The following is a 57,163-nucleotide window of genomic DNA, read 5'->3' as shown; positions in this document are numbered from 1 at the left end:
ATCGCACGGGCGTCCATCCGCAGCTTGGAGTGCACGGACACGACCACCACGTCGAGCCGGTCCAGCAGCTCCGGCTCCTGGTTCAGTGACCCGTCGTCGAGGATGTCGCACTCGATCCCGGTGAGCAGCCGGAACGGCGCCCACTCGGCGTTCAGCGCGGCCACCACGTCGAGCTGCTCGCGGAGCCGGTCGGCGGACAGCCCGCGCGCCACCGTCAGCCGGGGCGAGTGATCGGTGAGCACGGCCCACTCATGACCGAGGCGCGCGGCGGTACGTCCCATGTCCTCGATGGAACTGCCGCCGTCGGACCAGTCGGAGTGCAGATGGCAGTCGCCCCTGATCAACGCCATCAGCCCCTCGCCCCCGGCGGGCAGCGGCGCGTCGGCGACCGCCTGCTCCAGCCTTCCCAGATACCCCGGCACCTCCCCGGCCAGCGCCTCGCGCACCACCTGCGCGGTCTTCGGCCCGATCCCCCGGAGCGACTCCAGCGACCCGGAACGCGCCCGCTCGGCCACCTCGTCCGCCGGCAGCGCGCCGAGCACGGCGACGGCCGTGCGGAAGGCCCGTACGCGATAGGCGGGCGCCCCGTCCCGCTCCAGCAGGAAGGCGATCCGCTCCAGGGCCGCGAGGGGGTCCATGGCACCTCCGGTCGATCGCCGTCCGCCGAGTCCCGTCTCCAGCCTCGCCCAGCCGCCGGGCGCCCGCACGGCGGCATCGCGCACCCCAGGGGCCCGGGTTCTGCCTGGCCGATACTCAACCGGTCCCGATGGCCGAAACCGCTCTACGCTCTAGACATGACGGAAATCGCGAGCCCCCATATCTCCCACCCCCGGGTCATGGTGCTCGGGGTGCAGCCCGGTACGCCGCCGTTCCGTATCGTGGAGATCGACGGCCAGGTGGTCGGCGAGGCCAAGACGATGACGGATGTGCTGCAGGCCGCCGCGGCCTACGGGATCACCGTCCATGACCTCGACGATCCGGACCAGGTGCGCTGGGTGGGCGGCGACAAGTTCACCTGGAAGCTGCACTAGCCCCCTTGCCCGCACTCTTGCCCGCGCCCTTGCCTGTCTTCTTGCGGCGAAGAACGGACAGGCGCCCGGCCAGGCCGCCCCGCGCGGTTTTCCCCCGGCCCGACGGAGCCGGCTTGGCCGCCGGTGCGGGGACGTGCACGGCCCGGCCGAGGAGGCGGCCCAGCAGCAGATAGCCGATCAGCGCGCCCGCGGTGTTGAGGATGACGTCGTCGATGTCGAAGGCACGGCCGGTGACGAGCGCGCCCTGCACCAGTTCGACGAAGAGCATCATCAGGGCGGTCAGGCCGGGCACCCGCAGCCAGCCCCGGGCCCCCGGCGCCAGCACCGGCAGCAGGATGCCGAAGGGCACGCCGAGCAGGACGTTCCCCCCGATCTGCTTGAGCGCGTCACGGGCCGAGGGGTGGTGCCAGTAGAGCTCCAGGGAGGCGCCGGGGCGCAGATTGCTGTGGGTGAGCGCCTCCGACGCCGGGGACGGCTGGAGGGTGAGCCCGGCCAGTACGGCGCCGAAGGCCACCATGGCGACGAAGGACACCGCCATCACCAGCAGCCGCAGGAACAGCGGGAGCGGTTTTCGGGTGGACCCGGCCGCCGGGGTGCGACGGCCGGGGGTCGTGGAACGGGAACGTGACGTGGTACGTGCGGTGGGACGCGCCATGCATCTTCTCCCGATTTATCCAGCTTTCAACTTCCCGCTGACTGCAAGTGACTACCCCCCGTGGCAGCCCGAAACGCGTGGCCGGCGGCGCCGACCGGTCAGCCGCCGTAGGTCACCTTCACCTCCGTGAAGCCGAGGGACTTCAGCAGACCTTCGAGCATGTCGGTGGTGTTGGTCTCGGCGCGCTCGGTGAGGCCGCTGTCCTTCGCGGCGTCGCCGATGTGCTTGACGGCGAGGCGCTGCACGGCCTGTTCACCGTTGGGGTTGTCGGAGAACAGGTCCCCGAGGCGGTCGAGGAGACCGCGCTGCTTGGACACGGCGTAGGAGTTCTCGGTGTCGAGGGCGGGCTTGCCGAGCTGGGCGTGCGGCAGGGTGAGGGTGGCCGAGGTGCGGTCCTCGTTCACCTTCACATCGTCCTCGCCGACCTTGCCGAGGTCGACATAGGCGTCGACGGTGCCCGCGCCGACGTACAGGGTGCGGGTGCCGCGGATCGCGTCCGGCAGATACTTGGCGTCCTTCTCCAGGTCCACGACCACCTGGAAGTTGCCCGAGGCGGCGTCGTAACGGCTCATGTCCTGGATGGACTTCAGGAGTGTCGGCCCCGAGCGGTCGTGCTCCTCGGTGCCGAAGATGTCGTCCAGCCCTCCGAAGACCAGCATGCGCAGGGCGGCCAGCAGCACCACGATGAGAATGACCACGGCGGCGAGCAGCTTGGCCCAGCCGGGCACACGCGTGCTCTTGATGGACGTCGTCATGTCGACGGCCCTCCTTCCTCATTCAACGAATGCCCCCAAAGCCCATGAGAGAACGCCCAGTTGGACGTTTATCGCACGGGTGACCGGGCCTGTGGCCGTCGAGGGCGTGCGCCCTGTGCGCGACGGTGCGTCCGTGAGCGCCCTGTCGAGCGGGCCGCCGGTCCCATAGACAGGAAGGAGGACGCAGGCGAAGTGCTCGGCCTCGACATCACCAGAGTGATCAGGGAGGGCCCACGGTGGCGAAGGCGAAGTTCGAGCGGACCAAACCGCATGTGAACATCGGCACCATCGGACACATCGACCATGGGAAGACCACGCTCACGGCGGCCATCACCAAGGTGCTGCACGACAGGTTTCCCGACCTGAACCCGTTCACGCCGTTCGACCGGATCGACAAGGCCCCCGAGGAGCGACAGCGCGGGATCACCATCTCCATCGCGCATGTCGAGTACCAGACCGAGCGCCGGCACTACGCGCACGTCGACTGCCCCGGGCACGCCGACTACATCAAGAACATGATCACGGGCGCGGCCCAGATGGACGGCGCGATCCTCGTCGTCGCGGGCACCGACGGGCCCATGCCGCAGACCAAGGAACATGTGCTGCTGGCCCGGCAGGTCGGCGTCCCGTACATCGTCGTCGCGCTCAACAAGGCGGACATGGTCGACGACGAGGAGATCCTGGAACTCGTCGAGCTGGAGGTACGTGAGCTGCTCACCGAGTACGAGTTCCCGGGCGACGACGTCCCGGTCGTACGGGTCTCCGCGCTGAGGGCGCTGGAGGGCGACCCGGCGTGGGCCGCGTCCGTGCTCGAACTGCTCACCGCCGCCGACGAGTTCGTGCCGGAGCCGGAGCGTGATGTGGACCGGCCGTTCCTGATGCCGATCGAGGACGCCTTCACCATCACCGGGCGGGGCACGGTCGTCACCGGCCGGATCGAGCGCGGGGCGCTGAAGGTGCCCAGTGAGGTCGAGGTCGTCGGCATCCGGCAGCGGAAGACGAGGACGACCGTCACCGGCATCGAGATGTTCCGCAAGCTGCTCGACGAGGGGCGGGCCGGGGAGAACGTCGGACTGCTGCTGCGGGGTGTGAAGCGGGAGGAGGTCGAGCGCGGGCAGGTCGTGATCAAGCCCGGGTCGGTCACCCCGCACACGGAGTTCGAGGCGCGGGCGTACATCCTGTCCAAGGACGAGGGCGGTCGGCACACGCCCTTCTTCGAGAACTACCGCCCGCAGTTCTACTTCCGGACGACCGATGTGACGGGCGTCGTGACCCTGCCGGACGGCACCGACATGGTCATGCCCGGCGACAACACCACCATGCTGGTGCGGCTCATCCAGCCCGTCGCCATGGAGGAGGGCCTGAAGTTCGCCATCCGCGAGGGCGGGCGGACCGTGGGCGCGGGGCAGGTCACCAGGATCATCAAGTAGGGGCGGGGGAGCGGGACTTCAGGGTCCCGCGAGGACGGGCCGCGCCGCGCAAGCCGGTCGTGCGACGCGCTGCGGAAGCCGGTCGTGCGCGGGGGCTTCCGCAGCGCGTCATAACGTGCCGGATGTGGCCTCCGGTTGCTGCAGGGCCGCGTCGAGCGAGGCCGCGGGTGGCAGCAGCCGGGCGAGGCCGGTGACCTTCAGCATGCGCAGGGTCAGCGGGTGGACGCAGACCAGGCCCAGCTGTCCGCCCCGGTCGAGTACCCGTTGCCGGGCCCGGTAGAGCAGCCTGAGCCCCGAGCAGTCGAAGAACTCGACCTGCCGCAGATCGATCACGACGCGGGCCTCCGGGCGTCCGGTCACCGCGTCCAGATGCGGAATGATCTCCACGGCCGCGGCGATGTCGATCTCCCCCCGCAGCTCCAGCACGGTGCGGTCGCGGTCCTTGTGGACACGCAGAAACCCGGTGGTGGGCGGTGTGGGGTCACTCCACACGACGGCATCGCCTCCTACCGGACTGTGTGAGGGCAAAACCCTTCCCCGCCCTGCAAGTTACCCCCGTCAGAGTGAATTTCAGCATGTTCGATTGACATATGTCTTCGATTTCTGCGGCAAGGTGTCCGCAGTTTTACGCAGGGCCGTCTACGACAGTGCCTGCCATGCCTTGGTCAGCGCCTGCCGGAACTGGTCGGCCTGATGTGCGGTGAGCTCGCGGATCATGCGTTCCTCCAGGTCACGCACCGGTTCCGCGAAGCGGTCGAGCAACTCGCGGCCCTCGTCGGTGAGCAGGATCAGCAGCTCGCGCCGGTTGCGCGGATTGCGCTCCCGGCGGACAAGGCCCCGGTTTTCGAGACTTCGAACGAGATCCGCGATGGACTGGGCGGTGACGAAGGAGTCCCGGGCCAGCTGGGCCGCCGAGAGGCCGTCGTGCCGCTCCAGCACGGTCAGGGAGGTGTACTGCAGGGCCGTGATCCCGGCCGGCTTCACCAGGTCGTCCAGCCGTGAGCGGACAACGAGCTCGACCTGCTTGACCATGTAGAGAAGGGAAGGGGGTGCCTTGGTGCCGACCATGGGTTCAGCGTAAGGCATTGACAGGAAACCTGTGTGTGATGAAACTGCGAACCAACAGGAAACCTGTTGGTTGACGACTTGTTGATCAAGGCTGGGAGTGGGCAATGACGACCACCTTCGAGAGCGGGCCCGGGCGGCTGTTCATCGGTGGGCAGTGGCACGAGGCGACCGACGGGGCACGTATGGACGTGCTCGACCCGTCCACCGGTGAGGTCGTCACGACGGTCGCGGAGGCGGGCGCGGCCGACGTCGACGCCGCCGTACGCGCCGCACGCGAGGCCTTCGACAACGGCGCCTGGTCCGGTCTGAGCGGCCGTGAGCGCGGGCGCGTCCTGAACCGCGTCGCCCAGCTCATCCGGGAGAACGCCGACGACATCGCCGCCCTGGAGAGCCGGGACGTCGGCAAGCCGATCACCCTCTGTCACGCGGTCGACGTGACCAACGCGGCCAACGACTACGAGTACTTCGCCGCCCTCGCCTGGACCGTGGACGGCGGCAACCGCGACATCCCGGGGAACCGGCACGCCTACACCCGGCGCGGTCCCGTGGGCGTCGTCGCCGCGATCACCCCCTTCAACTTCCCCCTGATCCTCGCCGGCAGCAAGATCGCCCCCGCCCTCGCGGCCGGCTGCACCGTCGTGCACAAGCCCGCCGAGGAGACCCCGCTCAGCGCGCTCTACATGGCCGAGCTGCTGCAGAAGGCCGGCGTCCCCGACGGCGTCTACAACGTCGTCACCGGCACCGGGCCCGTCGCCGGTGAGGCCCTGCTGCGCAACCCCGGCGTCGACAAGATCGCCTTCACCGGCTCCACCGCCGTCGGCCGCCACGCGGCGAGCGTCGCCGGCGAGGGCCTGAAGCCGGTCACGATGGAGCTGGGCGGCAACGCGGCGCACATCGTCTTCGAGGACGCCGACGTCGAGAAGGCCATCGGCGCCATCATCAAGGGCTTCGTCTTCAACACCGGCCAGTTCTGCATGGGCGGCCCCCGCCTCCTCGTCGCCCGCCCCCTGTACGAGACCGTGCTCGGCATCCTCTCCCAGGCCGTCCCCGGCGTCCCCGTCGGCGACCCGCGCGAGGCCGAGACCGTCGTCGGCCCGATGGCGGGCGAGCGGCATCTGAAGAAGGTCGAGGAGTACGTCGAGTTGGCCCGCAAGGAGGGCGCCCGGATCGTCTGCGGCGGCGAGCGCCTCGACCTGAACGGCGGCTACTACTACAAGCCCACCGTCATCGCCGACCTCGCGGGCGACTCCCGTGTCGTCCAGGAGGAGATCTTCGGCCCGGTCCTCACCGTGCAGCCCTTCGACTCCGAGGACGAGGCCGTCGAGATGGCCAACTCCACCCCGTACGGCCTCGCCTCCGGCATCCAGACCACGAACCTGGCCCGCGCCCACCGTGTCGCCGACCGTATCCAGGCGGGCATCGTGTGGATCAACGACTGGGCGATGCTCGACCCCGCGGTTCCCTTCGGCGGAGTGAAGTCCTCCGGCTTCGGCCGCGAGTACGGCCCCGAGGCCCTGGAGTCCTACACCAAGGTCAAGTCCGTCGTCGTCTCCCTCGACTGAGCACACCCCCGGGATCAACAGCGAGCCGCACGGGCGCCGGGGCCGCCGCGACGGCCGGGCACCGGGCCGCGACGGCGGCCGGGCACCGGGGCCGCGACATCGGCCGGGCACCGAAGGCTCGCCCATCACAGAGGAGTTCACGCATGTCCACCACCACACGTGCCGCAGTGGTCGAGTCCGGGGGCGCACCCTTCACCCTCTCCGAGGTCGTCCTCGACGAGCCGGGGCCGGGCGAGGCGCTGGTCCGGATGGCCGCCGCCGGGCTGTGCCACACCGACCTCGGTGTCGCCGGCGGCGGGCTGCCGTTCCCGCTGCCCGGGGTCCTCGGCCACGAGGGCGCCGGTGTCGTCGAGGCCGTCGGCCCGGGTGTCACCTCCGTCGTACCGGGCGATCACGTCCTGCTCTCCTTCACCTCCTGCGGCGGCTGCCGCAACTGCCGTGACGGGCACCCGGCGTACTGCGCCACCTGGCTGCCGCTGAACCTGCTCGGCGGTCGCCGCGCCGACGGCACCAGCACCATCAGCCGGGACGGGGAGCCGCTCGGCGGCCACTTCTTCGGCCAGTCCTCCTTCGCCGAGCGCGCCCTCGTCGACGAGCGCGGCCTCGTCAAGGTCGACCCCGACGTACCGCTGGACACCATCGCCCCGCTCGGCTGCGGTGTGCAGACCGGTGTCGGCGCCGTCTGGAACGTACTGGAGCCCCGCGCGGGCAGCACCGTCGTCGTCCTCGGCGCCGGAGCGGTCGGCCTCTCCGCCGTCATGGCCGCGACGCTCACCCCCGCCACCACGGTCATCGCCGTCGACAAGGTCGCCGAACGGCTGGAACTGGCCAAGGAGTTGGGCGCCACCCACACGGTGAACGCGGGCGAGGTCGGGGACATCACCGAGGCGATCATGGAGATCACCGGCGGTCAGGGCGCGGACGGCGTCGTCGAGACCACCGGCAGCGTCTTCGTGCTCCGCAAGGGCGTGGACGCGCTCGCCCTGCGCGGCACCCTCGTCATCGTCGGCGCCCCGCCGTTCGGCACCGAGGTCTCCCTCGACGTCAACGGCATGCTCGGCGGCAAGCGGATCGTCGGCCTCACCCTCGGCGACAACGAGATCCAGACCGCCCTTCCCGTCCTCGTCCAGCTGGTCAAGGAGGGCAAGCTTCCGCTCGACCGCCTCATCACCCGCTACAAGTTCGAGGACATCGACCAGGCCGTCGCCGACATGCACGGCGGCACGAGCATCAAGCCGGTGCTGACGTTCTGAACCACGCCCAGCGCCGGCGTTCCCCGGTCACGTCTTCTCCCCACGTGACCGAGCGGCCCTGCGGCCACCCTCACTGGTGAGCCGCAGGGCCGTTGGGCTGTGCGGGAGTTCGGCGGAATCGCGGGGGAGGGCGACGGGAAGAACCCGTTCTCATCGGCTCCGGTGCAGCGCGACCAGCAGTTGCCACGACTGGTCGGCGATGGCCTGAGGGGTGGCTTCGAGGAGGCCGTGGAGCCAGTCGGCCAGGACACCCGCGAAGGTGGCGGCCACGGCGGAGGCGACCAGCGGGGCGTCGGCCGCGCCGGCGAGTTCGCGTTCGCGGAGGCTGTAGGCGCGCAGATCCCGGTGCAGGACACGACCGAGGGGACCGCCGCCGCCCGGGGCGAGCAGGGCGCGGTACAGGTCGGCGTGCGGGGTGAGCCCGGCGAAGAACCTCGGCAGGGCCTCCGGAGCGCGCACCGGATCGGGCCGGCCCCGCCACGCGTGCAGCGCCTCCACCGCCTCCCGTACGACATCGGCGCAGGCATCCACGGCCAGCGCCTCCAGGTCCGGGTAGTGCACATAGAACGTGGCCCGCCCCACCCCGGCCCTGCGGACCAGCGCGGCCACGCTGACCTCGTGCAGCGGACGCGTGGAGCACTCCTCCAGCAGGGCTTCCCGCAGCCTCGCCCGGGTGCGCGCGGCCCGGGGGTCCTCCGGGGTCATCCGGCGACGAGAACGGCGGCCAGGGCGAGTGCGCCGGGGAGCGCCTGGGCGACCAGGATGCGGCGGTTGGCGGTGGCCGCTCCGTACACACCGGCGACGATCACACACGCCAGGAAGAAGACCCGCACCCGGAACCCGGTCGGATCATCGGCGATCAGCCCCCACACCAGACCGGCGGCGAGGAAACCGTTGTAGAGCCCCTGGTTGGCCGCCATCGCCGCTGTCCGCCCGGCCATCTCCGCGTCGAACCCGTGGAAGCCCATGCCCGGCTTCCTCTGCCACAGGAACATCTCCATCACCAGGATGTACAGGTGCAGCAACGCCACCAGCGCGACCAGCACATTCGCCACGATCTCCATGCCCGACGGACCCCATCACTCACTCGACGACACATCCCACACATCCGCCCAACTTCTTGGACAGATGTCCACTATACCTGGACGGTTGTCCAGGAATCCGCGGGGTCCCGTGGTGGAGCGCGTTTCAGGCCATGCCGTCCCCCAGCGGCTGAACCGTCTGACACCGGGTACCCGGCCGGACGCATGCCGCCGGCGGGAACCCGCTCGCGGCCGGAGTTCCACAGGGAGGGGACATGGCACTGGTACGGACGGGCGTCGTGGTGCTGGACTGCGCCGAGCCGGAGAGGCTGGCGGCCTTCTACCGGGAGTTGCTCGGCGCGGGGGAGGTGGACGCGACGGCCAATCGCGTGGAGATCGAGGGCGCCTGCGGGGTGCGGATGGCCTTTCGACGCGACGTCAACGCCACGCCGCCCAGCTGGCCGCGTCCCGAGAACTCCCTCCAGGTCCACCTCGACTTCTACGTCGACGACCTCGACGAGGCCGAGCGGCGCATCGTCTCGCTGGGCGGGCGTCCGGTGGACACGAAGGACGCGACCGGGCCGTTCGAGGAACGTGGCTACTCCGACCCGGCCGGCCACTCCTTCACTCTGCGCCGCGAACACCCCACGGCCCCCAAACAGGGCTGACGTTCAGTCCCGGCCGCCCTTCTCGGGGACCGGCCACACACCGGTGGACCGTTCGATGGCCTTGGCGCCCGTACGGTCCACCGCGCTGCGTACGGCCGCGAAGATCGCGCCCTGGATGGCCGCCGCCAACAGCACCTCGCCCCAGCCGCGGTCCCGGTCCAGGGCGTCGGGGGCGTCGTCCTCGTCGCGGATCGCCTTCCAGGTCGCGCGGAACGCCATCGAGGCCAGCGCGCCGCTCACCCAACCGAGGGCGAAGCCGACGGGCTTGTAGGCCAGGGACATTTTCTTCTTCTTGGGCACCTGAATTCCTCCTTCGCGTCGTGACGTGACCGGCCACCTCGGGGCGCGACCGGTGTCAGGGGCGGCCCCGGCTCGGCACCACCTCGGCGGCGGGCACGGGCCCCGGCGGCGTACCGTCGCCGAACGGGGTGCCGCCCAGCTCCGCCCGGTGATGGGGCGCGAGCCAGCCGTCCAGGTCGGGCCCCAGCGGGACGATGCGGGTCGGATTGATACCGGTGTGCACCTGGTAGTAGTGCCGCTTGATGTGGTCGAAGTCGACGGTGTCACCGAAGCCGGGCGTCTGGAACAGATCACGCGCGTACGCCCACAGGACCCGGTCCTCCGTCAGCTTCCGACGGTTGCACTTGAAGTGGCCGTGGTACACGGCGTCGAAGCGCACCAGCGTCGTGAACAGCCGGATGTCCGCCTCCGTGATCGTGTCGCCCACGAGATAGCGCCGCGCCGCCAGCCGCCGCGACAACGCCTCCAGCCGCCGGAACACCCCCGCGCACGCCTCCTCGTACTCCTTCTGCCCCGTGGCGAAGCCCGCCCGGTACACCCCGTTGTTGACGTCCTCGTAGACCTCCGCCATCACCTCGTCGATCTCGTCGCGCAGCCCGGGCGGATACAGGTCGGGTGCGCCGTCCCGGTGCAGTTCCGTCCACTCGGTGGCCAGATCGAGGGTGAGCCGCGCGTAGTCGTTGGTGACCAGCCGGCCGCTCGGCACGTCCACGATCGCCGGGACGCTGACCCCGCCCGGATACTCGCTCTCCCGGGCGTCGTACGCCTCCTTCAGATACCGGATGCCGAGCACCGGGTCACGGTCGTCGGGGTCCAGCGTGAAGCGCCAGCTGCGGTCGTCCTGGACGGGATCGGCGACGGCCATCGACAGCGCGTCCTCCAGGCCCAGCAGCCGCCGCGAGATCACCGCACGGCTCGCCCAGGGGCAGGCCCGGCTCACCACCAGCCGATAGCGGCCCGCCTCCACCGGCCAGCCGTCCCGGCCGTCGGCGGTGATCCGGTCCGTAAAGTGGCTCTTGGACCGCTTGAACGCCTTCCTCCCGTACGAGGCGTTGCCCTCGCCGACACTCATCCGCCCGTCCCTCCTGATCCACGGTCGTCCGAAACGCGTACGCACTGGACCGGGTTCCCCGATTTCCGCCCCGCCCACGAGTGTGAGGCCGACCGGTCGGGATAGTCGGCGTTCATGAGCCGGAGATCAGTGCGGACCGGACCGAGCGACCCCGCCCGCGGGGAGCGGGACGGGGACGGCGGTGACGGCAGGCCCTCCCACCCCGACGCGGCGGACCGGGGCGGCGATCCCACCGCCCGGGGCGGCCGTCGTCGGGAGCGTGCGGACGGCCGTGCGGCCCGCGCGGCGCGGGCCGATCGCCGGACGCGGGTCACCGTGCTGGTCGCCCTCGCCGCGAACCTCCTCATCGCCGTGGCCAAGTCCGTCGGCGGGCTGATCGCGGCCTCACCGGCCCTGCTCTCGGAGGCCGCGCACTCGGTGGCCGACAGCGTCAACGAGATCTTCCTGCTTGCCGCGCTGCGCCGCAGCCGCCGCCCCGCCGACCGCCGGCACCCCTTCGGCTACGGCAAGGAACGGTTCTTCTGGTCCCTGCTCGCCGCCGTCGGCATCTTCGTGGTGGGCGGCTGCTTCTCCTTCTTCCAGGGGGTCCGCGCCCTGACCGGCGACACACACGAGTCGTACGACGGCTATGTGGCCGGTCTCGTCGTCCTCGGCGTCGCCCTGCTCTTTGAGGGGGCCTCGCTGCTGCGGGCCCTGCACCAGGTGTACCGCCAGGGCGGCGGCTCGGGCGGCCTCAGGGACCCGGCCCTGCGGACGGTCGTCGCCGAGGACGGCACGGCCGTGGTCGGCGTGACGTTCGCGATCACCGGGATGGCCCTGCACATGGTGACCGGCCGGGCCCTGTGGGAGGCGCTCGCCTCGTTCGCGATCGGCGCGCTCCTCGTGTACGTGGCCTACTGGCTCGGCCGGGACGCCCGCGAGCAGCTCATCGGACGGGCCGCCGGCCCCGAACCCAGCCGGAGAATCCGGTCCCTGCTGGAGGCACAGCCCGAGATCGACAGCGTCGAGGACCTGCTGACCATGCGGCTGGGCCTGGACTCCACCCTCGTGGCGGCCCGTGTCGACCTCGTCCCCGGTCTGGACAGCGAGCGGGTCGAGGAGGTCGCCGTACGCATCAAGCGCTCCATCGCCCGGGTCGTCCCCGAGGCCGGCCCGATCTTCCTCGACGTGACCGATGTCGCGGCAGGCGAAAGCCCCGCCGCGACGGGGGAACGCGGCGGGGCCTGACGCACGGGTGCCCGGCGCGGCAAGGACCATGCGCGCCGGGCCGGACTTTTTCCACGCGTCCGCCGGCTCCAGTTCTAGGAGTCCGTCGGCTCCAGCACGAACACGGGGATCACCCGGTCCGTCTTCTCCTGGTAGTCGGCGTACGGCGGATACGCGGCGACCGCGCGCTCCCACCACACGTCCTTCTCCTCGCCGGTCACCTCGCGGGCCGTCATGTCCTGCCGCACGGGTCCGTCCTGGAGTTCCACAAGCGGGTCGGACGTGAGGTTGTGGTACCAGACGGGGTGCGTGGGCGCACCGCCCTGGGAGGCCACGAGCGCGTACCGGCCGTCGTGCTCCACCCGCATCAGCGGGGTCTTGCGTATCTTGCCGCTCTTCGCGCCGCGCGAGGTGAGGACGATCACGGGCATCCCGGTGTCCATCAGCGTCGTCCCCTCGGTGCCGCCCGAGCTCTCGTACAACTCGACCTGTTCGCGCACCCACTGGGTGGGGCTGGGCACGTACTCGCCCTCAAGTGGCATGGAAACCGTCCCTTGTTGTCGCGTACCGATGCTGTCCCCGCCTTCAACACCGGTCCCCCGCCGATTCATCCGCACCGGCAAAGGCGACGCGCCGTCAGATGGTGGTCACCTGAACCGGCGCCCTCTTGACGCCGCTGAGGTCGGTGATGACGACCGGGGGTGGGCCCCGGCGTCAGGACTTCGGCCGGCGGCCGCTGCGGCGCGGTGCCGGTTCGGCCCCGTCGAGGAGGGTCCGGCGGCGCTCCTCGCCCTGCTCCTCCACCTGGAGTACGACGCTGCGCAGCCCCTCCGCGAGGCTGTGGCACTCCGCGTCGCTGAGCCGTGCCGTGACGAACGCCTCCTCCTCGTTGAACCGGGGGAACACCTGCCGCATCAGCTCCTCGCCCTCGTCGGTGAGGCTCAGCAGTACCAGCCGGCCGTCGGTGGGGTGCCCGGCCCGCCGCAGCAGCCCCCGCGACTCCAGAGTGCGCGCCACACCCGTGAGCGTGCCCTTGGAGATACCGGCCTCCTCGGCCACATGCCGGGTCTCGGACTCGCCCCACACCCACACGACCCACATCACCACGAACGCCGTCCAGGTGAGGTCGCAGCCGCGCAGCACCGAGTTCTCCAGGTGCTGTCGTACCGCCGACGCGGCCCGGTAGATGTTCGCCACCGCCGCCATCTGCTCCCGGCGGATCGGGAAGCCCCCGAGCTTCGCCGCCGCGAGCTTCTCGGCTTCGGTGATGGATCGCTGGCCGGGCACGGGCGCCCCCTCGCTCTCTCGTTCGGTCGTTCGGGCTCAAATTGTACGGAACCAAGGCCTGGGGCCGGCACCGCACTCGTGGAACCGGCCCCCACCCCCTCCCGCCTCGCTCAGCGTTCGAACACGACCCCGCCGTCGAACACCGTCATGTCGATCTCGACGCCGGTGATGTCATGCGGGTCGAGGCCGAGCAGCGGTCGGTCCAGTACGCACAGGTCGGCCACCTTGCCCACTTCCACGGAACCCTTCCAGTCCTCGGAGAAGTCCTGGCGGGCCGGGTTGATGGTGTACGCCCGCAGGGCCTCGGCGAGTTCCACGCACTGCTCGGGTCCGCTGACCCGGCCGCTCGCCCTGGACTCCCGCAGCAGCATCCCGGCGACGCCCTGACGCCAGTCGGGGGCCGTGATCGGCGCGTCCGAACCGGCGCACACCGCGACGCCCGCCTCGAAGGCCGACCGTACGGGCCACTCGTACGCGGAGCGCTCGGGGCCCACGACCTCCTCCATCAGGTCGGAGATCGTCCACTTGATGGCGGGGTTCATGTTCACGCCGTAGCCGTGCGCGGCGAGCTTGGCGAGGCCGGCCGCGCCGATGAAGTCGCCGTGGATGACGTAGTGCCGGGCGTCGCGCCGGGGCGCGGCCTCGTTCGCGGCGAGGAACGCGTCGACCACGGTGTCGATGGCCCGGTCGCCGGTCACATGGACGCCCACCTGGTAACCGGCCTCATGGGCGATACGGATCATGTCGTTCAGCTCGTCGACCTGGAGGTCGGGCGACTGCCCGTGCACGCAGAGGGAACCGTGGCCGCCGCCGAGATAGGGCTCCTTCATCCAGGCCGTACGGTTCGGGGGGACGCCGTCGGCGAAGATCTTCACACCGATGGCGTTGAGCCGCCGGGGGTCCGCGGAGACGGGCCGGTGGAGTTCGGCGAGGCCCTTGCGGACGTCGTCGGCACCGCCGCCCATCGGCGCGGGCAGCAGCAGGACACTGACCCGGGCGTGCAGCCCGCCGGTCGCGGCGAGGTCGGCGTACGCGGTCCAGTTGTCGGTGCTCAGCCCGCCGAACGGGGTCCCGGCGCCGCCCGGGCCGAGTCCGGGCTCGGTGTAGCTGGTGATGCCGCGCGAGTGGAGTTCGGCGACGACGCCCCGGATGGTCTGGCGGCGCTGGGTGATCGTGGGGGAGGGCAGGGCGGCCTGGAGCAGGACCTGGGCGGCCTCGCGCAGGATGCCGGTCGGCCGGCCGTCGCCGTCGCCGTCGATGACACCGCCGTCGGGCGCCTCGGTCGACGCGTCGATCCCGCAGCGGCGCAGCGCCTCGCTGTTGGCCCACAGCATGTGCTGCGAGAAGTCGGTCAGACAGACGGGGTGGTCGGGGGCGACCGCGTCCAGGTCCGTACGGTGCGGGAAACGGCCCCGCTCCGCCAGGCATTCGGCGAGATAGCCGGGGTCCCAGCCGAGGCCCACGATCCACTCGCCGGGCCCGGCACCCCGTACGGCCTCGGCGACGGCCGCCGTGATGTCGGCGATCGAGCCGACCGCCGGGTGACCGACGTCGAGGGCGAACGGCGGCTTGGCCAGACCGTACGCGACGCCGTGCAGATGCGAGTCGTTGATGCCCGGCAGCACGGTCCGCCCCGCCAACTCGACGACCCTGGTCGCCGGTCCGGCCAGCGCCCGCATCTCGGCGTCCATGCCGACCGCGACGATCTCCCGACCACGCACGGCCACCCCCTCGGCGACCGTGAAACCGGCGTCGACGGTGATGACCTGACCGCCGGTCAGGACGAGGGTGGGGGAAGTGTCGCTCACAGGAACCTCTCTGGGGTGATCGAAGGGTGTTCGAAGGCGGTCGAAGGGTGATCGAGCAGGCGGGGGAATCGTCAACGGGTCGGGCGCGGGCCGAAGTACGCGAGGGCCGCGCCCGCCACCAACGCCACGCCCTGGGCCATCTGCTGCCAGAGCGTCGGCACGCTCAGCAGTGTCAGCCCGTTCTGGAGGCAACCGAGGAACAGCACGCCGAGGAGCACACCGAGTACCGAGCCGGAACCGCCGCTGAGGGCGACCCCGCCCAGCAGGACGGCGGCGAGCACGGTCAGTTCGAAGCCCGCGCCCGAGGTGCCCGCGACCACGCTGTCCAGCACCGACGCCTTGATCGCCCCGGCCAGCGCCGCCGCCGTCCCCGTGACGACGAACAGCGCGAAGGGCGTACGGCGGACAGCGATCCCGGAGAGGTACGCGGCCTCCCGGTTGACGCCGATCGCGAAGACATGGCGGCCGGTCGGCGTGTACGCCAGGAACAGCGCCCCGGCGACCAGTACGGCGGCGATCACCACCGGCGCCGCGATCCCGGCGATCCGGGCGCCGCCCAGCCATGCGAAGCCGTCGCCGAAACCGCTCAGCGGCAGCGGGAACAGCTGCTGTGCCAGACCCCGCACTGCTGCCAGCATGCCCAGCGTCACGATGAAGTCATCGCGTTCATGACCCGCCCTGACCGTTCTGGGCGAGGAGCGCGTCGATCTCGGCCGTGTCGCCGCTTCGGACCAGCTTCACCGGCACCTGGACGCTCGGGTTCGCCTTCCCCGCGGCCACCGCGAGCGGTACGTCGACGATGGCGTTCGCGATGTCCTGCGGGGCGAGGGCGGAGGAGGCGCGGTAGAAGGAGCCCTGCTTGATGGCGAGCAGCGAGGGGGCCGAGCCGTCCTGGCCGCCGACGAACGTCTTCGCGTTGTCCTTCTCCCGCCCGGCCTGCTGCAACGCCTTGAAACCGCCGTACGCCGCCGCGTCCGTGATGCCGAGGACGATATTGAGGTCGGGGTGCTTGGCGAGAACGGCGTTCGACTTCGACAGACCGGTGTCGGGGTCGATGGCCTGCTCCCGCGCGACCACGTCCACGCCGGGCGCCGCCTTCGTGAAGGCGTCGATCATGCCCTTCGTGCGCTCCCGGCCCAGTTCGATGGTGTCGTCGACCAGGAACGCCACCTTGCCCTTGCCGCCCAGTTCCTCGTCGGCCCACTTCGCCGCCGCCTCGCCGAGCAGCGCGCCGCTCTCCCGGAAGCTGAACCGGATGTCGGCGCTCTGGTTCTCCAGGGTCCCGCCGTAGGTCACCCAGATCAGGCCCGCGTCCAGCGCCGCCTTCGCGATCGGCTCGGCGGCCTCGAAGACCATCGGGAACGACACGATCGCCGGTATCCGCCGGCTGACCCAGGTGGTGAGGTTGGTCGCCTGGGTGTCCGCGTTGCTCGCGTCGCTGGTCGTCATCAGCTTGACGTCGTGCTTCTTCGCGGCGGCCGTGGAGAGCTCCACCAGCGTGGTGTAGAGCGGGAGTTGGGTGAAGGGGTAGTCCAGCCCGATCCGTGTGAGCGCCTTGGCGGACGGCGACGAGCCCGCGCCTGCGGCCTTCGCCGGGCCGCCGCTGCCCTCGGGGGCGCTGCAACCGGTGGCGGCCGGCCCGGTCGTGGCGAGGGCTCCGGCGGACCAGGCGAGGAACCGTCTGCGTGAGGCCGGCGCGGCGGAGTACGGGAATCTGCTCATGGCGGGGATCTCCAAGGGACATGGCCCGAGCGGCGGGCATCCGGCTGTTCCGACTGTGCGGACCAGGAAAGACCCCACCGCCCCGCCCCACCATCCGTACAAATACGGAGCACGACCACGGGCGGGAACCCACGGAGAGGCCCCCACTCTCTCGGTGAATGGCTTGTCCACCCGTCCGTCGGGTCCTATCGTTAGGGCCCAAAAGACCAGCGGGGGGGTCTCCGGCCGGCCTCGGGAGGCCCGGATGCTCGACCACCACCGACTAGCGGCGGCCACCCGCATCGGCATGCTCACCCGTGAACGCGACACGGCCTCCGCCTGCGCCGAGGCACTGCGCGAACTGGGCCGCGCCCTCCCCCTCGACGGCGCGACCCTGCTGGAGATGGACCCGATCACCGGCACCTACGCCCAGATCGCGGGCGTCGGCTATGACGCCGACGTCTCCGAGGCCCTGGCGGCCGAGTTCGTCTCGACCCCCTGGTACGACAACGTGCTGCGCAGCGCGATCCCGCCTTCCCTCTCGCAGGACGAGGAGGACCCGGGGGAGCGCTACCGGGACGGCTGGTTCTACGCCGAGCGGATGCGCCCGGCCGGCGTCCGCGACGCGGTCACCGGCGCCCTCCGCCACCGAGGACGGCTCGTCGGACTGATCACGCTCTCCACCCAGACCCCGGACGCGTACGACACCGACACCCGCCGACTGCTCGCCTCCCTGCTGCCCGCCCTCGGCGTCCTCGCCGACACCACCGCCCACATCGGCGACCTCCACGACCTGCCGACGGAGGGCGCGGCGAGCCTGATCGCCGCCGAGGACATCGTCGGCGTACCCGGCCGTGAGCCGGCCTTGGTGCTCCAGGACACCGAGTTCCGTCGACTGGCCCGCGCCTTCGCCGACTCGCACGGCACCCGGCTGCGCCTGCTCTGGCCGGTCGGCCGGCACTGGCACCGCGTCACCCTCCGCCGCCACACCCTCGGTACGGCGGTCACCCGTGGCGCGGTCCTCGTGCACGAGGCACCCGCCCCACTGCCGTACGGGTTGAGCCCACGCGAACTGGAGGTGCTCACCCGGGCGGCCACCGGCCAGACCAACCAGGCCATCGCCCAGGCCCTGTTCCTCTCCCCGCGCACCGTGCACACCCACGTCGAACACCTGCTCCGCAAGACCGGCGCCACCTCCCGCGCCGAGGCCACGGCCCTCGCCGTACGCGACGGACTCCTCCGCCCGACCCCGGAGAACGTCGACCGCTTCGTGGAACGCTGACCACCGCCCGCCCTCGGTCCGGCCCGCACACGCTCAGTAGGGTTCGACGATGACTGAGACCGCCCAGGGCACATACGCCGCAGGCACGACCACCGACGACGGCACGACTGGGACCGCCGAGGGCGCCGGCCGGATGCCCGGCCCCCGCGCCGACCGGCCCAAGCCCTTCCTCTACGTCGTCGTCTGCGCCGCCGGGATCGCCGTCGAGGTCGGCAAGCTGATCACGGCGGCTCAGGAGCGCGACTGGGAGGTGGGGGTCATCGCGACGCCCGTCGCCATGGGCGGGTTCTTCGACGCGGCGGCGGTCGAGGCGCGGACCGGCCGACCGATCCGTTCCGCGTGGCGGCGGCCGGACGATCCCCGCCCCTTCCCGCCGCCGGACGCCGTCGTGGTCGCCCCCGCCACCTTCAACACCCTCAACAAGTGGGCCGCCGGAACCGCCGACACCCTCGCCCTCGGCACCCTCTGCGAGGCATACGGTCTGGGCGTCCCCATCGCCGTACTGCCCTGTGTCGCCGACGCCCTGGCCGCGCACCCGGCGTACCGGGCGAGCCTGGAACGGCTGCGCGGCATGGGCGTACGGTTCGGCGACCCGTACGCGGGCGGGACGGACGAGAACGGCGGGCGCCCGGAGTTCCACTGGGAGCGTGCCCTCGACCTGCTGGCCCCGGGGCTCGACGCACCGTGACCGTGACGTCATCCTGCGGGCTCGGCCCGCCGGAGTGGATCAGAAGTGCGTGGCGATTCCGAAGACGCGGCGGAGTTGTGCCATGTCGTGCCGGTCGCGTTCCGACGGTTCGTATCCCTGGTGGAAGTGGACCTGCTGCTCGGCGGACAAGCACGGGACCGTCGTCCCCTGGATGGTGCCCGTCACAAAGCAGGAGGCGGGATAGACGAAGGGACTCCGCGGTTCGGGTGAGGCCTGAACCGCTGAGCCGTCATCGGTGAAGACCAGCGGATGAAGGTCGATCTCCCGGCCGTCCGGAGCCGTCACGACGAATCGGACGGGCCTGCAGTTCAGGCTCTCCACGAAACCCGCCGTGGAGAGGGCCGCCAGCACGGCGACTTCCTGGTCCTGCCGGTGCATCAGGTCCAGGTCGCGATGGTCTCGCGTCCGCTCGCCGATCAGAGCGTCGATCCCCCATCCGCCACCGACCCAGACCTCGACCTCCGCCCGCCGCAACAGGGCCAGGACGGACAACACGTCATCAGCGGTCATCACCCGACGCAGGCTAGAGGTGTCGGCGTCGGGCGGCGAACGATTTCCTCACCCATCCACCGTCGGCTCCGTGGCGCCGCTGCTCGGCTCCTTGGCCGCCGCCGAGGGCCCGGGCGTTCAACCGAACGGTTGAACGGGTCGTCGGCTTATGGGCGACGCGGCGCGGGGTCTCGCGCCAGCAGACTGGCGGCGCCGTTGTAGCGGCGCCGCCAGAACTGTCGCGCCGCGGAAAGGACTTCCCCCACATGGCCAGCAACTTCAGCAGGCGAGGCATCCTCACCACCGGAGCCGGCGCCGCACTCGGCGGACTCGTCGCCACCGGTACCGCACGGGCCGCCACCGCCGGTGGATCGCGCGGCGGCGGCTTCCCCGGCGCCGAGGAGACCCGTTCGCTCGACGAGTTGTACGAGGCCGCCGTCGCCGAGGGCGGCAAGCTCGTGCTCTACCAGGGCGGGGACATCGACAGCCAGGCGGCCGGCGTACGGGCCGGCTTCGCCGCCCGCTTCCCCGACATCGACCTGAAGGTCGTCGTCGACTACAGCAAGTACCACGACGTCCGCGTCGACAACCAGCTCGCGACCGACACACTGGTCCCCGACGTCGTACAGCTCCAGACGCTCCAGGACTTCACCCGCTGGAAGCGACAGGGCCGCCTCCTGCCCTACAAGCCCGCCGGATTCTCCAAGGTCCACAAGGGCTTCAAGGACCCGGACGGCGCGTGGACGGCGCTCATGGTCATCGGCTTCAGCTTCGTGTACGACATCCAGGCCGCCGGAGCCGACGCGCCCACGACGCCCCTGGACCTCGTCGACCCGCGCTGGAAGGGGGCGATCGCCTCCGCCTACCCGCACGACGACGACGCGGTGCTGTACCTCTTCCGGCTGTACCAGCAGAAGTACGGCTGGGACTGGGTGGCCGACTTCGCCGCGCAGCAGCCGCAGTTCGCCCGCGGTTCGCACACCCCCGGGCTCGCGGTCGGCGGCGGGCAGAAGGTCATCGGCGTCGGCGGGGCCGGCAGCGCGGTCTCCACCTCGACCACGACGAAGTGGGTGACGCCCGTCGGGCACCCGTTCATGGCCTGGGGCCAGCGCGCCGCGATCCTGAAGCAGGCCGCCAACCCCACGGCCGCCAAGCTCTATCTGAACTGGCAGCTGTCCGAGGAGCGCCAGAACGCCTCCTTCAACGGCTGGTCCGTCCGTACCGACGTCGTCCCGAACGCCTCGCTGAAGCCGGTGTGGGAGAACCCGGACGCCCACGTGGACGGCTTCCCCCGCTTCATGGAGGACCGCGCCGGCATCGAGCGCCTCAAACAGACGTTCGCCCTCTACTTCGGCGAGGTCAAGGGCGAGCCGACCCCGGGCGTACTGGGACTGCACCCCGGGCGGTGAGCCGGATGTGAACCGCGAGGACGCGGAGAGGCGGGGGCGCCCTTCCCGCACAACGGCCGCCCCCACCTCGTACCACCGCCCCGACCTCGTACCACCGCCCCCACCTCGTACCGGCAGGCGCGGCGCATCCCTTTACGTCGGTCACACCGGTGCCTGCCTACACTCCCTCTGGCCCCGTCGGCCCCATGCCGGTTCGGCCCATCGCCGAGGGAAACAGAGGGAAACGCCGCAGTGCCCGCCATCGCCGCCCCCGCCGTCGTACGCCGAGGTGTGCTGTCACTCCGACGGCTCCCGGACCTGGTGTTCCTGGCCGTCCTCAGCGGCGGACTGCTCCGCCTCGTCGACGAGAACGCCGCGCTCTGCTACGAACTGGTCCCGCTCATCGCCGCGTTGGCCGGCGGATACGTCGGTGGGCTCGCCCTCTGGGACCGGCTCGGACGCCTGGGCCGGCCCGTCTGGCTCGCGGCGCTGCTCACGCTGTGGGTCTGGATCTCCTGGGGGATGCCCACGCCGGTCGCCACCGGTTACACATGGCTGGCGCTGCCGCTGGCGATCCTCGCCCTGCGCATGTTCGGGGAGCGCGAGGCGGTCGCGGTCGTCGCCGTGATCACCGTGCTCCTCGTCGTTCTGCTCGCCCGCACCGCCGACGTCCTGCACCCCGAACTGGTGGCGCCCCCGGCCGCCGCGCTCTGGGCCACCGCCGCCCTCTACCGCGCACAGCAGCGGCTCCTCGCCCAACTGCGCCGTACCCGCGCCGAGTTGGCGAGGGAGCAGCGGGAGGCCGGACGCCTCGCCGAACGCGCCCGTATCGCCCGCGATCTGCACGACACCCTCGCCCAGGAACTCGCCGGCAGCCGTATGCTCCTCCAGGCGGCCGACCGCGACTGGGACCGCCGCCCCGACCTGGCACGCACCCAGGTCCGGGCGGTCGTCGACGCGCTCGGCGCCAATCTCGCCGAGACCCGCACCATCATCCGCGACCTCACCCCGCCCGCCCTGGAGCACGACGACCTCACGGCCGCCCTGCGCCGCCTCTGCGCCCGTGACACGGCCACGCCCTCCCGGGTGGTGTTCCGCACCGTGGGCGAACCCTCCCCCCTGACCTCCGAGGGCGCCGCCGCCCTCCTCCGCGTGGCCCAGGGCCTGTTGGCCAACGCCCGCGAACACGCCCGAGCCCGCCAGGTCCGGGTCACCCTCGACCACCGCGACACCACGACGGTCACCCTGGAGGTACGGGACGACGGCGTGGGCTTCGACCCGGCGGCGGTGGGGGCACCGACCTCACTGTCGACGCCGGGATCGGTCAGGGCAACGGGAGGGACACGAACCGGCGACCGAGGGCTCGGGCTGAGCGCCGGCAGGGAACGCCTCGGCGCGCTCGGCGGCTCGCTCACCATCCGCAGCGCCCCCGGACACGGCACCCTGGCCCGCGCCACCCTCCCCCTGAACACCCTCGCCCTGGCCGCCCCGGCGGGCCCCCGGTGACCGGCCCACCCGAAACCCCCCTCCGCGTCCTGATCGTCGACGACCACGCCGTCGTACGCGCCGGACTGCGCGCCCTCCTCACCGGCGAACCCGGCTTCGACGTCATCGGCGAGACCGGCGACGGCGAGGAAGCCGTACGCCTCACCGCCCGACTCCGCCCCGACGTCGTCCTCATGGACCTCCGCCTCACCGAAGACGCGACCCCCGGCGACCGACTCAACGGCCTCGACGCGACCCGCCGCATCACCGCCGAGACCCCGGAAACCCGCGTGGTCGTCCTCACGAGTTACGGCAGTCAGGGCGATGTCCTCCGCGCGATGGACGCCGGCGCCCGCGGCTACATCCTCAAGGCGGGCCCACCCGAGGAACTCTTCCGCGCCGTACGCGCCGCCGCGTGCGGAGGCATGGGCCTGGCCCCGGAGGCGGCCGGCCACCTCGCCGGCCACATGACCGACCCCGGTGCGACCCTCACCGAACGCGAACTCCAGGTCATCCACCTCCTCGCCCAGGGCCACAGCAACCGCTCCATCGCCACGACCCTCCACCTCACCGAGGCCACCATCAAGACCCACCTCGTGCGCATCTACCGAAAACTCGGCACGGAGAACCGAGCGAGCACGGTCTCGGAGGCGATGCGAAGGGGCCTGCTGACGCTCGGGTGAGCCGACGGCCGATCCGGCCGGAGACCCGCGCCCGCCCCTGCCGGAGCCGGGGGAGTCCCCACACGCCGACGCCGCGGCGACTGCCACCGGAACCAAAACCCCTGCTGGAAGGCCCAGTTGGCGCATAGGGTCGACCGATGACCACCGACCGCATCGACCTGGCCGTTCACGCCCACGAGGGCGACGGCCCGCCCCTCCTCCTGCTCCACGGCGCCGGCCGCACCCTCGCCGACTGGGCGGCCGTGGCACCCCTGCTGACCCACCACCACCGTGTGATCGCCGTCGACCTGCGCGGCCACGGCCACTCACCGTCCGGCCTCTGGAACCTCCCGGCCGTCCTCGGCGACATCGAGACCGTCCTGAAGCGGTACGACATCCCGGGCGCCCTCCTCGTCGGCCACTCCCTCGGCGGCATGCTCGCCGCCCAGTACGCGATCGAGCACCCGGACTCGACACCCGGCGTGGTGAACCTGGACGGATTCGGTTGGGGCAGGCCCGACCAGTACACCGGCCTCGACCAGGCATATGTCGCGGAACGCCTCGGACGGATACGGGAGATGAGCAGGGCCGGGGCGGGCACGGTGCTGCCGCCCGACGGGCTGAAGGACCTGCTCGCCCAGCAGCGCGGGATGGCCGATCAACTGGGCATCCCGTACAAGCTGTTGGAAGCCGGAGTGCTGCGCTCACTGCGGGAACGCCCCGACGGACAGCTGGAGTCACGGCCCGAGCGCGAGCACGCCCTGGAGATGCTGACCGTGCTCGACTCGTTCGACCCCGTCGCGCTGTTCCGCCGGGTGCCCGTGCCGCTGCTGCTCGGACGGGCGACCCGGCCCGTGCCGTCGATCCCCGGTCTCGACTGGTTCGACGAGCTGATGACGGCGTACACCGACGGCCTCAGCCGGGATCTCGCCGAACTCGCCGCCGAACGCGCCGAGGTGACGGTCGCCGGGATCGACGGCACCCACGCGATGCTGCTGGAGAGCCCGAGGGCGGTCGCCGACACGATCCTCGGATTCGCCTCGAAGGTCTGCCGCTGAGCGGCGTCCGCGAGGTTCGGCGGGCGCCGTGTTCGGTTCTCAGTGGGCGCCTGCCGGTTCGAATTCCGTGCCGCACGGGCCCGCTCCCTCGCTCTCCGGGAGGGGGACGGCGTCGCCGTTCATCGTGAGGGCGTCGTAGTAGCGGCCGATGCGTTCGGTGGAGCGGCCGATGTAGTGGCCGATGAAGGAGCGGCGGAAGCGGTCGGTGGTGTGGTTGGGCTGGGAGCCGTGGACCAGGCTGCCGTTGAAGAAGAGGACGTCGCCCGGTGCCATGTCGACGGGGACGGCGGTCAGGCCGGGCGGCGGGGGCACGTACTCGCGGACGAACGACACCTCCTCGTCCGCCTCCTCCGGGCAGAAGATGTCCATGCGATGGGTGCCGGGCACGACCTCCAGACCGCCGTTGTCCCGGTCGATGACATCGCAGGCGATCCATGCCGCGACGCAGGTGCCGGGCTCCACCCGCAGATAGAAGTTGTCCTGGTGCAGCGCCTGCCCGCGCGCACCCGGCGGCTTGAAATAGAACATGCTCTGCGCCGCCAGGACCTCTTCCCCGAGCAACTTCTCCAGGATCTCCCGCAGCCGTGGGTCGAGGAGTACGCGCAGGGAGAGTTCGTCGATGCGGTGGGGGTGCATCACCCGGGGGTAGACATGGAGCGGGTCGACGGCGGTCGGGTCACCGGTGGCAGGGGCGGCGGAGAGCCGCGGCTCGAAGTGGCCCGGAACCGGGCCGCCGGCCTTCAGCGCGGCGAAGCGATCGCACAGTTCCCCGATCTCGGCGGCCGAGAACAGCCCCCGCACCACCAGATAGCCGTTCTCCTCGAACTCGACCCGGGCATCGGCGCCGCCCGCCTCGCCCGTCCTGCCCGTCTTGCTCGTGACTGTCATCAGCGCGTCCCTTCTCCGTCTCGTCCACCGTGCCTCACGCTAGGTCCGAGTGCCTGTCGGGAGGATGCCTGTGCATGCTGATCAGTTGCCCCACACTGCTGCTCCCGGGACCGCCGCACCCGGGAGCACCGTGCCCGCCGATCCCTCCCCACCACCCGGCCAGGTGATCATCGGCTGCTTCGACCAGCTCCCCTCGTACGCCGTCAACCGGCCGCGAGGCGCCGACAGCTGGCTGTTCACCTGGACCACGGGCGGCGGCGGACTGCTGCGGCAGGGCGCGACCGAGGCGACGGCGGCCCCGGCTGACCTCGTGGTCCTCGGCCCCGGCGTGCCGCAGCACTATGCCGTCCGGCCCGGCGCCGGGCATTGGGCGTTCTGGTGGGTGCACTGCCAGCCCAGGGCGTCCTGGACGGGATGGCTGCGCCCGTACGACATTGGCGACCGGCTGTACGTCGTCTCCCCGACCCCCGGCGGCATCCGGGGCCGGGTCGACTCGGCCTTCCGCCGGATGCTCGCCGACGCCCGCTGGACGGGGGAGGGTACTCCACCGATGCCCCGGACCGCCCCCGCGGACGGCGAGATCGCGGTGGCGCACGGCACGGCGGCCCGGGAGCTGGCCCTGTGCTCACTGGAGGAGGTCGTCCTGCTCACCGCCGCCCGGGCCGAACCCCGCCGCTCGGACGTCGACCCCCGGGTGCGGCGCGCGGCGGACCTGATCACCGCCGACCCGGGCGCCCCGCACACCGTCCGCTCACTCGCCGAACGGGTCTCCCTCTCCCCGTCCCGCTTCGCCCACCTCTTCACCGAACAGCTCGGCCACTCCCCGATGCGCGCCCTCCTCCAGGCCCGCCTCCTGCACGCCGCCCGTCTCCTGGAGGCCACCGAGCTGCCGGTGGAGCGCGTGGCCGCCGCCTCCGGCTTCGGCAGCCCGTTCCACTTCAGCCGGGTGTTCCGACAGCGCTACGGGGTGCCGCCGGGCGCGTACCGACAGGGGCTGAGGGACGACGACCGGACGACTGATCGTCGACCAGCGCAACGGTCTCGCCGACCGGCCACCGCGGAGCCCCACCCATCCACCACGGAGCCCGACTCAGCCACCGCACACCCCCGACTCATCCCCCGAACACCCGCAACGCCCCCCACAGCGCCACCACCGCCGAACCCAGCGCGGCCGGGACCGTGAGCAGGCCGAGCCGGGTGAACTCGCCGAGGTGCACATCGTGTTCGTGCTGGTGGACGATGCGGCGCCAGAGCAGCGTGGCCAGCGATCCCGCATAGGTGAGGTTGGGGCCGATGTTGACGCCGAGGAGCACGGCGAGCACGGCGCCCGTGCCGAGTGGGGCGGCCAGGGGGACCAGAACGAGGACGGCGGGGAGGTTGTTGATGACGTTGGACAGGAGCGCGGCGAGGGCGGCGATGCCGAGGAGGCCCCAGAATCCGGTGCCGGTCGGCATCACCTCGCCGAGCGCGTCGGCGAGACCGTTGTCGACGACCGCGCGCACCACGATGCCCAGCGCCAGGACGAACGCGAGGAAGGGGAGGGAGACCGACCGCAGCAGCGCCGTCGGCGTGGTGGTGCGGTGGATCAGCGCCCGGACCGACAACACCACGGCTCCGGCCAGCGCGGCCCACACGGGCTCGACGCCGAGCGCGGACGTCACCACGAACCCGGCGAGCGTGCACACCACCGTGACCAGCGCGAACCTCGGCAACCGGGGCGGCTCCACGGCCCCCGGCGAGGACACCGGCACCCCGGCGTCCAGGTCCGCCGCGAAGAAACGCCGGAACACGAGGTACTCGGCGGCCACCGCCACCGCCCACGGCGCCGCCATCAGCAGCGCGAACCGGGTGAAGGTGAGCCCGCTCGCGGTGAACGCCAGCAGGTTGGTGAGGTTGGAGACGGGCAGCAGCAGCGACGCCGTGTTGGACAGGTGCGCGGTGGCGTACACATGCGGCTTGGGGCGGGCGCCGAGCCGGGCCACGGTCGCGAAGACCACGGGCGTGAGCAGCACGATCGTGGCGTCCAGGCTGAGCACCGCCGTGATGCCGGAGGCGAGCGCGAACGTCGAACCCAGCAGCCGCCGGGGCCGCCCCGCCGACGCCCGCGCCATCCACGCCCCGCACGCCTGGAACAGCCCCTCGTCGTCGCACAGCTTGGCCAGCACGAGCACGGCGGCCAGAAAACCGAGCACCGGCCCCAGCAACTCGGCCTCGGCCCGCGCGTGATCGAGGGAAACGGCGCCGGCCACGACCACCACCGCCGCGGCCGGTACGGCCACCACCGCCTCGGGCAACCCGAACGGTCGTACGACAGCACAGCCGAGCACCACGACGAGCAGGGCGATGGACAGGACCTCGGCGAAGGCGGCGTTCACGGCGGGGCTTTCAGAGCGGTGGGGCGATCGGCACAGCCGACGGCGCGGCAACTGGTGCACCCTACAACCACCGGACAGCACCGACCGAACGCGAGTCCGGCCCCGCAGCGACGCCTCCGAGGGTCGTCCCACACAGACCTCGGCCCCCCGCCTCACTCCTCCGACAGCGTCAGTTCCGCCCAGATCGTCTTGCCGTCCTCCGTGTGGCGGCTGCCCCAGCGCTGGGTCAGCTGGGCCACCAGCAGCAGGCCCCGGCCGCCCTCGTCGAAGGTCTTCGCCCGGCGCAGATGCGGAGCGGTCCCGCTGCCGTCGGAGACCTCGCAGATCAGCGTGTTGTCGTCGTGGATGAGGCGGAGCTGGATCGGCGGGGCGCCATGGCGGATGGCGTTGGTGACCAGCTCGCTCACCACCAGCTCCGCCGTGAACGCCGCCTCGCTGATCCCCCACAGCGCCATCTGCGTCAGCACGTACTGCCGGGTCCGGGCCACGAACGCCGGGTCTGCGGGTATCGACCAGGTCGCCACCTGGGCCGCCTTGAGCCCCCGGGTCCGGGCCAGCAGCAGGGCCACGTCGTCGGGGGCGCCGCCGGCCGGGAGCAGGGAGGCGATCACCTGCCGGCAGATGTCGTCCAGGGAGCCCCTGCGGCCGGACAGCGCCCGGACCAGCAGCTCCTGACCGGCGTCGATGTCACGGTCCCGGGTCTCGATCAGCCCGTCGGTGAACAGGGCGATGACGGTGCCCTCGGCCAACTCCAGCTCGGTGGATTCGAACGGCAGCCCGCCGAGGCCCAGCGGCTGCCCCGACGGCACGTTCACCTCCATGGGCTGTCCGTCCGGGTCGAGGATCACCGGCGGCGGATGCCCGGCACGGGCGAAGGTGCAGCGACGGGTCACCGGGTCGTACACGGCGTACAGGCAGGTCGCGCCCACCTCGCCGGTGACGCCCTCGCCACCGGCCTCGGCGGAGAGCCGTACGACGAGGTCGTCGAGGTGGGTCAGCAGTTCGTCGGGGGCGAGGTCGACGTCGGCGAGGGTGCGCACGGCGGTCCGCAGCCGCCCCATGGTCGCGGAGGCCTGCACCCCGTGGCCCACGACATCGCCGACGACCATGGCGACCCGCATCCCGGACAGCGGGATCACGTCGAACCAGTCGCCGCCCACCCCGGCCTGCGCCGCCGGAAGGTACCGGGAGGCCGCCTCCAGGGCGGGCATACGGGGGAGGGTCTGAGGGAGGAGGCTGCGTTGGAGGGCGAGGGCGGTCTCACGTTCGCGTGAGTAGCGGCGGGCGTTGTCGATACAGACGGCGGCGCGGGCGGTGACCTCCTCGGCGAGCAGCTCGTCGTCCGCCGTGAACTGGTCGCGCCGTCTGAAACGGGTCAGGACGGCCACCCCGAGGGTGGTGCCGCGGGCCCGGATCGGCACCGACATGGTGGTGTGGATGCCCAGCTCCTTGACCCGCGCGTTGCGTATGGGGTCCCAGGCGAGCCAGTCCTGGAGCGTGTTCGCCGGGTCCGTCGCCACGATGGTGTGCCCGATCGTCAGCGAGGCCGCCTGCGGTGACGTGGCCGGGTAGACGTCCGTCCGGCCCACCTCGACCACGACCTCCGGGCAGCCCGGGGTGATCGACTGGTGGGCGGCGCGGCGCAGCACGAACGGCGCCGACAGGGGGCCCTCGTGCGGTTCGTCGCCGTGGTCGAGGGACTGCAGCAGATCGACGCTGACGAAGTCGGCGAGGGCGGGCACGCACACATCGGCCAGCTCCTGCGCGGTGCGCCGTACGTCGAGGGTGGTGCCGATGCGGATGCTGGCCTCGTTGACCAGCTGGAGCCGCTGCCGGGCCATGTACTGCTCGGTGATGTCGTGCCCGGTGACACAGACCCCGATGGGCACCCCGGTGTCGTCGAAGAGCGGGGCGATGGCCGCGGACCAGGCGTGGGCGCTGTCCTCGTCGGCGGCCCGCAGAAAGGTCTGCACGTCCTTGCGCCGCCCCAGGGCGAGCACCTCGCGCAGATGCTCCTCCAGCTTCTCACCCTGGCGTCCGCCCACGATCTCGGACATGTGCAACCCCCGGAGGTTCTCCTCCGGCATACCGACGGCGTCCTCCATCAGGTCGTTGATGCCGCGCAGTCTGAGCCGGTCGTCGAAGACCGCCATGGCGCACGGCGACTGGGCCATCACCGCCGCCGCCAGCGGATCGTCCCGCACCAGCGGCCCGGGATCGTCGAGCGGACACAGAATGAGCCAACCGCCGCTGCCGTCCCCGTCCTTCGGCCCCCGGTGATGGGCCAGCAACCACACGGTCACCGTCCGGCCGTCGCGGTGACGCAGCGCGACGGCTCCGCTCCAGATGACGGTGCCGGGCTGAGGTGGTGCCAAGGACGCCCCGGGGGCGAGCAGTTCCTCGGCGGGGCGACCCACGACCTCCGCCGAGGACCAGCCCAGCAGCCGGGTCGCCCCCTCGTTCCATTCGACGACGACACCGTCGCCGTCCATCAGCGTCCGCGCCGTGGCGGCACCGTCCAGGGCATACGCAGGGGTGTCACCATGCGCTACCTTGCGGCTCCTCATCGTCGCGAGTTCCATTCCGCCGGACCGAACGGGCTTACGGGCGAAAACCAGCCTATGCGCTCCGCCGGGGAAGCGGGTGGGAAACCCCGGGTCGGCCGTGGCCGACGGCAGCGGGCCGCAGCGCGCTCCTCGCGGGACCGCCGCGCGGGATGTTCGGCGAGTGCCATGAGGGGCTCTTGACGTCTCCTGAAGCGCGTCGTCTGATTTTGTCTGTTTGCGACGAGAGATTTTGTTTGATTGCGACGAAGGGATCACCGTTGACCGTCACACGAAGGTCCTTACTCATCGCGGGCACCTCCGCCCCGATGGCCGGAGCACTGACCGCCGGAGCGCTGACGGGTACCGCGACCGCCGCACCCGGGGCGAGACCCACGCCCGGCGAACGCGCCATCCCCCTCCGCGACGGCTGGCGCTTCGCCCTCGTCAACCCCGGCGGCATCACCGACCCCACCGGCGAGTACGCCGACGCCGCGAAGCCCGGCTACGACGACTCGGCCTGGCGACAGATCGCCGTCCCGCACGACTGGTCCATCGAATTGGCCCCGACCACCCAGCACAACACCACCAGCGGCACCGGCTTCTTCCCCGGCGGCCTCGGCTGGTACCGCACCACGTTCACCCTGCCGCCCACCCTCGCCGGAAAGCGGATCTCGATCGAGTTCGACGGCGTCTACATGGACTCGTACGTCTCCTGCAACGGCACCGAGGTCGGCCGCCACCCCTACGGCTACACCGGCTTCGCCTTCGACCTCACCGACCTGCTGCACACCGATGGCACCACCGAGAACGTCATCGCCGTCAAGGTGCAGAACCGGCTCCCCAGCAGCCGCTGGTACTCGGGCAGCGGCATCTACCGCGAGGCCCGCCTCATCGTCACCGAGCCGGTCCATGTGGCCCGCTGGGGCACGTACGTCACCACGCCGGACATCACCGCCGAGCGCGCCCTCGTCCGCGTACGCACCTCCGTGGTGAACGCCTCCGGCACCGCCGCCGACGTCGAGATCGTCTCCCGGGTCATCGACCCCCGAGGCCGCACGGTCGCCCGTACGACCTCCACGGTCGCCGTCACCGACACGGCGACCGAGACCCATGAACTCACCGTTCCCGAACCCGAGTTGTGGGACTTCGCGGCCCCGCACCGCTACACCCTGCGGACCGAGCTGCGCGTCGCCGGAAAGATCAACGACACCTACCGCACGACCTTCGGCATCCGCACCTTCCGCTTCGACCCGGACGAGGGCTTCCACCTCAACGGCACCTCTCACAAGATCAAGGGCGTCGACCTCCACCACGACCTGGGCGCGCTGGGCGCCGCCGTCCACGAGGACGCGATCCGCCGCCAGATGACGATCATGAAGTCGATGGGCGTCAACGCCTTCCGCACCTCCCACAACCCGCCCTCGCCGGAGATGATCCGCGTCTGCGAGGAACTGGGCATCGTGATGATCGTCGAGGCCTTCGACTGCTGGAAGAGCCCCAAGACCCGCTACGACTACGGCCGTTTCTTCGACGAGTGGGCCGACCGGGACGCCACCGAGATGGTGCTCGCCGCCCGCAACTCGCCCGCCGTGCTGATGTGGTCGATCGGCAACGAGGTCTCCGAGTTCACCTCCACCTCCGGGCTCGCCATGGCGGACCGGCTGATCGCCGCCGTCAAGGCCTCCGACGACACCCGCCCCGTCGTCATCGGCTCCCACCGCCACCGCAGCGTCCCCGCCCCCGGCACCCCCGGCGATCTGATCCTGGCCAAACTCGACGGCCTCGGCCTCAACTACAACACCGCCAAATCGGTGGACGCCCTCCACGAGCGCTACCCCCACCTGTTCCTCTTCGAGTCGGAGTCGTCGTCCGAGACCTCCACCCGGGGCGTCTACCAGGAGCCGGAGCATCTGAACACCGGCGAGAACCACACACCGGGCAAGCGGGGCGTCTCGTCCTACGACAACAACCTCGCCTCCTGGACCATGAGCGGCGAGTACGGCCACAAGAAGGACCGCGACCGGAAGTGGTTCGCCGGGCAGTTCCTGTGGTCCGGCATCGACTACATCGGCGAGCCCACCCCGTACGACGTCTTCCCGGTCAAGGCGTCCTTCTTCGGCGCGGTCGACACGGCCGGCTTCCCGAAGGACATGTACTACCTCTTCCGGAGCCAGTGGACCGACGATCCCATGGTCCATCTGCTGCCGATGAGCTGGAACCACGAGGACGGCGACACCGTCGAGGTGTGGGCCTACTCCAATGTCGCCACCGTAGAGCTGTTCCTCAACGGGAAGTCCCTCGGGACACGGAAGTTCGACGAGAAGGAGACGGTCGACGGACGCCCCTACCTGGAGACCACCGAGGCCACCGGCGACGACAAGACCTTCACCGACGGCCCCTACCCCGGCAGCTACACCAGCCCCAACGGCAGCGCCGGAAAACTCCACCTGACGTGGAAGGTCCCTTACGCGCCGGGTGAGTTGAAGGCGGTCGCGCGGAGGAACGGCAAGGCCGTCGCCACCGATGTGCTGCGCACCGCCGGTGCCCCGCACGCCGTGCGGCTGACCGCCGACCGCAAGTCCGTCTCCGCGGACGGGCGTTCACTCGTCTTCGTCACCGCCGAGATCGTCGACGCCCGGGGCGTGGTCGTGCCCGACGCCCAGCACCTGATCTCCTTCGACGTGCGCGGCGGCTCCCTCGCCGGGCTCGACAACGGCCGCGAGGAGAGCGCCGAGCGCTATCAGGCAAGTACCCGGACGGCCTTCGGCGGCAAGGCACTGGCGATCGTACGGGCGGGGACCGAGCCGGGATCGGTGAAGGTCACGGCACGCGTGGACGGTCTGCGCGGCGGTAAGGCGACGGTCCGTGCCACCCCGGCCCACGGCGCGAAGTCGACGACCCCACCTGCCGAGTTCGAGCCCGATTACCCGGCCGCCCCCGCCTACCCCCTCGCCGACGCCAGTTACTCCGGACGACCCGACACCCTGCCCGCCGCCATGCTCGACGGCGACCCCGCCACCGGCTGGTCCAACGCCTTCCTCAAGGCGGCCACCGCCCTGCTGCCCGCGTTCAGCGGGGCACGGCCCGAGGACTGGGTGTCGGTCGACTGGGGGAGGCCCGGCACCGTCGACCGGGTCGAGGTCGACTTCACCGTCGACTCGGGGCACACCCTGCCCGAGACAGTCCAAGTCGCGCTCTGGGACGGCGAGAAGTACGTACCCGCCGAGGACGTGAAGGTCGACTGGGCCACGGCTTCCGACACCCCGACCGCGATCACGTTCACGCCGATACGCGGCACCCGGCTGCGGCTGACGATGACGAGCGGGCATCCGGGCGAGGCACGCGGCGCGGTGCGGATCAGCAGACTCGACGTCCTCGCGGTCTGACCCCCTGGCCCCTTCGCCCACCCCGCCCCTATGAGAAGCGGCAACGTGGCCCCCGCGAGGGGGTGTTGCCACGGTCCGGACGGACAACGAGTCCCGCCCGGACCGTTGACGCGCCGTCATGTCTCGCACAGCATGGCCAACATCCGCATCTGGGAGCGCTCCCACACTGTTGTCGCCATCCGCCCCGCCCTCACGCGCCCCCCACCTCCCCCGAGGAGCCAGACGTGAAACGACGCAGAACCACCCTGCTCGCCGTAACGGCCCTCCTCGCGGCGGCGCTCACCGCGCTGCCCGCCGCCACGGCCCAGGCCGAGGAGGTCGAACAGGTCCAGAACGGCACCTTCGACACCACCACCGCCCCCTGGTGGACCACCGCCAATGTCACCGCCGGCCTCACCGACGGCCGCCTGTGCGCCGAGATCCCCGGCGGTACCACCAACCGCTGGGACGCCGCCGTCGGCCAGAACGACATCACCCTCGTCAAGGGCGAGTCGTACCGCTTCGCCTTCTCCGCCTCCGGCACGCCCCAGGGCAACGTCCTGCGCGCGATCGTCGGCCTGTCGGCGGCGCCGTACGACACCTACTTCGAGGTCAGCCCGCAGCTCAACGTCTCGGGCGACTCGTACACGTACACCTTCACCTCGCCCGTCGACACCGACCAGGGCCAGGTGGCCTTCCAAGTCGGCGGCAACGCCGACCCGTTCACGTTCTGCATGGACGACGTGTCGCTGCTCGGCGGGGTCCCGCCGGAGGAGTACGAGCCCGACACCGGGCCCCGGGTCCGTGTCAACCAGGTCGCCTATCTGCCCGCCGGGCCCAAGAACGCCACCCTCGTCACCGAGGCCACCGAGGCCCTGCCCTGGCAGTTGAAGAACGCCTCCGGTGCCGTGGTCGCCCAGGGGCGGACCGCCCCGCGTGGCGTGGACGCCTCCTCCGGGCAGAACGTCCACTCGATCGACTTCGGCTCGTACCGGGGGCGCGGCACCAGCTTCACGCTGGTCGCCGACGGGGAGACCAGCCGCCCGTTCGACATCGACCCGAGCGCCTACGAACGCCTCCGCCTCGACTCGCTGAAGTACTACTACACGCAGCGCAGCGGCATCGCGATCGACGACGGACTGCGCCCGGGCTACGGCCGCGCCGCCGGACATGTCGACGTCGCGCCCAACCAGGGCGACGGGAACGTGCCCTGTCAGCCCGGAGTCTGCGACTACACCCTCGATGTCACAGGCGGCTGGTACGACGCCGGTGACCACGGCAAGTACGTCGTCAACGGCGGTATCTCCGCCTGGGAGGTGCTCAGCACCTACGAACGCGCCCTGCACGCCCGCACCGGCGAGTCGGAGAAGCTGGGCGACGGCTCGCTGGACATCCCGGAGAGCGGCAACAACGTGCCCGATCTGCTGGACGAGGTGCGCTGGGAGCTGGAGTTCCTGCTGAAGATGCAGGTCCCGTCGGGCAAGCCGCTCGCCGGTATGGCCCACCACAAGATCCATGACGAGCAGTGGACCGGCCTGCCCCTGATGCCCGCCGACGACCCGCAGAAGCGCGAACTGCACCCGCCGAGCACCGCCGCCACGCTCAACCTCGCGGCCACGGCGGCGCAGGCGGCCCGTCTCTACCGCCCGTACGACCGCGCCTTCGCCGTCCGGGCCCTCGACGCGGCCCGGACGGCCTGGTCTGCGGCCCTCGCCCACCCGGACAGATACGCCTCCGAGAGCGACGGCATCGGCGGCGGCACCTACTCCGACACCGATGTCACCGACGAGTTCTACTGGGCCGCCGCCCAGCTGTACCTCACGACCGGCGAGAAGGAGTTCGCCGACCACGTCCTCGCCTCACCCGTGCACACCGCCGACATCTTCGGCCCCCTCGGCTTCGACTGGTCCCGCACGGCCGCCGCCGGACGCCTCGACCTCGCGACCGTGCCCAACAAGCTGCCCGGCCGCGACAAGGTCCGCCAGTCCGTGATCAAGGGCGCCGACCGCTACCTGGCCACCATCGACGCCCACCCGTACGGCATACCGTACGCACCGGAGAACAGCGTCTACGACTGGGGCTCCAACCACCAGATCCTCAACAACGCGGTCGTGATCGCCACGGCGTACGACCTCACCGGGGCGTCCAAGTACCGTGAGGGCGCGCTGCGGAGCATGGACTACCTCTTCGGCCGCAACGCCCTCAACATCTCCTACGTCACCGGCTACGGCGACGTGGACGCCCGCAACCAGCACAGCCGCTGGTACGCCCACCAACTCGATCCCAGCCAGCCGAACCCACCGCGCGGCACCCTCGCCGGCGGCCCCAATTCGAGCATTCAGGACCCTTACGCACAGAGCAAACTCCAGGGCTGCGTCGGCCAGTTCTGCTACATCGACGACATCCAGTCCTGGTCGACCAATGAACACACGATCAACTGGAACGCGGCCCTCGCGAGAATGGCGTCCTTCGTGGCGGACCAGATCTGACCCGCCGAGCGGGATCTCCGACCCGCTGAGCAAGATCTCTGACTTGCCGAGGAAGATTTCTGCGGCCGATGCTCTCCGGAGTGTCGGCCGCCCTCTTTCGGTACCGTCGCAGATGTGCTGTGACCTGCGACTATTTACGGGTAAGTACCCGCGCGGTACCGTTGGCGCATGCCAGCTCTGAATGTGGAGTTCAGCGACCGCGAGCTAGAGGACCTGCGGCAGATAGCCAAGGAGCGCGGTACGTCGATGAAGGCGCTCGTGCGCGAGGCCGCCGCGGCCGACATAGTGCGACACCGGGCGCTGAAGGAGGGCGCTGAGGCGTTCCGGCAGTTCTTCACCGCGCACGCCGCCGAATTCGCCGCCGCGTTCCCGGACGACGAACCCGCCGTGAAGCCGGAAGGACGGGCCGTCTGACCGATGGCTCCCGTCATCCATATCGACGTGCCCTGGCTGCTGCAGCGCCACGAAGAGGTCATGCCCGAGCAGCCCACGATCAACGACTTCTCGGCGCTCGTGGCCGCCGTGGCCCGCCATCGTGTCGACCCGCCCCGGCTCGGGGTGGACTCCGACCCGGCCTGGCGGGCCGCCGCACTGCTGCACACCCTCGCCCTGCTCAAGCCCCTGCCCGCCGCCAACGCCCGCTTCGCCTGTGCCACGGCCGTGGCGTACATGTTCGTCAGCGGAGTCGGCATCGACCCGCCGTACGGGGCCCTGGTCGATCTCGCGCGCGACCTGATCTCCGGAAAGACGGATGTGTACGGGGCCGCCGACCGGCTCCGCTCCTGGCAGATCTGACAGGCCCGCCCGAGGGAGGGCACTGAAGATCTTGGCCGGGCTCCCGACGCCTGGCACGCACTCCCCCCACGCTCGGCTTCGCTCGCGCGGGGGGACCCCCATGCCGCGTTGCCGAAACGCCCTAGTAGCTCCTCCCCGACGCTCGAACAACCTCGCGCGGGGGGACCCCCATGACGCCGCTCGCTGATCCGGCCAAGATCTTCAGCACCCTCCTCGGGGCCGCCGACCGAGGGCGGGAGGAACAGGGTCGGCGGCCCGTTTCGCGCGGGAGAGCCGCCGTTCCGCGCGTGGCCTTCGAGGTGGCCGATTTCAGTCAACAACCAGTCTTCGAGCGCCGGGAGCGTGCGCGGGGTGCCGAAGCGTGCGTACGGTTCACACGGGGTGCTTGAGACTTTGAATATCGGTGTCATCGCCTGTTGAACCCGGTCAACCGACCTGCTTTTGGTGATACGGATGTTGCCCAAGTGCCTTGTTAGCCATGAGTAACTTGTGCAAGGGTGAACTTCCTGCGCAGGGCAATGGCCCGTCCTGAAAGGCCCCTTGGCATTTCGGGTCGCCGAAGGGCCCAAAAGGCTCAAGGTTCACGGCCATCGTGCGGCTCGGTTCCCGGCCGCTTTCCCGGCGCCCGCCGATAAGTACGCACCAATCCAGGGCCCTTTCGGCGGTCAGAACTCCGTGTGCCATCTTTGCGCCTTGGAAGGAACCCGCTCTGTGCACACCCCCCACCCTCCTCGCCCTTCCTATCCGCCGGCTCCCGGGCCCGTCCCGGGGGAGCCGGACGAGACTCTCGCCGCCCGGCTGAGAGGCTGGCCGGAAGGCGGAACCGGTGATCCCGTAGCACTGTTGATGGCGCGTCACTGGCAACCCACCTACGACTATGCGGTCATATGCCTCGCCTCCGCCTCGGGTGTCGCGTCGATGATCACCGCGACCGCGTTCCACCGCGTACTCGACGGCCTCATGCGGGGCGAATCGGGCGTCGCCCTGCGTCCCCGGCTGCTCGTGGCAGCCCGGGACACCGTCAAGGAGTGGTCCGCCGAAGAGCGGATTTCCGGTGTGCTCCCCGACTTGAAGAAACCCGCCGGAGGCCGCGGTATGCGGGCGGCGAAGTCGATGACACCCGAAAATCGCAAGCTCGTCGAGCGCTCATTCCAGGCCCTCCCGGCGATCGCGCAGTGCTTGCTGTGGCACACCGAGGTCGAAGCGGAACCGATAACCATACCCACCGGTCTGCTAGGGCTGGACACCGACAGCGCGGTGGCCACGCTTGAGCAGGCACGCGACAAATTCCGCGAAGGCTGCGTCCGCGCCCACCGCGAACTCGCGCCGTCCAAGGACTGCCGCTTCTACAACCGGCTCCTCGATGTGCCGATCCGCCGAGGCGGCGCCCTGCTGCCGGATGTCCAGCAGCATCTGCTGGAGTGCCGCTACTGCCGTTACGCCGCCGAACAACTCAGTCATTTCGACGGCGGCCTCGGCGGGGTCATCGCCGAGGCCGTACTCGGCTGGGGCGCCCGGCGCTATCTCGACTCCCGGCCCGGCCGGATGCCGTACAAGGGCGGCACAAGACGCCCGGGGAGCGGCGGTCGTCACCGTCTGCTCTCCCAGATCCCCGCCCAGCGCCGCCGGATCGCCTCCTCCGTGCGCAACCCCCGGGCCCTGCTCACCGTCGGCGTCAGCTCCGGAGCGCTGCTCGCCGCCATCCTCGGGGCCGCGCTCCTGTCCGACGACGGCAGCGGTGCGGACCCCACCGCCTCCACCAGTGCCGTCGGGGGCACCTCCACGGCCCCCGACACCGGCACGGGGGGCGACGACGGCGCCGATGCCTCCGCGACGCCGCCCAGCCAGGCCGGCCGCCCCACCGCGCCCCAGCAGACCCGGCTGCGCAACCAGGCAGCCGACCTCTGCCTCGACATCCAGGGCGGCGAGGCCGAGAAGGGCGCCTCCACCGAACTCGCCGTGTGCTCCTCCGACTGGACCCAGAAGTGGTCGTACGAGGAGGACGGGCTGCTGCGCAGTGTCGCCAACCCCGAGCTGTGCCTGGACTCCCAGGTCGACGCCGGTGTCATCGTCCTCGGTACCTGCGCCGACGAGGACTCCGAGCGGGGGGACGACGTCCGCTACGACTTCACCGTGCGGGGGGAGTTGCTGCCCCGCTGGAGCGAAGGGCTCGCCGTCGCGCCCACCGAGTCGGACACCGGGGCCGATGTCGTGGTCAAGGGGCGCGACAACTCCGATGTGCAGCGGTGGGTCACCGATGGGGTGACCGCCAGTCCCGAGTCGCTGTCCGTCTCCGGTTCCGGGGGGCCCACGCCCGGGACCGAGCCGGTCGCGAGTGCGCCGGGGGCGGGGGATGTCGTGCCGGAACGGGGGGACGAGGGGGCAGCTGAGGGGGTCGACGGCCAGGAAGGCGCGTCGGAACCGGATGTCTCCGTTCCGGAGGGGGAGCAGGGTGGGTCGGTCATGTCCGTGGGGGACGGGGGGAGTGAGGGCGACGCGAGCGGGGAGGCGGTGCCGGGGGTGAGCACCGGGCTGCCCGTCCTGACCACGCTTCAACTGCCGGGGGTTCTCGCGGGGTTGGATCTGTAAGGGGGCGTCCGCCGGATTTCTTTCGCCCCCGCCGCCCTGCCCGTCCCGTCCCCAGGGGCTGCGCCCCTTCGAACTCCCTTTCGGCTGCGGGTGGGTGGGGGCTGGTCGCGCAGTTCCCCGCGCCCGTGAAAGCGCGGGGCTGCGCCCCGGCTTCGAGGGGTGTCCGCAGGATGGTGGCGGGGGTGGCGCGGGGGATGCGGAATGTTTCCGGCCGATTGCCCAGCCGGGGGTATCCGGCCATTCGACGTTGCCGGACGATCAAGAACCGCTCAGTTTCGGGCTTCTGGTGTTCGAATTCTGTGACTTCACGCCACTGATTGAACACTCAAAGTTACTGAAATCTGTGGGTCGGATGTGTGTTCCGGGACGGGAAGCGGCAGAGTGGCGCACGCCGAAACCCGGCACCGAAGAGCGGAAGGATGCACACAATGCCGAACACCGCGCGATGGGCAGCGACTCTCACCCTGACGGCCACCGCCGTCTGCGGCCCCTTCGCGGGCGCCGCGCTCGCCGCCCCCGAAGGGCCCGCGCCGTCCGGGCTCTACGCACCCTCCGCGCTGGTCCTGACCACGGGGCACGGAGAGCGCGCCGCCGCTGCGACGCCTGAGCGCGCGGTCACCCTGAACTGCGCGCCCAAGCCCTCCGGTACGCACCCGGCCGCCGTCGACGCCTGTGCCGAACTCCGGGCCGGCGGCGGTGACCTCGACGCCCTGACCGGCAGAACCGGGATCAGGTGCACCAAGCAGTACGACCCCGTCGTCGTCACCGTCCAGGGCGTCTGGCAGGGCAAGCGCGTCGCATACGAGCGGACCTTCGCCAACGAGTGCCTGAAGGACTCCGCCACGACGGTGCTCTTCGCGTTCTGAGGGTTCCCAAGAGCCGGGGTCGCGTGGTTCCGCGAGTGATGAGCGGGGGCTTGTGACTGGGGAGTGCAAGCCCTGTCGCGGTGCCATGCGATCCCCGTCCGGGGGCCGGCCGAGCAGAGTGGGGCTGACGGCCGGCCCCCGGCATCATGCGCCGGGGCGCGTCAGAGGGTCACTCGGACGCGATGGTCCAGCGTCCGACCTCCCGATGGCCGGAGTCGTACAGGGCCTGCCCGTCCCCGGGCTTGATCTCGCAGTGCCGGAGGTTGCCGCCCCAGTACCTCAGGATGCGCTCCAACTCCTGGACGGTGGTGCCCTCGTCCCAGTCCGTGCCGTCCAGGTCGACTTCAAGAAGGAACTTCACGTCACGCGTCTCCACTTCTGTGCGACTCGGCTTCCGCGGCGGTTTCGGCCGGAACGGCTTACACCTGCCAACGGGTCCTTCAATCGTTTCATTGAAGTGCTACTTGAGACTTGACTCTGCCGAGGGCGAAGCCGGTGGAGGCGGGGACGGAAGCTCCGTCAGCGGTGGAAATCGGCCCAACAGCCTTACCGCGCACAGCAGTCGATGGACGCGGAGCTGGTCGGAGACGAGCCGCAGCCGTCCGCCGCGCGCCCTGGCGACGGCCTCCGCCCGGCACAGCACCCGTAGACCCGAGCAGTCGAGGAAGGAAACCCGGCGCAGATCGACCAGCACGTCCGGAGCGGCGGTGTCATGGACGGCGGCCGTCAGATGCTCGGCCACGAAGCCCGCCGACGCGATGTCGATCTCGCCGCTGACCACGACCACGGTGAACGGCCCGACCCGACTGCTGAAGGCATACGCGTTCTCCGCGGCGAGCCGGGGTCCGTCGGCCGCACCCTCGGGTGGACCGGCGGCGCGCTCGGGTGGACCGGTGGCCCGATCATGCGCTTCCGAAGTCATGGCGGCTCCACCTTGTCAGGGGCAGGGCGCATTCGATCTCGGTAGCTACCCCGGTGGGGTGCGGAGCATCCCTGTGGGGGCGTCGAGGACTTGCACGACACTCGAAAAGGTGAATTACGGCCGAGGTTATTGACTTTTTGTTGCTGGCTGGTCGAACGGTGTTGCTGGTCAGGGTGGTTGGTGTGGGCTTCGGGTGTGGCGTCAACCGGCCGGTGCGGCGACCCGCAGCGGCACGGGTTCTGCCGCGCGCACAGCGTCTGCCGTGTGTACGGCGCCGACCGGGTGGGTGACGCCGACGGGTTGGGTGACGTCGGCCGGGTGCGTGATGTCGACCGGGTGCGTGATGTCGGCCGGCGTCGGGTGCGTCTCGGTCACCTCCGTCCACCAGGCGGGGCCCTCCTCGATGTGCCGCAGCAGCACCCCCTCGCGGATGGCCCAGGGGCAGACGGTCACCACCTTCAGACCGCTGAGCTTCATGATGGTGTGGCCGATCAGCGCACCGGCGAGGCTCTGGGCCGCGCGAGGCGCGGAGATGCCCGGGAGGGCGGAGCGTTCGGCGGCGGGGAGGGCGGCGAGGCGGCCGATCGCTCGGCGCAGATCCGCCCGGCACAACTCCCGTTCCACGAAAGGCCCGTGGCGGCCCGGCGCCGATCCGCACAGCCGGGAGAGCTGCTGGAAGGTGCGCGAGGTGGCCACGGCGGTACGCGGCCCCTCCCAGCGGACGCGTGCCGACACGTCCCGCAGTTCATGGCGGACCTTGCGCCGCAGCGCCTTGACGCTCTCCGGCGACGGTGGGTCCTGCCCCTGGAAGAACTCATGGGTCAGCCGCCCCGCGCCCAGCGGCAGCGCGGCCACGAAGTCCGGCAACCGGCCCCGCCCGAAGGCCACTTCCAGCGAGCCGCCCCCGATGTCGAGCAGCGCCAGTGGCCCGCACCGCCAGCCCATCCAGCGCCGCGCCGCGAGGAAGGTCAGTTCCGCCTCCACCTCGGCCGGCAGCGTGCACAGCGGGACGCCGGTGTCGGCGCGCACAGTGCGCAACACCTCACGGCAGTTGGGCGCGGAGCGCACCACGGCGGTCGCGAAGGCCAGCGGGGGCGAGGCTCCCCAACGCTCCGCCGTACGGGCCGCCTCGGTGACCGCCTCGGACAGGCACCGTACGGCCTCCTCGGGGACCTCGCCGCCCGGCGGCACCCGTTCCGACAGGCGCAGCCGCCACTTCGCGGTGTGCACCGGCAGCGGTACGCCGTCCTCGGCGTCCGCGACCACGAGCCTCACGGTGTTCGACCCCACATCCACCAAGCTCATCCGCATGCCCCTCCGCGTACCCGCGCGCCGCCCCGGCACGCGTACGGCGGGGGGCGGCCGGTGGCACGGGGTCGCATACCGGCCGCCTTCCGCCCACAGCTCACCACCCCGGGGAGCAGGGGAGCGGGGGGCCGGGGGGCGTGACCATCGAACCCCTGATCAGGAGGCGGCAAGCTATTGCATATGATGTGCAGGTGCAGGACTACAGCATCAGGGTGGCAGCTCCCGACGACCTCGACCACGCCCGCGCGGTGATGCTCGACACCGTGTACCGGGACTTCGGCACAGGTTACGTACCGCGTTGGCACGCGGACATCGTCGACCTCGACGGCGCCTATGTCGCCCCCGACCGGCACACGCTCCTGGTCGCGGTCGATGAGCGGGACGGCGCCGTCGTCGCCACCGGCGCCCTGGACTCCCGAGGTCCCGCCCATCCGCCCAACCCCCGCTGGCTGGCCGAGCGTTACCCGTCCGGCGAGACCGCCCAACTGCGGCGCGTGTACGTACGGTCCGAGCATCGCCGGCGCGGGCTCGCCCGGCGGATGGTCGCCGCGCTGCTGGACTTCGCGGCGGTGGACGGCGGTTACCGCTCCGTCTATCTGCACACGGACCCGGCGGTGCCCGGAGCCGAGGCGTTCTGGCGCTCGCAAGGCGTCGCGGTGTGCGACGAGCGCATGGAGACCGGTGAGCGGGTCGTCCACTTCGAGGTCCCCGTACCGAGGGCGCCGGTGACCGCGACCCCATCGGCCAGGGGTGCGACCTCCCCCGTCAGATGAAAACCATTGTCATATAGGCTGCGCCCTCGTGCCCCCACCGGCCGACTCCATGCCCTCCCCATGCCCCCCACCCCCACAGAGAACCAAGGACCATGCGCTCTCCCCGCCGCCGTCGCTTCGTCGCCGGCCTGCTGCTCGCCCCCGCGCTGACCGGCTGCTTCGCCTCGGGCGGTGACACGTCCGGCGACGACTCGGCCGACGGCTCCCGACTGCGCGTCGCCCTCGCCTTCCCGCCCGCCGAGAACTTCTCCCCGTACGGCGCCGACGCCACCCTCCTCAGCCGGCTCGGTGTCACCGAGGGCCTCACGAAGCTGGACGCGAACGGCGCCGCCGCACCCGCGCTCGCCGAGTCCTGGACCCGGGAGAACGACCGGAACTGGCTCTTCACTTTGCGTGAGGCCGCCTTCCAGGACGGCACCGAGGTCACGCCGGACGCCGTCGCCGCCGCCCTCACCCACGCGGGCGAGGCCGAGCCCGTCACGGCCGCGCTCTCCGGCATCACGCTCACCGCGAAGCAGACCGGCGACAACCAGGTGCGGATCACCACGAAGGACCCGGACCCCGCCCTCCCGCTCCGCCTCTCCAGCCCCGGCCTCGCGATCCTCTCCGAGAAGGCGTACGGCAAGGAACGTCCGAACCCGGTCGGCACCGCCACCGGCCCCTTCGAACTCACCGAGGTCGACGGCACCACCACCGCCACCCTCGACCGCTTCGACGACTACTGGGGCGGCCGGGCCCAGGCCTCCGGCGTCGACGCCCGCTTCATAGCCGACGGCACCGCCCGCACCAACGCCCTGCGCACCGACCAGGTCGACATCGCCGAGGCCGTACCGGTCTCCCAGGCGTCCACCCTCGAAGAGGGCACCCGCAAGGAGACGGCCACCACCCGCACCACCAGCCTCCTCCTCAACACAAAGTCCGGCGCCTTCAAGGACCCCAAGCTACGGGCCGCCGCCCGCGAGGCCGTCGACACCACCGTGTTCGCCGAGGACGTCTACGAGGGCTACGCCGACCCCGGCGCCGGAATCTTCGGACCGGCCGTCACCTGGGCCGCAGGCAAACGCGTCGAGCCCACAGGGCGGGCGAAGGCCGCCGAGCCCGACGGCACCTCCGTGACCATCGCCACCTACGACAACCGGCCCGAACTGCCCGAGGTCGCCCAGGTGCTGCAACAGCAGCTCCAGAAGGCCGGGTTCGAGGTGAAGCTGGAGGTGCGCGAGTATTCGCGGCTGGAGAGCGACGCCCTCGCCGGGAAGTTCGACGCGTTCGTCGGCGCCCGCAACTCCCTGCTCGACACCGGCGACCCCGTCTCCATCCTCGCCAGCGACTTCACCTGCGACGGCAGCTACAACCTCGCCCTGCTCTGCGACAAGAAGGTCGACGACGCCGTCATCGCCGCCGAGAAGGAGTCCGACACGGCGAAGCGGCAGCAGGCCGCCATGACCGCCGAGGCCGCGATCCTCGGCACCGACGCCACCGTCCCGCTCGTCCACCAGCGCATCATCACCGGCATCGGCACCTCCGTGAAGGGCGTGATCCTCGACCCGTACGAGCGCACCCTCGTCGGAACGGGGACCCGGCGCTGATACGGGCACTCTGGCGGGCCCTGCTCGCCGCGACCCTGCTGTGCGGCATCGGTCTGCTGCCGTGGCTGTCCCGCACCGACCCGGCGCTCACCGTCCTCAAGGCACGGTCCGCCGAACGCGACCCCACCCCCGAGGTACTGGCGGCGATACGGCACGAACTCGGCCTGGACGCGGGGCCCTTGAAGCTGCTGGGGGAGTGGTTCGGCGGACTGGCGCGCGGGGACGCGGGACGGTCGTGGATCTCCGGCGCCGAGGTCACCCCGGCCGTCGTCCAGGCCCTCGGCGTCTCCCTGCTGCTGATGGCCGCCGCCCTCGTCGTCGCGGCGCTCACGGCCGCCGCCGTCTGCGCCCGCACCCTGTGGCTGGGCGCGCACCGCCGCCTCGACGACCGCCGCGGCGGCGGCAGCGCGTCGGCGATGCTGGCCGCGCTGCCCGAGTTCCTCACCGCGTCCCTACTCGCGGCCGTCGTCGGAGTGCAGCTCGGCTGGCTGCCCGCGCTCGGCTGGTACGGGCCCCGGTGGATGGTCCTGCCCGCGCTCGCGCTCGGCCTGCCCGCCGGGGCGCTGCTCGGCCGGATACTCGACGACCTCCTGCCCGGCGCCTTCGCCGAACCCTGGGCGCTCGCCGCCGCCGCACGCGGCATACCCGGGCGGGCCACAGCCCGCCGGACCATACGCCGCTGCATACCCGGACTGCTCCCCAATATCGGCCTGTTCGTGGTCGGCCTCACCGGCGGTGCCGTCGCCGTCGAGCAGATCTTCGACATACCAGGCCTCGGCCGCACCACCCTCCAGGCCGCCCTCGCCCAGGACCTCCCCGTCCTCCAGGCCGGCACCCTCGCCCTCGTCCTCCTCGCCGCCCTCGCCGGAGCCCTCGCCCGCCTCACCGCCCGCCTCCTCGTCGGCCCCGCCCTCCGCGACGGCGCGCTCCACTCGCTGCACCGCCCGAAGCGGCCCACGCCGCGACGCTCCCCTCTCGTGTACGGCGCCGTGCTGTCGACGGTCGTGGCCCTGGGCCTGGCCCGCGACCCCCTCGCCCTCGACACCGGCGCCCGGCTCCAACCCCCCTCCTGGACACACCCGCTGGGCACCGACGCCCTCGGCCGCGACCTGCTCGCCCGGATCGGCCACGGGGCGTTCACCACACTGTTCCTGGCCGTCGCGATCAGCGCCGCGGCCCTCGTCGCGGGTGTACTGCTCGGACTGCTGCCGCGCTTCTCCGGACCGCTGGTCGACATCGTCAACGCCGTACCGCCCGTCCTCGCGGGCCTGCTCGTCGCCGGGATCGCGGGAGGCGGGGCGACGACACCGGCGCTGGCCGTGGCCGCCGTCGCCTGGGTACCGCTCGCCGCGCACACCACGGCACTTCTCGAACAGGAGCGGGCCACCACGCACATCACGGCGACCAGGGGACTGGGCGCGACCGACGCGTATCTGCTCCGCCGCGAACTGCTTCCCGCCATCCTGCCCCCGGTCGCCCGTCACGCCCTGCTCCGCCTCCCGGCGGTGGCCCTCGCCCTGACCTCCCTCGGCTTCCTGGGCCTCGGCACCCAACCGCCCGACCCCGAGTGGGGCCTCCTCCTCGCCGAGAACCAGCCCTACGCCGAACGCGCCCCCTGGGCCGTCCTCGCCCCCGCCACCGCACTGGCCCTCCTCGGCGCCCTCGCGGTCACGGCGACAGGGGGAATCCGATGGCCCCGCCCCCTCACCCGAACCACCCACCAGCCGACCCCTGCCGTCGCCACCCCCGTCGGAGACACCGGATGACCGAGAAACAGCCGAGCGATATAAGCCACATACCGGAACAGCGAGCGACGGGCGAGACGGCCGGGACGGAAGCGCCTCCCGCGCCACGGCCCGCCAAACCCTCCCGGCGGCACACCTGGGCGCGGCTCAACCCCCTCCTCCGGCTGCTCATCCTCACCCAACTCGCCTTCAACATCGGCTTCTTCGCTGTGCTGCCGTTCCTCGCCGAGCACCTCGGGACGGCGATCGGGATGGCCGGGTGGATGGTCGGGTTCGTGCTCGGGCTGCGGACGTTCAGTCAGCAGGGGCTGTTCGTGGTGGGCGGTGCGCTGGCCGACCGGTACGGCGTACGGCCCATCGTGCTCGTCGGCTGTGTACTGCGGATCGCCGGGTTCGCCTGGCTGGGATACGCGGACCAGGACTGGTCGGTCATCGGCTCGGTCCTGCTGATCGGCTTCGCCGCCGCGCTGTTCTCGCCGGCCGTCGAGTCCGAGGTCGCCCGGCAGGCCGTCGTCTGGGAGGAGTCCGGCGGGGGCTCCCGTACGAACGTCCTCGCGCTGTTCACGGTGGCGGGGCAGGCAGGCGCGTTCGTGGGACCGCTCATCGGGGCCCTTCTGCTCGCCGTGGACTACCGGGTCGTCTGCCTCGCCGGCGCCGGTGTCTTCGTGCTCGTCCTCGCCGGGCACTACCGGCTGCTGCCCCAGCACATCCCGGGCCGTGAACGTGTCGAGGTCAGGGGCGGCCTCGGCGGGCTGCTCCGCAACCGCCGCTTTCTGGCGCTGTGCTGTGCCTACGGTGCCTATTTGCTCGCCTACAACCAGCTGTATCTGCTGCTGCCGGACGAGGTGGAGCGCGCCACGGGCTCGCAGTCGGCGCTGGCCTGGCTGTTCGGGCTGTCGTCGTTGCTGGTGGTGACCGCTCAGCTGCCGGTGACCCGTTGGGCGTCGGACCGGTTGGATCTGCGGCGGTCGATGACGGCGGGGCTGATGCTGATCGCCGCCGGGTTCGCCGTGGTGGCCTTGGCCCGCCCCGCCGAGTGGACGGGCAACGCCGGGCTGCTGCCCGCCGCCGGGTTCGTCGTGCTGCTGACCCTGGGGCAGATGCTCGTCGCGCCCGCCGCGCGCGCCTGGGTGCCCGACCTCGCCGCCGAGGGCCGTCTCGGCCTCTACACCGGGGCGATGTCCTCCGTCTCGGGCCTGATCGTCCTGCTCGGCAGCGCGGGCACCGGCTCCCTCATGGACACCGGGCTGCCTGCGGCCGTGCCGTGGCTGGTGCTGGCCGTGATTCCGGTCGCCTCGGTCGTGGTGCTGCCGCGCGGGGCGGGCACGGTACGCGGCTAGGGCAGCGCCGCCGGATTTCCTTCGCCCCCGCCGCCCCTACCCGTCCCATCCCTGGGGCTCCGCCCCAGACCCCGCTCCTCAAACGCCGGAGGGGCTGATTTTCAGCCCGTCCGGCGTTTGAGGACGAGCCCGAAGGGCGATCAGCGGGGGTCTGGGGGCGCAGCCCCCAGGATGGGACGGGTAGGGGCGGCGGGGGCGGGAAACATCCCCGTCACGCCATCTGCCGTCGCACCAGCTCATGCAGGCGCCCACCCGCGTTCGCCAGCAACTGACCCGGCGGTCCCACCTCCGCCACCTTGCCGTCCTCCATCACCACCACCCGGTCGGCGTCCATGACGGTGGACAGGCGGTGGGCGATGACGATCCGCGTGGCATTGAGGGCGCGCGTGCTCTCGATCACCGTGCGCTGGGTCTCGTTGTCGAGCGCGCTGGTCGCCTCGTCGAAGAAGAGGATGCGCGGCCGGCGGATCAACGCCTGGGCGATCATCAGACGTTGGCGCTGGCCCCCGGAGATCGCCCCGTTGCCCTGGACGATGGTGTGCAGCCCCATCGGCATGCGCTTGATGTCCTCGGCGAGCCCCGCCATCTCGGCCGCCGCCATCGCCTCCTCCGGCGTGTACGGCTCGGTCCCGCAGATGACGTCCAGGATGGAACCGGTGAATGGTTGGGCGTGTTGCAACACGACTCCGCACTGGCGGCGTACGGCGGACTGGTCCAGGGCGCCCAGGTCCTGGCCGTCGTACAGGACGCTGCCCGAGACCGGCTTGTCGAAGCCGATGAGCAGACGCAGCAGCGTCGACTTGCCGCAGCCGCTGGGGCCCACGATCGCCACGAACTCACCCGGCTTGATGTCGAACGACACATCGTCCAGCACCAGCGGACCGTCGTCCGCGTAGCGGAAGGAGAGCCGGCGGGCCTCGATCGCACCGGACAGCACCCCCGGCCGCGTACTCGCCGTACGCACCTCCGGTGTCGCCTCCAGCACCGGCTTGATCTCCTCGAAGAGCGGCAGCACGGCCACCGCCGACACGAACGCGCCGGTGAGCTGGGTGACGGACGTCAGCAGCATCGTCACCGAGGTGTTGAAGGTGAGGAAGTCCGCCGCCGACATCGAGCCCCGGGCCGGGCCCGCGAGCAGCATGAACATCAGCAGCGTGCACAGGGGGAGATAGACCGCGCCCAGCACCGTGTTGAGGTTCTTGATCCCGCCGACCTTCTGCTGGAGCTCCCGGCTGCGCGCGAACTCGCCGGCCCAGGCGGCGTACGCGTAGTTCTCGGCCGCCGCGACCCGTAGCTTCGGCAGACCGCGCAGGGTCTGGAAGGCCTGGTTGTTGAGCTTGTTGCTGAGCACGATCAGCCGGCGCTGCCAGCGGACCTGCCACAGGCCGAGGCCCAGGAACACCGCCGCCACGATCACCAGCATCCCGATCGCGGCCAGCGCCATCGGCACGCTGAACCAGAGCAGCAGCGCCAGGTTCACCGCGCCGACGGTCACCGACTGGGCGACCACCGGACCGACCCCGGCGAGCGTTCGGCGGATCGCGCTGATGCCCATGGCGGCGCTGGCGAGTTCACCGGTCGAGCGGGACGCGAAGAACTTGGTGGGAAGGCGCAACAGACGGTCCCAGACCGCCGGTTGGAGGGTCGCCTCGATACGGCCTTCGAGGCGCAGGATCGTCAGGTTCTGCAGCAGCAGGAACGCCGCCGAGACCACGCTCGCCAGCATCACCGCCAGACAGCTCTGGACGATCAGGTTCTCCTGGGCCTTCGGTACGTACTCGCCGAGGATCTTGCCCGTCGCGATGGGCACGAGCGAGCCGAGCGCGACCGTCACCAGACCGCTGAGCAGCAGGCCCGTCATGTCGCCGCCGGTGCCCTGGAGGCTGAATCGCATCAGCCGCAGCGGGCTCAGCACCCGCTCCGGCAACGGGCGGTAGAACATCACGGCACGCGGCTCGAACTCCGCCGCGTTCTCCCTCTCGATCGGCGTCTCCCGGCCGGAGGAGGGCTGTACGGCCACATAGCCGCCGCGCCGCCACAGCAGGGCGACCGGCCCCCCGGACAGCGCCCGGTGCCCGACCAGCGGGCCCACGTTCTCCCGCCACCAGGGCCCGGCGAGCCGTACCGCACGGGCCCGGACGCGGGACGCGAGCGCGATGCGTTCCACCGGGTCGAGCCGGTCGCTCTCGGTGCCGCCCTGCGCGGAGTCGACGAGGGCGATCCCGGCGGCCCGGGCGACGAGCTTGCAGGCCGCGTAGGTGGCGTCGGCGTCCGCCGCCGTGGTGCGCCGGGCGTGGGACGACTTGCCGATGGAGGCGAGCAGGGTCTGGTCGGCCTGCGCGCGGACCGCCTCGCCCGCCTTGATACCGGCGGCCGTACGGTCCTCGTGGGTGCGCTCCAGCTGTTCGATCCAGCGGTCCAGCGTGGCCAGCAGCCGGTACTGCTGGTCGACCATGCTCTGCCAGACCCCGGGGTCCATCAGCAGATCGGCCGCCGCCTCGGCCCCGTACAGCGAGCCGTACTGGACGCTGCCGGGCGGGACCTGCATCCAGAACACGTCGTCGTCGGTGAGCGCGGCGGCCTGCTCGGTGGCCATCGGCGCCTGAAAGAGGATGGAGAGGCCGCGGCCGACACCGAGCGCGAGGGCGTATTCGAGGGGGCTGGTCTGCGGGGGGACGAGTTGGGGGTTGCCCCATTCGTCGTACGACCAGGTCTCGGTGTTCACGGGCTGGTACAGCTCACGCAGGCCGACCCGGCGGACGACACAGTCGCGCAGGGGCCTGGCCACCAGGGTGTGTTGAGGGCCGGAGACCGGGCCGAGGAGCAGCGAGCCCGCTTCCAGCCGGCCAAGGTGGTGCCAGTGGCCCTGCTGCACGGCGTCCACCGCGAACAAATCCAGTGCGCCGGACGCCACCAGCCACAGCACTTGGGGGCCTTCGAGGTCGAGCCGGGTGTAGCCGGAGCAGTCGAGGGGGGTGCCCATGGAGCCGAGGGCGCCGAGAACGAGGTCGCCGCCCTGGCCGCCGTAGGTCTCCGAGCCGCCCTGGACGCCTTGGCCCGCCTGCGCGCCGTAGGTTTCCTGGCCCCCGTAGCCGTCGTTGACGCCAGTCATCTCATCGCTCCCTGACCAGCTGGGCGTACGCGCCGCCGCGTGCCACCAGCTCCTCGTGCCGGCCGCGTTCCACGATCGAGCCGTGCTGCAGGACGACGATCTCGTCGCTGTCGCGGACTGTGGAGAGCCGGTGGGCGATCACCACACAGGCGCAGCCGCGCTTGCGGAGGTTGTCCATGACGATCAGCTCGGTCTCCGCGTCGAGCGCGCTGGTCACCTCGTCGAGAACGAGGATGCTGGGCCTGCGCACCAACGCGCGGGCGATCTCCAGGCGTTGGCGCTGTCCGCCGGAGAAGTTGCGGCCGTCCTGCTCGACCTTGCTGTGGATACCACCGGGACGGCGGGCGACCACGTCGTACAGGGCCGCGTCCCGTAGCGCGTCGGCCACGGCCTCGTCGGGGATGGACGGGTCCCACAGGGCGACGTTGTCGCGGACGGAGCCCTCGAAGAGGAACACCTCCTGGTCGACGAAGGAGACCGAGGCGGCGAGCGCGCCGCGTGGGATGTCCTCCAGACGCTGGCCGTCGATTCGGATCACGCCCTCCCAGGGCGCGTACAGACCCGAGATCAGCCGCGACACCGTCGACTTGCCGCTTCCGGAGCCGCCGACCAGCGCCACCTGCTGACCGGGGCCGACGGTGAGGTCGAAGCCGGTGAGCAGGGGCTTGTCGAGGGGGCTGTAGCCGAAGGAGATGTTCTCCAGCTCCACATGGCCGTGCAGTCGGCGGGTGGACTCGACGGTGTCCGGGCGGGCGTACAGCGGGTCGGCCTGGAAGTTCTCCACGTCCTTGAGGCGGGCCACGTCGGCCGCGAAGTCCTGGATACGGCCCGCGACCCCGTTGAGCCGGGTGAGCGGCGCGGTGAAACGCGTGACCAGGGCCTGGAAGGCGACCAGCAGGCCCACGGATATATGGCCCTCGATCGCCCGCATACCGCCGATCCACAGGATCAGCGCGCTGTTGAGCGTGGCGAGCGTCGGGGCGACGACACCCAGCCAGGCGCTCGGCACCCCGAGCCGCTGCTGCTCCTCCAGGGTGGTGGCGTGCTGTCCGGCCCACTTGCGGAAGTAGCCGTCCTCGCCGCCGGTCGCCTTCATCGTCTCGATCAGCTGCAGGCCGGTGTACGCCGTGTTGGTGAGCCGGGCGGCGTCGGCCCGCAGCTTAGCCGTGCGGGTCGCGCGCAGCCGGATCACCACCCGCATCGCGACCACGTTCAGCAGGGCCACTGCGATCCCGACGAAGGTGAGCTGGGGGTCGTAGGTATAGAGGAGTACGGCGTAGAGGACGACGACGATCGCGTCCACACCCGCTGCCGCGAGATCACGGGCCAGGGTCTCGGAGACCGCGTCGTTGGACTGGAGCCGCTGCACGAGGTCGGCGGGGCTGCGCTGCGCGAAGAACGTGACGGGCAGCCGCAGGAGATGGCGCAGGAAGCGGGCGCTGGAGAGGGTGGAGGAGATCAGCCGGCCGCGCAGCAGGTTCGCCTGCTGCAGCCAGGTCAGCAGGACCGTCAGCAGGACGCACGCGCCCATCGACGTGAACAGCACGCCCAGCAGCGAAGTCTGGCCGCCGATCAGGAACATGTCGATGTACGTGCGGCTCAGGGCGGGAACGGCCGCGCCGACCGCCACCAGCAGCAGGCTCGCGAGGACGGCGGCGGGCAGGGTGCCGGCGGTGCCGCGCATCCGGGCGGGCATCGCGCCGAGGACCCCCGGCTTGCGGCCGCCCTTCTCGAAGGCGTCACCGGGTTCCATGACGAGGACGACACCGGTGAAACTGGCGTCGAATTCCTCCATCGGCACGAACCGACGGCCCTTGCCGGGGTCGTTGATCTGGACGCCCCGCCTGCCGAAGCGGCGCCCCATGCCGTCGTAGACGACGTAGTGGTTGAACTCCCAGAACAGGATGGCCGGACCCTGCACCTCGGCGAGGGCGGCCACATCCATCTGCATGCCCTTGGCCGTGAGCCCATAACTACGGGCCGCCTTCAGCAGATTGCTCGCCCGCGAGCCGTCCCGCGAGACACCGCAGGCGATGCGCAGCTCCTCCAGCGGGATGTGCCGGCCGTGGTGCGCGAGGACCATGGCGAGGGAGGCGGCGCCGCACTCCACCGCCTCCATCTGCAGCACCGTGGGCGTACGGACGGTCCGCCGCCTGCCCTTGGGCACCGGACGCTTCTTCGGCGCGGCCTTCCGTCTGCCGGGTGCCGTGGGCGGAGCGGTGTCCTGGGGCGCGGTCACGGGAGCAGCCAATCGATCGGACGCTCGTCGGCCATACGGATCGAACCCGTGGCCATGGTCATGGAGGTCAGCTCGAACGGCGGCCCGTCCTGCGAGGACCAGGCATATCCCGACTCGGTCGACTCCTTGCGGTCCAGCCGTACGGTCACGGCCACCGGCCGGCCCTTCTTGGTGAACTGCTCGCCCAGCTGACTGTCCCCGAGGAACGCCCCGATCGACTGCGGGGTCTGCACGCTCCGGTCCACCTTCTGCACATGGCCGCGCAGTACGCCGTACTGCTGGGTGGGCGCCGACTGCACGGTGAGGTCCACGCGGGCGTTCTTCGGGATGGAGGCGGCGTTCTCGGCGGGGACGTACACCGTGGCGTACAGCGGGTCGTCGGCGTCGGCCACCTTCTCTATCGCGGCGACATTGGCGCCGGTCTGGATGATCTGCCCGATCGTCGCGGCGAGCGCGGAGACCCGGCCGGCGGCGACGGACCGTACGACGGTCTCGCCCTCGGCGGTGGCGACCTTGAGCACGGGGGCCTTGGCGGGCAACCGCTCGCCCTGCTTGGCGAGAACGGCGGTCACCTGGCCCGCGACCGGGCTCTGCAGTACGTAACTGCCCTGGTTGTGCGTGAGGATGGCCGACGCGCTCACCGTGGAGGCGACGGAACCCGTGACGGCCCATACGGACGCGGCGGCCACGGCGACCACCGCCACGGACAGCACCAGCCAGCCCTGCGGACGGGCGAGCCGCACCGGAAGGTCCAGCTCCTCCGGTGACTGCAGCTTGGCGAGGGCCTGTTGGCGGAACTGCACGGGACTTCCCTCACCTGCGCGATGTGAGACAAAAGGGGTGAGACAAAAGGGCTTTCACCGCCGGGTTCACGGCACTGAAAGCTCTACGGCACTGAAGGTTCCAGACACCCGAAGAGCCCCGGAACCGTCAGGGTGGTTCCGGGACTCAGCGTCACTGGGGCGCGATCAGAGACCGGCGACCAGGTTCGTGACCGGGGCGGTGTTCAGGCCGGTGACACCCTCGACGGTGTCGACAGCCGTGTTGACCAGACCGGAGACCGGGGCGATGCCGTCCACCAGACCGGTGACGGTGCCGACGGCGTTGATCTGCAGACCACCGGAAACGGCGTCGAGCGCGGCGTCCGACAGCTCAGCGGTCTCAACCTGGGGGTTCATAGTGGAACTTCCCTTCATATGGATCTTCATAAGGGGGGAGCGGCCCCCTTCTGGGGACAGAACGACGGCCGCGCACGGGAGCACCCGCTCCCTCGTTTCCGAGAGTTTCGCGGCCCCCGCGGTGCGATGGATCAAAGCAGATCGCCGTGGCGCACATCCAATCAACAACGCTTGTCACCAGCGCACTTGGTGACCACAAACGTTCATCCGTGCAGGCGCGGGCACGCCTCGGTGGCAAGTTCTTCACACGGGCCACGGCATCGACATGTGCCGTTGATTGCCACGCGGAAAACGAAATGGACAGTCCCGCCTCAAAGGCGCGGCACACCGCCGGCGGGTGTGCAGAATTACCGCTCTCCGTGACCTCGCTGAGCATTCGGTGTGGAGATTCCCTGAAGCCGTTCGACGGATCGGCAAGCGGAAACCGCCCGTCGTCGAACGGTCGCCGACCGTGTCCGGAGGGCCATCGGCTTGTCCTCATTCGCCCCGGGAGTGGGCGCTTGTCACCCCAGGAGCGCGTACACCGTGCTCGCCCGCGCCGCCAGCGCCCCCGAACCGGCGGCGGTCATCGCGATGTCGGCGAACGCCATCCGCCGCCCGAGCTTGGTGAGAGAGGCATCCACCAGAACGTCCTCACCGACGACCGCCCGCTGAAAACTCGTCGACTGCTGAACCGTGGTCATCGGTACGAAGGCGCCGCGCGCCGCCGACACCGCGATCACCGTCGCCGTGTCGGCCGCCGCCATCAGGGCCTGACCCGACAGGGCCCCGCCCTCCCGCGCGAGCCGATCGGACCAGGGCAGCCGCAGCACCGCACACCCCTCCTCCACCTCCACGACCGTCAGCCCCAGATCGAGCACCCAGGGAGCGAAGTTGGCGGCGAGGATCTTGTCGGCCTCGGCGGGCGTGAGCGTCATGCGGTCATCGTGCCCAGGGAGGGGGAGAGAGGAACGCCGAGAGCCTTGTGGCCGGTTAGGTGTGCCCCTGTGGCCGGTAACACGCGCCACCGGGGGCGGGAAGTCGTGAAATGCCACCCGAACCGCACTTTGCGAACCGGAAGATCGAAAACTTTTCGGGGAGTGTTGAACACCCCACCGGAACCATCCGTACCAACTGGCAACCAGGCGCCGACAGTTCACCCGCCGGACGGCGGCAGGGTCCCCGTCCCCAGGAGGTCACAGAGTGAGTCACAAACGCACAACCAAGCGCAAGGCCTTTGTAGCAGCAGGCGGCGTGGCTGCGCTCGGAGCTGCGGCCCTCATCCTTCCGAACGCGATGGCCTCCCAGTCGGAGTCGGAGAACCCCACCGCGCAGACCCTTGAGGCGAGCGACGCCTCGGACCTCGCCTCCCAGCTCCAGGACCTGCTCGGTGACGCGTTCGCAGGCGCGTACTACGACTCGGGCGAGCAGCAGCTCATCATCAACGTCATCGACGGCCTTGAGATCAACGGTGACGACAACAATGTGATCATCCAGGCCAAGAAGGCCGGCGCGGAGGTCCGCGAGGTCGAGAACAGCTGGTCCGAGCTCCAGGAGGGCGCGGCGACGCTGAAGGCGCAGGCGAGCGTTCCGGGCACGGCCTGGGCGATCGACCCCCGCACCAACAAGCTCCAGGTCACCGCCGACTCCACGGTCACCGGCGAGAACTGGGACACCATCGAGTCGACGGTCAAGTCCCTCGGCTCCGGCATGGCGACCATCAAGAAGTCCGCCGGCACCTTCAAGACGTTCCTGGAGGGCGGCGACGCCATCTTCGGCGGCGGCGCCCGCTGCTCGGCCGGCTTCAACGTCGTCAACGCCGACGGCACCCCGGGCTTCCTGACCGCCGGTCACTGCGGTGTCGCGGCGGCCGACTGGGCCGAGGAGGACGGCGGCGAGCCGATCGGCACCACCGACGCGGCCACCGCGACCTTCCCCGGCGCCGGTGACTTCGCCCTGGTCAAGTACAACGACCCGGCGACCCAGGCGGCCAGCACGGTCGACCTCGGCAACGGCCAGACCGTCGACATCAACGCGGCCGGCGAGGCCACGGTCGGCCTCCAGGTCTTCCGCATGGGCAGCACCACGGGTCTGGCCGACGGCCAGGTCACCGGTCTCGACGCCACGGTGAACTACCCCGAGGGCACGGTCACCGGTCTCATCCAGACCAACGTCTGCGCCGAGCCCGGCGACAGCGGCGGCTCACTGTTCACCGAGGACGGCCAGGCCATCGGTCTGACCTCCGGCGGCAGCGGCGACTGCACCGTCGGCGGCGAGACCTTCTTCCAGCCGGTCACCACCGCCCTCGCGGCGGTCGGCGCGACCATAGGCGACGGCGGCGCGGGCGCCGGCGAGGAAGCAGCGGGCGGTGCCGACGCGGGTGCCGGTGAAGAGGCCGCCGGTGGCGCCGCCGCGGGCGCGGGCGAAGAAGAGGTCGCGGGCGGCGCCGACGCCGGTGCGGGCGAAGAGGCCGTCGACGGCGGCGCGGTCGCCGGTGCCGGTGAGGAAGAGGAGGCCGCCGCGGCCGGTGCCGGCGAGGACGCCGACGCCGGTGACGAGGCCGCCGCTGCCGGTGCGGGCCAGGAGGAGCAGGGCGCCGAGGACCAGGGCGTCGACCACCAGGGCGTCGCCGGCCAGTAACCGGAGACCCCACCCCCGAGAACGTGGACGACGGCCCGGTTCAGCGGCCACTGACACCGACCCGTCACCCCACGCCCCACCCAAAGCCCACACCACAACGGTGAGGGCCAACAGGTGGACCGGTCCGACCCTCCGGCGGGAGGGTCGGACCAATCGGCTTTGTCACCCAACTCCCTCAGCCCGCAACAAAAGCAACGCCACATCATCCAACCGCTCCTCCGCAGCCTCGACTTCCCCCACCAGCCCATCGGCAACAGCCTCCAACGACCGCCCCCCGCCGGAGGCGAACCGCCCCCCGAGCTCGGCCAACGCATCCTCGATATCCACCCCCGGCGACTCGATCAACCCATCGGTGTACAGCGCCAGCACCGCCCCCGCCCCCAACTCCACCTCGGTCGTCGGATACACCGCACTCGCGTCGATCCCGAGCAACGGCCCACCCGCGAGATCCAGCACCCGCACCCGGCCATCAGGCCTGCGCAGCAACGGCGGCGGATGCCCCGCCCGCGCCATCACAGCCGTCCCACGCCCGGGATC

The 57,163-nt window shown here is 71.2% G+C and carries 50 protein-coding genes and 1 pseudogene (2 of these 51 cut by a window edge); 24 read left to right on the top strand and 27 right to left on the bottom strand.

Annotated elements, in window-relative coordinates:
• Positions 1-638, bottom strand: the 5' portion of a protein-coding gene (locus ACWD4G_RS09975) for a PHP domain-containing protein (protein WP_451292052.1). Its footprint begins 409 nt before the window's first position; the window shows 638 of its 1,047 coding nt (coding positions 1-638); it begins with the start codon at positions 636-638; its stop codon lies off the left edge, out of view.
• Between the two features lie 156 nt (positions 639-794).
• Between ACWD4G_RS09975 and ACWD4G_RS09970 the strand changes: the two genes are divergently transcribed.
• Positions 795-1,031, top strand: a complete 237-nt coding sequence (locus tag ACWD4G_RS09970) for a hypothetical protein (protein ID WP_451292051.1) — start codon at positions 795-797, stop codon at positions 1,029-1,031.
• Here the strand turns inward: ACWD4G_RS09970 and ACWD4G_RS09965 are convergent.
• Together ACWD4G_RS09965 and ACWD4G_RS09960 are read right to left on the bottom strand one after the other, a co-directional pair.
• Entirely contained in the window at positions 1,012-1,686 is a 675-nt protein-coding gene (locus ACWD4G_RS09965; RefSeq protein WP_451292049.1) for a VanZ family protein, read from the bottom strand. The genes ACWD4G_RS09970 and ACWD4G_RS09965 overlap by 20 nt on opposite strands.
• 98 nt (positions 1,687-1,784) lie before the next feature.
• Positions 1,785-2,441 (bottom strand): DUF4230 domain-containing protein, encoded by a 657-nt coding sequence (locus ACWD4G_RS09960; protein WP_451292048.1) that lies wholly within the window; start codon positions 2,439-2,441, stop codon positions 1,785-1,787.
• A gap of 236 nt (positions 2,442-2,677) precedes the next feature.
• On the opposite strand from ACWD4G_RS09960, the gene tuf reads away from it, so the two are divergent.
• Entirely contained in the window at positions 2,678-3,871 is a 1,194-nt protein-coding gene (gene tuf / locus ACWD4G_RS09955) for an elongation factor Tu (RefSeq protein ID WP_451292047.1), read from the top strand.
• Positions 3,872-3,979: 108 nt separating this feature from the next.
• On the opposite strand, the gene ACWD4G_RS09950 is transcribed toward tuf, so the two are convergent.
• The gene (locus tag ACWD4G_RS09950; protein ID WP_451292045.1) at positions 3,980-4,363 is read right to left on the bottom strand and encodes an anti-sigma factor antagonist; all 384 of its coding nucleotides are present in this window, start codon (positions 4,361-4,363) and stop codon (positions 3,980-3,982) included.
• A gap of 147 nt (positions 4,364-4,510) precedes the next feature.
• Positions 4,511-4,939, bottom strand: a complete 429-nt coding sequence (locus ACWD4G_RS09945) for a MarR family winged helix-turn-helix transcriptional regulator (RefSeq protein ID WP_451292043.1) — start codon at positions 4,937-4,939, stop codon at positions 4,511-4,513.
• A gap of 104 nt (positions 4,940-5,043) precedes the next feature.
• On the opposite strand from ACWD4G_RS09945, the gene ACWD4G_RS09940 reads away from it, so the two are divergent.
• Both ACWD4G_RS09940 and ACWD4G_RS09935 read left to right on the top strand, forming a co-directional pair.
• Entirely contained in the window at positions 5,044-6,501 is a 1,458-nt protein-coding gene (locus ACWD4G_RS09940) for an aldehyde dehydrogenase family protein (RefSeq protein WP_451292042.1), read from the top strand.
• Between the two features lie 143 nt (positions 6,502-6,644).
• Positions 6,645-7,754, top strand: a complete 1,110-nt coding sequence (locus ACWD4G_RS09935; protein WP_451292041.1) for an NAD(P)-dependent alcohol dehydrogenase — start codon at positions 6,645-6,647, stop codon at positions 7,752-7,754.
• Positions 7,755-7,904: 150 nt separating this feature from the next.
• Here ACWD4G_RS09935 and ACWD4G_RS09930 read toward each other — a convergent pair whose 3' ends face one another.
• Both ACWD4G_RS09930 and ACWD4G_RS09925 read right to left on the bottom strand, forming a co-directional pair.
• Positions 7,905-8,459, bottom strand: coding sequence for a TetR/AcrR family transcriptional regulator (locus ACWD4G_RS09930; RefSeq protein ID WP_451292039.1), 555 nt, complete (start codon positions 8,457-8,459; stop codon positions 7,905-7,907).
• Positions 8,456-8,818 carry a DUF1304 domain-containing protein gene (locus ACWD4G_RS09925; protein WP_451292037.1) on the bottom strand — a complete coding sequence of 121 codons (363 nt, stop codon included), beginning with the start codon at positions 8,816-8,818 and terminating at the stop codon, positions 8,456-8,458. Before ACWD4G_RS09925 ends, ACWD4G_RS09930 begins: the two co-directional genes overlap by 4 nt.
• Positions 8,819-9,051: 233 nt before the next feature.
• Between ACWD4G_RS09925 and ACWD4G_RS09920 the strand changes: the two genes are divergently transcribed.
• On the top strand, positions 9,052-9,444 hold the full coding sequence (locus tag ACWD4G_RS09920) for a VOC family protein (protein ID WP_451292035.1): 393 nt from the start codon (positions 9,052-9,054) through the stop codon (positions 9,442-9,444).
• Positions 9,445-9,447: 3 nt separating this feature from the next.
• Here the strand turns inward: ACWD4G_RS09920 and ACWD4G_RS09915 are convergent, their stop codons facing one another.
• Complete coding sequence (locus ACWD4G_RS09915; protein WP_451292307.1) at positions 9,448-9,726, bottom strand: DUF4235 domain-containing protein; 279 nt, start codon at positions 9,724-9,726, stop codon at positions 9,448-9,450.
• A gap of 73 nt (positions 9,727-9,799) precedes the next feature.
• A complete protein-coding gene (locus tag ACWD4G_RS09910; protein ID WP_451292033.1) occupies positions 9,800-10,816 on the bottom strand; it encodes a glutathione S-transferase family protein in 1,017 nt (338 codons plus the stop codon).
• Positions 10,817-10,930: 114 nt separating this feature from the next.
• Between ACWD4G_RS09910 and ACWD4G_RS09905 the strand changes: the two genes are divergently transcribed.
• Positions 10,931-12,043: a cation diffusion facilitator family transporter gene (locus ACWD4G_RS09905; RefSeq protein WP_451292031.1), complete on the top strand. Its 1,113-nt coding sequence runs from the start codon at positions 10,931-10,933 to the stop codon at positions 12,041-12,043.
• A 74-nt stretch (positions 12,044-12,117) separates the two neighbouring features.
• Here ACWD4G_RS09905 and ACWD4G_RS09900 read toward each other — a convergent pair whose 3' ends face one another.
• From ACWD4G_RS09900 to ACWD4G_RS09880, 5 genes are all read right to left on the bottom strand, one after another.
• Complete coding sequence (locus tag ACWD4G_RS09900) at positions 12,118-12,564, bottom strand: nitroreductase family deazaflavin-dependent oxidoreductase (RefSeq protein ID WP_451292029.1); 447 nt, start codon at positions 12,562-12,564, stop codon at positions 12,118-12,120.
• Positions 12,565-12,736: 172 nt separating this feature from the next.
• Positions 12,737-13,309, bottom strand: a complete 573-nt coding sequence (locus ACWD4G_RS09895; protein WP_451292027.1) for a MarR family winged helix-turn-helix transcriptional regulator — start codon at positions 13,307-13,309, stop codon at positions 12,737-12,739.
• A gap of 110 nt (positions 13,310-13,419) precedes the next feature.
• Positions 13,420-15,117, bottom strand: coding sequence for an amidohydrolase (locus ACWD4G_RS09890; protein ID WP_451292025.1), 1,698 nt, complete (start codon positions 15,115-15,117; stop codon positions 13,420-13,422).
• A 71-nt stretch (positions 15,118-15,188) separates the two neighbouring features.
• Positions 15,189-15,755 (bottom strand): ABC transporter permease, encoded by a 567-nt coding sequence (locus ACWD4G_RS09885; protein WP_451292023.1) that lies wholly within the window; start codon positions 15,753-15,755, stop codon positions 15,189-15,191.
• A 28-nt stretch (positions 15,756-15,783) separates the two neighbouring features.
• Entirely contained in the window at positions 15,784-16,839 is a 1,056-nt protein-coding gene (locus ACWD4G_RS09880) for a sugar ABC transporter substrate-binding protein (RefSeq protein ID WP_451292021.1), read from the bottom strand.
• A 244-nt stretch (positions 16,840-17,083) separates the two neighbouring features.
• Here ACWD4G_RS09880 and ACWD4G_RS09875 point away from each other — a divergent pair, with 244 nt between their 5' ends.
• Together ACWD4G_RS09875 and ACWD4G_RS09870 are read left to right on the top strand one after the other, a co-directional pair.
• Positions 17,084-18,100: a response regulator transcription factor gene (locus tag ACWD4G_RS09875; protein ID WP_451292019.1), complete on the top strand. Its 1,017-nt coding sequence runs from the start codon at positions 17,084-17,086 to the stop codon at positions 18,098-18,100.
• 133 nt (positions 18,101-18,233) lie between these two features.
• Entirely contained in the window at positions 18,234-18,788 is a 555-nt protein-coding gene (locus tag ACWD4G_RS09870; protein WP_451292305.1) for a flavoprotein, read from the top strand.
• Between the two features lie 39 nt (positions 18,789-18,827).
• Here ACWD4G_RS09870 and ACWD4G_RS09865 read toward each other — a convergent pair whose 3' ends face one another.
• On the bottom strand, positions 18,828-19,319 hold the full coding sequence (locus tag ACWD4G_RS09865; RefSeq protein WP_451292017.1) for a nucleotidyltransferase domain-containing protein: 492 nt from the start codon (positions 19,317-19,319) through the stop codon (positions 18,828-18,830).
• A 245-nt stretch (positions 19,320-19,564) separates the two neighbouring features.
• On the opposite strand from ACWD4G_RS09865, the gene ACWD4G_RS09860 reads away from it, so the two are divergent.
• The 4 genes from ACWD4G_RS09860 (at position 19,565) to ACWD4G_RS09845 (ending at position 23,891) form a co-directional block, all read left to right on the top strand.
• Entirely contained in the window at positions 19,565-20,707 is a 1,143-nt protein-coding gene (locus tag ACWD4G_RS09860) for an ABC transporter substrate-binding protein (protein ID WP_451292015.1), read from the top strand.
• A 231-nt stretch (positions 20,708-20,938) separates the two neighbouring features.
• A complete protein-coding gene (locus ACWD4G_RS09855; RefSeq protein WP_451292013.1) occupies positions 20,939-22,192 on the top strand; it encodes a sensor histidine kinase in 1,254 nt (417 codons plus the stop codon).
• Positions 22,189-22,854: a response regulator gene (locus ACWD4G_RS09850; protein ID WP_451292011.1), complete on the top strand. Its 666-nt coding sequence runs from the start codon at positions 22,189-22,191 to the stop codon at positions 22,852-22,854. Before ACWD4G_RS09855 ends, ACWD4G_RS09850 begins: the two co-directional genes overlap by 4 nt.
• A gap of 137 nt (positions 22,855-22,991) precedes the next feature.
• A complete protein-coding gene (locus ACWD4G_RS09845; RefSeq protein ID WP_451292009.1) occupies positions 22,992-23,891 on the top strand; it encodes an alpha/beta fold hydrolase in 900 nt (299 codons plus the stop codon).
• A 39-nt stretch (positions 23,892-23,930) separates the two neighbouring features.
• On the opposite strand, the gene ACWD4G_RS09840 is transcribed toward ACWD4G_RS09845, so the two are convergent.
• Positions 23,931-24,779, bottom strand: coding sequence for a phytanoyl-CoA dioxygenase family protein (locus ACWD4G_RS09840; protein ID WP_451292007.1), 849 nt, complete (start codon positions 24,777-24,779; stop codon positions 23,931-23,933).
• A gap of 64 nt (positions 24,780-24,843) precedes the next feature.
• On the opposite strand from ACWD4G_RS09840, the pseudogene ACWD4G_RS09835 reads away from it, so the two are divergent.
• Positions 24,844-25,779 (top strand): annotated as a pseudogene (locus ACWD4G_RS09835) (helix-turn-helix domain-containing protein); the annotation flags it as partial.
• A 112-nt stretch (positions 25,780-25,891) separates the two neighbouring features.
• Here ACWD4G_RS09835 and ACWD4G_RS09830 read toward each other — a convergent pair.
• Both ACWD4G_RS09830 and ACWD4G_RS09825 read right to left on the bottom strand, forming a co-directional pair.
• Entirely contained in the window at positions 25,892-27,154 is a 1,263-nt protein-coding gene (locus ACWD4G_RS09830; protein WP_451292005.1) for an SLC13 family permease, read from the bottom strand.
• Positions 27,155-27,306: 152 nt separating this feature from the next.
• Positions 27,307-29,721 carry a SpoIIE family protein phosphatase gene (locus ACWD4G_RS09825; RefSeq protein ID WP_451292003.1) on the bottom strand — a complete coding sequence of 805 codons (2,415 nt, stop codon included), beginning with the start codon at positions 29,719-29,721 and terminating at the stop codon, positions 27,307-27,309.
• 257 nt (positions 29,722-29,978) lie between these two features.
• Here ACWD4G_RS09825 and ACWD4G_RS09820 point away from each other — a divergent pair, with 257 nt between their 5' ends.
• The 6 genes from ACWD4G_RS09820 (at position 29,979) to ACWD4G_RS09795 (ending at position 39,804) form a co-directional block, all read left to right on the top strand.
• Positions 29,979-33,086 carry a glycoside hydrolase family 2 TIM barrel-domain containing protein gene (locus tag ACWD4G_RS09820; protein WP_451292001.1) on the top strand — a complete coding sequence of 1,036 codons (3,108 nt, stop codon included), beginning with the start codon at positions 29,979-29,981 and terminating at the stop codon, positions 33,084-33,086.
• 224 nt (positions 33,087-33,310) lie between these two features.
• Positions 33,311-35,554 (top strand): glycoside hydrolase family 9 protein, encoded by a 2,244-nt coding sequence (locus ACWD4G_RS09815; RefSeq protein ID WP_451291999.1) that lies wholly within the window; start codon positions 33,311-33,313, stop codon positions 35,552-35,554.
• A gap of 168 nt (positions 35,555-35,722) precedes the next feature.
• Positions 35,723-35,968: a hypothetical protein gene (locus ACWD4G_RS09810; protein ID WP_451291997.1), complete on the top strand. Its 246-nt coding sequence runs from the start codon at positions 35,723-35,725 to the stop codon at positions 35,966-35,968.
• 3 nt (positions 35,969-35,971) lie between these two features.
• Positions 35,972-36,349 (top strand): toxin Doc, encoded by a 378-nt coding sequence (locus ACWD4G_RS09805; protein ID WP_451291996.1) that lies wholly within the window; start codon positions 35,972-35,974, stop codon positions 36,347-36,349.
• Between the two features lie 711 nt (positions 36,350-37,060).
• Positions 37,061-38,938, top strand: a complete 1,878-nt coding sequence (locus ACWD4G_RS09800; RefSeq protein WP_451291994.1) for a ricin-type beta-trefoil lectin domain protein — start codon at positions 37,061-37,063, stop codon at positions 38,936-38,938.
• Between the two features lie 428 nt (positions 38,939-39,366).
• Positions 39,367-39,804, top strand: a complete 438-nt coding sequence (locus ACWD4G_RS09795) for a protease inhibitor (protein WP_451291993.1) — start codon at positions 39,367-39,369, stop codon at positions 39,802-39,804.
• 169 nt (positions 39,805-39,973) lie between these two features.
• Here the strand turns inward: ACWD4G_RS09795 and ACWD4G_RS09790 are convergent, their stop codons facing one another.
• From ACWD4G_RS09790 to ACWD4G_RS09780, 3 genes are all read right to left on the bottom strand, one after another.
• A complete protein-coding gene (locus tag ACWD4G_RS09790; RefSeq protein ID WP_451291991.1) occupies positions 39,974-40,165 on the bottom strand; it encodes a hypothetical protein in 192 nt (63 codons plus the stop codon).
• Positions 40,166-40,264: 99 nt separating this feature from the next.
• On the bottom strand, positions 40,265-40,726 hold the full coding sequence (locus ACWD4G_RS09785; RefSeq protein ID WP_451291989.1) for an STAS domain-containing protein: 462 nt from the start codon (positions 40,724-40,726) through the stop codon (positions 40,265-40,267).
• Between the two features lie 201 nt (positions 40,727-40,927).
• A complete protein-coding gene (locus ACWD4G_RS09780) occupies positions 40,928-42,037 on the bottom strand; it encodes a Ppx/GppA phosphatase family protein (protein ID WP_451291987.1) in 1,110 nt (369 codons plus the stop codon).
• 188 nt (positions 42,038-42,225) lie between these two features.
• Here ACWD4G_RS09780 and ACWD4G_RS09775 point away from each other — a divergent pair, with 188 nt between their 5' ends.
• From ACWD4G_RS09775 to ACWD4G_RS09760, 4 genes are all read left to right on the top strand, one after another.
• Positions 42,226-42,807 carry a GNAT family N-acetyltransferase gene (locus tag ACWD4G_RS09775; protein WP_451291985.1) on the top strand — a complete coding sequence of 194 codons (582 nt, stop codon included), beginning with the start codon at positions 42,226-42,228 and terminating at the stop codon, positions 42,805-42,807.
• Between the two features lie 92 nt (positions 42,808-42,899).
• Positions 42,900-44,393 carry an ABC transporter substrate-binding protein gene (locus tag ACWD4G_RS09770; protein WP_451291983.1) on the top strand — a complete coding sequence of 498 codons (1,494 nt, stop codon included), beginning with the start codon at positions 42,900-42,902 and terminating at the stop codon, positions 44,391-44,393.
• A gap of 299 nt (positions 44,394-44,692) precedes the next feature.
• On the top strand, positions 44,693-46,159 hold the full coding sequence (locus tag ACWD4G_RS09765) for an ABC transporter permease subunit (protein WP_451292303.1): 1,467 nt from the start codon (positions 44,693-44,695) through the stop codon (positions 46,157-46,159).
• On the top strand, positions 46,156-47,478 hold the full coding sequence (locus ACWD4G_RS09760; protein WP_451291981.1) for an MDR family MFS transporter: 1,323 nt from the start codon (positions 46,156-46,158) through the stop codon (positions 47,476-47,478). The genes ACWD4G_RS09765 and ACWD4G_RS09760 overlap by 4 nt, the downstream gene beginning before the upstream one ends.
• Positions 47,479-47,689: 211 nt before the next feature.
• On the opposite strand, the gene ACWD4G_RS09755 is transcribed toward ACWD4G_RS09760, so the two are convergent.
• The 5 genes from ACWD4G_RS09755 to ACWD4G_RS09735 all read right to left on the bottom strand — a co-directional run bounded on the left by ACWD4G_RS09755 (position 47,690) and on the right by ACWD4G_RS09735 (position 54,924).
• Positions 47,690-50,461 (bottom strand): NHLP bacteriocin export ABC transporter permease/ATPase subunit, encoded by a 2,772-nt coding sequence (locus ACWD4G_RS09755; protein ID WP_451292301.1) that lies wholly within the window; start codon positions 50,459-50,461, stop codon positions 47,690-47,692.
• 130 nt (positions 50,462-50,591) lie between these two features.
• A complete protein-coding gene (locus ACWD4G_RS09750; protein WP_451292299.1) occupies positions 50,592-52,757 on the bottom strand; it encodes an NHLP family bacteriocin export ABC transporter peptidase/permease/ATPase subunit in 2,166 nt (721 codons plus the stop codon).
• 68 nt (positions 52,758-52,825) lie between these two features.
• A complete protein-coding gene (locus tag ACWD4G_RS09745) occupies positions 52,826-53,632 on the bottom strand; it encodes an HlyD family efflux transporter periplasmic adaptor subunit (RefSeq protein ID WP_451291979.1) in 807 nt (268 codons plus the stop codon).
• Between the two features lie 165 nt (positions 53,633-53,797).
• Entirely contained in the window at positions 53,798-54,007 is a 210-nt protein-coding gene (locus ACWD4G_RS09740) for a type A2 lantipeptide (protein ID WP_451291977.1), read from the bottom strand.
• A 503-nt stretch (positions 54,008-54,510) separates the two neighbouring features.
• Positions 54,511-54,924, bottom strand: a complete 414-nt coding sequence (locus ACWD4G_RS09735) for a PaaI family thioesterase (RefSeq protein ID WP_451291975.1) — start codon at positions 54,922-54,924, stop codon at positions 54,511-54,513.
• A gap of 316 nt (positions 54,925-55,240) precedes the next feature.
• On the opposite strand from ACWD4G_RS09735, the gene ACWD4G_RS09730 reads away from it, so the two are divergent.
• The gene (locus ACWD4G_RS09730) at positions 55,241-56,626 is read left to right on the top strand and encodes a S1 family peptidase (RefSeq protein WP_451291973.1); all 1,386 of its coding nucleotides are present in this window, start codon (positions 55,241-55,243) and stop codon (positions 56,624-56,626) included.
• 162 nt (positions 56,627-56,788) lie between these two features.
• Here ACWD4G_RS09730 and ACWD4G_RS09725 read toward each other — a convergent pair whose 3' ends face one another.
• A protein-coding gene (locus ACWD4G_RS09725; protein WP_451291971.1) for a SpoIIE family protein phosphatase crosses the window boundary here: on the bottom strand, positions 56,789-57,163 show its final stretch. Its footprint extends 1,770 nt past the window's final position; the window shows 375 of its 2,145 coding nt (coding positions 1,771-2,145); its start codon lies beyond the right edge, outside the window; it ends in the stop codon at positions 56,789-56,791.

The sequence above is a fragment of the Streptomyces sp. NPDC002643 genome (genome assembly GCF_053592555.1).
Note: the sequence above shows the minus strand (reverse complement) of the source record. Positions and strands in the feature narration are given on the sequence as shown.

What these genes read in the sequence shown, in the direction of transcription:
- ACWD4G_RS09810 (WP_451291997.1), top strand. Translation starts at nt 35,723, where the DNA reads ATGCCAGCTCTGAATGTGGAGTTCAGCGACCGCGAGCTAGAGGACCTG.
- ACWD4G_RS09965 (WP_451292049.1), bottom strand. Translation starts at nt 1,686, where the DNA reads ATGGCGCGTCCCACCGCACGTACCACGTCACGTTCCCGTTCCACGACC.
- ACWD4G_RS09920 (WP_451292035.1), top strand. Translation starts at nt 9,052, where the DNA reads ATGGCACTGGTACGGACGGGCGTCGTGGTGCTGGACTGCGCCGAGCCG.
- ACWD4G_RS09875 (WP_451292019.1), top strand. Translation starts at nt 17,084, where the DNA reads ATGCTCGACCACCACCGACTAGCGGCGGCCACCCGCATCGGCATGCTC.
- ACWD4G_RS09770 (WP_451291983.1), top strand. Translation starts at nt 42,900, where the DNA reads ATGCGCTCTCCCCGCCGCCGTCGCTTCGTCGCCGGCCTGCTGCTCGCC.
- ACWD4G_RS09735 (WP_451291975.1), bottom strand. Translation starts at nt 54,924, where the DNA reads ATGACGCTCACGCCCGCCGAGGCCGACAAGATCCTCGCCGCCAACTTC.
- ACWD4G_RS09935 (WP_451292041.1), top strand. Translation starts at nt 6,645, where the DNA reads ATGTCCACCACCACACGTGCCGCAGTGGTCGAGTCCGGGGGCGCACCC.
- ACWD4G_RS09825 (WP_451292003.1), bottom strand. Translation starts at nt 29,721, where the DNA reads ATGAGGAGCCGCAAGGTAGCGCATGGTGACACCCCTGCGTATGCCCTG.
- ACWD4G_RS09760 (WP_451291981.1), top strand. Translation starts at nt 46,156, where the DNA reads ATGACCGAGAAACAGCCGAGCGATATAAGCCACATACCGGAACAGCGA.
- ACWD4G_RS09960 (WP_451292048.1), bottom strand. Translation starts at nt 2,441, where the DNA reads ATGACGACGTCCATCAAGAGCACGCGTGTGCCCGGCTGGGCCAAGCTG.
- ACWD4G_RS09930 (WP_451292039.1), bottom strand. Translation starts at nt 8,459, where the DNA reads ATGACCCCGGAGGACCCCCGGGCCGCGCGCACCCGGGCGAGGCTGCGG.
- ACWD4G_RS09915 (WP_451292307.1), bottom strand. Translation starts at nt 9,726, where the DNA reads ATGTCCCTGGCCTACAAGCCCGTCGGCTTCGCCCTCGGTTGGGTGAGC.
- ACWD4G_RS09910 (WP_451292033.1), bottom strand. Translation starts at nt 10,816, where the DNA reads ATGAGTGTCGGCGAGGGCAACGCCTCGTACGGGAGGAAGGCGTTCAAG.
- ACWD4G_RS09925 (WP_451292037.1), bottom strand. Translation starts at nt 8,818, where the DNA reads ATGGAGATCGTGGCGAATGTGCTGGTCGCGCTGGTGGCGTTGCTGCAC.
- ACWD4G_RS09805 (WP_451291996.1), top strand. Translation starts at nt 35,972, where the DNA reads ATGGCTCCCGTCATCCATATCGACGTGCCCTGGCTGCTGCAGCGCCAC.
- ACWD4G_RS09905 (WP_451292031.1), top strand. Translation starts at nt 10,931, where the DNA reads ATGAGCCGGAGATCAGTGCGGACCGGACCGAGCGACCCCGCCCGCGGG.
- ACWD4G_RS09740 (WP_451291977.1), bottom strand. Translation starts at nt 54,007, where the DNA reads ATGAACCCCCAGGTTGAGACCGCTGAGCTGTCGGACGCCGCGCTCGAC.
- ACWD4G_RS09795 (WP_451291993.1), top strand. Translation starts at nt 39,367, where the DNA reads ATGCCGAACACCGCGCGATGGGCAGCGACTCTCACCCTGACGGCCACC.
- ACWD4G_RS09945 (WP_451292043.1), bottom strand. Translation starts at nt 4,939, where the DNA reads ATGGTCGGCACCAAGGCACCCCCTTCCCTTCTCTACATGGTCAAGCAG.
- ACWD4G_RS09845 (WP_451292009.1), top strand. Translation starts at nt 22,992, where the DNA reads ATGACCACCGACCGCATCGACCTGGCCGTTCACGCCCACGAGGGCGAC.
- ACWD4G_RS09940 (WP_451292042.1), top strand. Translation starts at nt 5,044, where the DNA reads ATGACGACCACCTTCGAGAGCGGGCCCGGGCGGCTGTTCATCGGTGGG.
- ACWD4G_RS09865 (WP_451292017.1), bottom strand. Translation starts at nt 19,319, where the DNA reads ATGACCGCTGATGACGTGTTGTCCGTCCTGGCCCTGTTGCGGCGGGCG.
- ACWD4G_RS09780 (WP_451291987.1), bottom strand. Translation starts at nt 42,037, where the DNA reads ATGCGGATGAGCTTGGTGGATGTGGGGTCGAACACCGTGAGGCTCGTG.
- ACWD4G_RS09765 (WP_451292303.1), top strand. Translation starts at nt 44,693, where the DNA reads ATGGCCGCCGCCCTCGTCGTCGCGGCGCTCACGGCCGCCGCCGTCTGC.
- ACWD4G_RS09860 (WP_451292015.1), top strand. Translation starts at nt 19,565, where the DNA reads ATGGCCAGCAACTTCAGCAGGCGAGGCATCCTCACCACCGGAGCCGGC.
- ACWD4G_RS09900 (WP_451292029.1), bottom strand. Translation starts at nt 12,564, where the DNA reads ATGCCACTTGAGGGCGAGTACGTGCCCAGCCCCACCCAGTGGGTGCGC.
- ACWD4G_RS09970 (WP_451292051.1), top strand. Translation starts at nt 795, where the DNA reads ATGACGGAAATCGCGAGCCCCCATATCTCCCACCCCCGGGTCATGGTG.
- ACWD4G_RS09755 (WP_451292301.1), bottom strand. Translation starts at nt 50,461, where the DNA reads ATGGGCACCCCCCTCGACTGCTCCGGCTACACCCGGCTCGACCTCGAA.
- ACWD4G_RS09785 (WP_451291989.1), bottom strand. Translation starts at nt 40,726, where the DNA reads ATGACTTCGGAAGCGCATGATCGGGCCACCGGTCCACCCGAGCGCGCC.
- ACWD4G_RS09840 (WP_451292007.1), bottom strand. Translation starts at nt 24,779, where the DNA reads ATGACAGTCACGAGCAAGACGGGCAGGACGGGCGAGGCGGGCGGCGCC.
- ACWD4G_RS09885 (WP_451292023.1), bottom strand. Translation starts at nt 15,755, where the DNA reads ATGCTGGCAGCAGTGCGGGGTCTGGCACAGCAGCTGTTCCCGCTGCCG.
- ACWD4G_RS09870 (WP_451292305.1), top strand. Translation starts at nt 18,234, where the DNA reads ATGCCCGGCCCCCGCGCCGACCGGCCCAAGCCCTTCCTCTACGTCGTC.
- ACWD4G_RS09880 (WP_451292021.1), bottom strand. Translation starts at nt 16,839, where the DNA reads ATGAGCAGATTCCCGTACTCCGCCGCGCCGGCCTCACGCAGACGGTTC.